The organism is Legionella steigerwaltii, assembly GCF_001468065.1.
Taxonomy (GTDB): Bacteria; Pseudomonadota; Gammaproteobacteria; order Legionellales; family Legionellaceae; genus Legionella; species Legionella steigerwaltii.
In genome coordinates, this window is sequence record NZ_LNYZ01000010.1 from 117501 (window position 1) to 175171 (window position 57671).

The following is a 57671-nucleotide window of genomic DNA, read 5'->3' on the forward strand; positions in this document are numbered from 1 at the left end:
AAGACTGGGCAAGCATTATCCCTCATCTAAAACTCACCGGTTTGGCGCTCAATGCAGCAGAAAATGCTGAATTAGTTGCGAAGGATGGACGAGAGCTCACTTTACGTGTGGCTAAAGGACATCAGTCTTTATTTACTCCAACGGTTCTCACCCGCCTTGAAGCAGCACTAAGTCAATATTACCAGAACCAAATAAAAATTATTTTAAACAGTGATGAGTCAGTTCTAGCCTCTCCTGCGCAGCAGAAAGAACAAGCGACACAACAAAAACAGCAAAAAGCTGAGGTCGCATTGCACAATGACCCTATGTTCCAGCAACTTCAGCAAGAATTTTCAGCGGAATTGGTCAAAAATTCTATTGTCCCGCTAAAAGATGACTTATAATATATTGAATTTTAAAACCTAAACATATGAGGCCCTAATAATGGATATGAATCAAAATCTTGGTAACCTGATGAAAGAAGCGCAAAAAATGCAACAACGTATGCAAGAAGCGCAACAACAACTAAGCCAATTAGTTGTCACAGGTGAAGCAGGCGGTGGCATGGTAGTTATTAAAATGAATGGCCGACATGATGCTACCGAAGTGAAGATCAAACCGACAATGATGGAAGAAGATGTTGAAATGTTGGAAGATTTAGTTGCTGCCGCAATTAATGATGCAGTACGAAAAATTGAAAAAGCATCTAAAGAAAAAATTAGTCAATTAACCGCGGGTCTCAATATTCCAACTGACCTAATGGGTGAAGGCGATAAGGAATAATCCTAACGATGGATATGCTAAACCGTTTGGTAGAAGCGTTTCGCTGTCTACCAGGCGTAGGTCCAAAATCAGCACAACGTATGGTGTTTCACTTACTCCAGCATCAAAGACAGAGAGGATTACACCTTGCATCATGCTTGGAGCAAGCAATGAACAACATTCACCATTGTGAACGTTGTGCTAATTATACAGAACAAAGAATTTGTACTCTCTGCCAAAATCCAAATAGAGACTCATCCTTGCTTTGTGTTGTAGAAAGTCCAGCGGATGTCTCTGCTATAGAACAAAGCAACGCATTTCAAGGTAAATATTTTGTCCTCATGGGAAAAATATCTCCACTAGATGGATTAGGACCAGAAGACATTGGATTACCCCGACTTAAAAGTCTCATCATTCAAGAAGAAATTAAAGAAGTGATATTGGCATTAAGCCCTAGTGTAGAAGGACAAACTACTATTCATTTTATTCATCAGCTTTTGCATGATCTGCCAATTAATATTACTCAATTGGCGCATGGTATTCCCTCTGGAGGAGAGTTAGAGTTTTTGGATGGCAACACCATAGGGAACGCCCTTCGTAATAGAGCAATAATTCATGTTTAAAACCGTACGCCGCAGTAAATACATTCTTATATTAATGCTTCTGATTTCGGGGCTAGCTAATGCATCTTTTTATAAAAATTTGTGGCCAAAATGGGAAATAAATAATCCCTTATCAAAAGAAGTTATATCTCATAAACTTTGGCAAGATTTTCTAAACCGTCGTATTGTTAGCAGTGAAGAAAATATCAATCTGGTTGATTATGCCCACATGACTCAAACAGACTTGAATCTACTGAAAGATTATTTAAAAAGCATGTCAGAGGTAAATATAGATAATTATAATCGCGATGAACAATTAGCGTATTGGATTAATGTATACAATGCCCTGACCGTACAAATTATAGCTAACTATTACCCTGTTACTTCAATTCAAGAAATTAACATTTCACCAGGATTATTCAGTATAGGCCCCTGGGGAGCAAATCTAATCACTATTAAAGACACTTCTTTGACTTTAGATGACATTAATAACCGCATCATCAGAGCGATTTGGAATGATCCCCGCACCCATTATGCCTTAAATAACGGCACTATCGGTGCTCCTAATCTTAGTAGAAAAATATATCAGGGAAAACTTCTTGAGGAGCAATTAAATGAGGCAGCCTCAAATTACATTAACTCACTTAGAGGTGTAAGTGTGATTGAGGGGAAACTAATCATCTCTAAATTATATGATTGGTATGAAGAGGATTTTGGCGGGACCAAAAAAGACGTAATTTTTCATTTATTGCAATTTGCAAAAGAACCTTTACTAAGTCAACTCAAGCACATCAACACTATTGACAGTTACATCTATAATTGGCATATAAATAGCCCTTCTAGTGATCAGGAATAAAAATGAATCGCGGCGGATTTTCATGGAAAAGACTGGTTGGTATCTCTGCCCTTAAAGCAAAAATTTCACGAAAAATTGGTATTCCATTAACTCAATCAGGTAGGGAAAGAAAGCTAGGGGCTTTAATCATTAAATATTTACAGTCATTCTTTTTAGAGGAAAAGAGGAAAAACAATAGGGCAAATTAAAAAACATCCTAGTGACGGTTGAATTCTATTATTTAGGCCAAAATGACAGCCCACTATTAAAGTACCGTTCAATCAGTCGCTTCAATAGATTGAAACAATTGTTCGATGACATCGCTAGGAATTACATTCGTGGGCTTATAAATTTTCATTACTCTAAATACTGCATCACGATTAGGATTGCCTATATTGATGTTTGGCTTTGCCAAATCATACATATAAGTTTCTGTGAGAAGATGTCGATTTTTTAATTCAATACATAAAGCTTCCACAACACAGCTTAACGCATCAAATACTTCAACTACCGCCATTCTTTCTTCCCTATTAAGAGAAGGCATCCAGTCGAAGGTACCGCCTTGTGTAATCTTAAAAAAAGTATAAAGTAAATAGCGAGTATCATCATTGGCAAAATAGCCGTATAAATCCAGACATTCTGTAGTAGAAAGCTGACGGTATAAAACCACCATTTTTTCTTGAAAAACAGTTGAACGTTGTTCTTCTACAATCTCGGGCAATAAATTTTGTTGTAATACCATCACTGCATCAATTAATCGATTGGGGTTAAACGAGAACTTATAAGCTCGCTTAAGATCTTGTAAATAATCAATAGCCCCTTGTTTTTCCTGACTTAGACTCACATTTGCTTTCAATTTTTTAACCGCAGCCTGAATCATTTGCCTACATTTTTCATTGATCTCGATGATGATGCCTTGGGGTAACTCTTCATCATGCAACAAGTAATCAGCGTCTGGAATTAGACCATTTTGCAAAGCAACTCTATGTAATTGTTGTTGTATTAATTCGATATAATGATGCAATACTCCTAAACGCATTTGCACTGAAACGAGCTTTTCTGGATGAATTACATCAACAAACAATTTTTCCGGGTGTATCTTATAGAAGAAAATTGCATTCACTAAGGAAGCAAATTCAGGATTAGAAAAATAATGCAATACCGTATACTGTTCCTCAACTTTCCAGTCATGAAATATAGTTGTCAGTTCAATATGCATCACATCATTTTTATTCAAAAAATCAACGAACCCCTCAAGCCATAAATTAACTTGCTGCTTGGAGAATAATTGTTGTAATTGTTGCGAATAGGGATGAATTTGCTTTCGATCATTTTCTGTAACAAACCAACTTGAAAACTGAGCACTATGATGAGTCATCCTGTCTCCTTGAGCGATGTCTTGTTGTGTCTGCATTTTCTCAGCTGGAAAAAATCCGACACTCTGTTCCCACCTGAAAAATATTTTATGATAGAGTCGATATTCAGACACATAGAAAATTGTTCTAATAATCCTTACTATAATCCAATATGTTCAGTACCTTATCCAGATCGCTAAGTTTCAACTACTTTTTCTAGGATAATATCGAAAATAATTGCAAGTCTATATTAATCTTGCCAAAATTATGGTGAATAGTGCTCCTAAAACCAGGAATAAATTAATGCCACAACCCAGTTATCTATTATTTATTGATAACGATCCTGTGAGAGAGGATCTCAAAAAATACTTTGCTCAATTTAACATAAACATCGTGCAACAGCGTCAATTAACACCTATTCAAAATGGATTTGGGAAACCCGTTGCGATTCTAATTAATTGGTCGATTTTAAAAAATGATCCCCAGGTGATTCATCAATTTTATACAGACTATCCAGTACCTTTATTGATTATAAATGATACTCCAGATGAAGAAGCCTGTATCAAAGTACTCGAGGCCGGAGCAGATGATTTCATTGTAAAACCACTATTACCAAGAGAGCTTCATGCGCGTGTCAGTGCGATTAACCGACGCGTTTTACGTGCACAACAACAATCTGATCATGAAAAAGAAGTTCTTATTTTTGCCAATTGGCGGCTTTATCCTGCATCCAGACAAGTGTTTAGTAATATGAATGAAGAATTGTTATTAAGCGCTGGAGAATATGACTTGTTACTTACTTTTGTCCAACAACCCCAACGAATCTTGGATCGAGAACTTCTGTTACAGATCACTAAAAACAGTGATCTAAATCCTTTTGATCGAAGAATTGATGTACAAATTAGTAGACTTCGCCAAAAGATAGAAGTTGATGCAAAAAAACCTGCATTAATTAAAACCATTCGCAATGGGGGTTATATGTTCACGGCTCAAGTAGTCAGCTTAAAAGAAAGCGATACAAAATAACCTGCCAACACATCCAAGGAATTACTTTTAAATACATTGTTTATATTTTATACTTAATGTACATGGATTGTGAGGCGATGGCAATGGAGAGCACAAACGAACCTATTGATTTTAAATTAATTTTTGAGTCTGCTCCTGGCCTTTATCTTGTACTGGATGAAGCTTTTACTATCATTGCCGTGAGCAATAATTATCTGCAAGCCACGATGGTAACCAGAGAGCAAATTATTGGGAAAAATATATTTGATGTATTCCCAGATAATCCAGAAGACCCTCATGCAACTGGAGTAAGTAATTTAAGTGACTCATTAAATAGAGTTTTGAAAAATAAAACTCATGACATAATGGCAATCCAAAAATACGATGTTCGCCGCCCTAGAGAAAAGGGAGGAGGATATGAGGAACGATATTGGAGTCCAATAAATTTACCTGTTTTCGATATTCATAAAAAAATTAAATATATTATCCATCGAGTCGAAGACGTCACAGAATACATCCAGCTAAAAAAAACTCGCTATGAACAACTAAAAGCAATGGAAGCACTCAGCACCCGAGCAGGAGAAATGGAGGTTGAAATTTATCAACGAGCACAAGAAATTCAAATCATTAACAAAAAATTACAAGTTGCTAATTATAATTTAGCATCACTTGATCAGCTAAAAACGCAATTTTTCGCGAATATTAGTCATGAATTGCGCACCCCACTCACGTTAATTTTGGGCTCCATAGATACTTTGTTACGGGATAAAACTTTAGCACCATTGCAAATAAAGAAAATGCAATTAATGAAGGAGAATGCGCTTCTATTATTAAAACATGTAAATGATTTATTAGATATAGCAAAATTTGATTCAGGAAGATTACAAATTAATTATTACACCGTTGATTTTGTGTGCCTTATAAAGAAAATTCTGTCTTTATTTGAAGCAGATATTGAAGCAAAAGAGTTACATGTTTCTTGTTCTTTCCCTAAAAAACTATTCGTTCAGATGGATAATGAAAAAATTGAACGTGTGATCCTCAATTTACTCTCCAATGCGATAAAATTTAGTCCATTTCATGGAACAATTTGTCTAAGGTTAGGTAAAAAAAATAAGAATGCGTCGTTTTCCATTGAAGATAATGGCTCAGGAATTCCTTCAGAACTTAGAGAAAAAATTTTTGAGCGTTTCTTTCAAATGGAAGAAAACATGCGTCATTCAGCAGGAACTGGTTTAGGGTTAGCAATTGTAAAAGATTTTATCGAATTACATAATGGTACAATTAAAGTGCAGCAATCAAAATTAGGTGGTGCTCTTTTTATCATTCAAATCCCGTTAAATGCGCCAGCAGATCAATTCGTACATAATGAACAACCAATACAAAGAGCTCTTGAAATACCTCGTATTGTTAGACAACCACGCAAAATTGTGACGAAACAGCCCAATGTAGAGAGCAACCCAAACCGACCTCTTGTTTTAGTGGTAGAAGATAATTTGGCCATGAATGAATTTTTATGTGAACTTCTAAGTAAGGATTATCGTATCGTCAGTGCGCGAGATGGTAAAGAGGGTTTAGATAAAGCGATCACATTTCATCCCCATGTAATTATCAGTGATATCATGATGCCCAATATGAATGGTATAGAAATGGTCCATGCAATAAGGCAACATTCTTCTTTGCTATCGACTCCAGTTATGATTGTAACTGCTAAAGCAGACGATGAACTTTGTGTACGAATGCTGCATGAAGGTGCTCAAGATTATATGATTAAACCTTTCTCTACTGAGGAATTTAAAGCAAGAATTGCAAATTTAATTTTAGTTAAAAATGCAGAAGATGAATTGGAGCGTTTTGTTTATTTAGCTTCTCATGATTTAAAATCACCATTACCTGCAATAGAACATTTAGTTTCGTGGATTGAAGAAGATGTAGGGAACCAATTGACCTCTCAATCTCGAAAATATCTAACATTTTTACGAAAGCGCGCCTATCGCATGTCGAAGTTACTGGATGGGCTATTAAAATATGCTCAGGCAGGCGGAACACACTCAAAAGTTGAAAAAATTAACTTCCCTGAATTAGTTAATTCTGTAGCCCATTCAGTAGAAGCCGCAAATGACTTTAATATTAGCTGTAAGCATTGTACTTTTCCTATCGAGGCGGAAAAAAACTCATTACAGGAGGTCATTTATGAACTGATTGATAATAGTGTCAAACATCACCATCTTCCAAAAGGACACATTCAAGTGGGCGTTGTTGAAAAGAACGATTATTATGAATTTTTTGTCGCTGATGATGGTCCTGGCATTGAACTCGCATACCAAGATCGCATTTTCCAACTTTTTCAAACATTACAACCCCGTGATGTTTTAGAAACCTGTGGTGTTGGACTTAGCATTGCAAAAAAAATTGTTGAAACGCAAGGGGGCAGTATTGGTGTCAAATCGGATAAAAATCAAGGAGCCATATTCCACTTTACTTGGCCAAAACAAATAGGAGGTAGATTGAATGATTAATAAAAATACAATTCCCCATATCTTAGTTGTTGATGATGATGAAATTGATTGCATTTATGTAGAAAGAGAACTTGCCAAATTGAATTTGCCCCTTACGCTTCAAATAGCAAAAAACGGGGTTGAAGCTTTAAATATATTAACAAATGATAATACTGAAACTGCAGTAATACCTGCAATTATTGTTTTAGATTTAATGATGCCTAAAATGAATGGTTTAGAGTTTTTGCAATCGTTCCGCACTCATTCAAAATTTAATAGTGTGAGGATATTTGTCCTTACCACGTCAAATAACAATAAAGATAAAATCGCCACACAAGATTTTAATATTGATGGGTATTTTGTAAAGGGGACCCAATTCGAAGACTTCCTTAATCAATGTAAAAATGTATTGGAAAACTTTAGGTCACAAATAAGTGATTAACCCCAAGCTCATTTTGGGGAAGTGAATCCTAGACCACCAAAACAGAACGTCATTGAACACGACTTCGTCATAGTTCTAAATGACAGGCTCGAATTTGCTTGAATAAAACAAAAAAGCGATAAAATAGCGTGGTTTTTATTTACGCCTTTTACTTATTTTAAATACCTTTACGCTTTTAATCGTATTATCACCGACTTTTAATATTTCCATGCGATAGTTTTCTATGGCCAAACATGAGTCGGCAGGGGGTATATATCCAAGATGTTCCACGATTAAACCACTTAGTGTTTTAGGTCCTATCATTGGTAAATGCCATCCCATTAAGCGATTTAAATGACGTACTGTAAAACCCGCATCGACAATGACTGACCCGTCATCTAGCAGCGTAATACCACGACTTAATGCAGCGACATCCGTCGTAAATTCACCTACTATTTCTTCAAGGATATCTTCCATCGTGACTAAGCCCTGAATGTTTCCATATTCATCCACAACAAAAGAACTTCGTCTTTTCATTTTTCTGAAATTTAAAATCTGAATGTTGAGGGGAGTCGCTTCAGGAATATAATAGGGTTTATCAGCTGATTTCATTAGGCTATCAAGGCTCAACTCATCTTCTATCGCTAAATTTAACACATCGCGTACATGAATCATTCCTACCAAATCATCAATGGAATCGCGGTATAAGGGCAAACGGGTATGCTTTGCTGTTTCAAGTTGATATAGAATTTCCGTCCAAGGCTCTTCTATATCGATACCAACGATATCTGACTTAGGGATCATAATATCTTCCACCGTTGCTTGTTCCAAATCCAGTAAACTGATTAACATACTTTTATGTTCAACGGGTAATAACCCTCCTGCCTCATGGACGACTGAACGTAATTCCTCACCAGTCAATGATTCCTTTTGTATTTTATCAATCGAGACTTGAAATAAACGTAAAACTCCGTTAGACATAAAACTGGTTATATACACAAGAGGTGCGAAAATCCATTGTAGAATTTGCAAAGGTAATGACGTAGCAAATGCGACTTGCTGTGGATAAATTGCTGCAAATGTTTTGGGTATCATTTCAGCAAATACTAAAATCACTAGTGTTAAAAGAGCGGTAGCTATTGCAATACCAGCATCTCCATAAATATGCTGGCCTATCAATGTTGCTATTGTTGAGGCAAGAATATTAGCCAAGGTATTACCAATTAACACCACACTCAATAATCGATCAGGTCGAGAAAGTATTTGATTGACTCTTATCGCTTGTTTATTTTCTTTCTTGACCAGATGTTTTAACTTGTAGCGATTAATCGACATCATACCAATTTCAGTGCCTGAAAAAAAAGCAGCCAATAAAATTAAAAAAAGTAATATGATGACCAATGTAGAAAGATGGTATGCCACCGAATTTCCTTAAGCTTTTATAACACGAAATAAAGTATCATATGGTTTACAAGAAAGCGAGTTAGAGTCCATTTGAAATACTTTAAGTTGAATTTGCAATGAATTGAAAACACGAAAATATAAAATAACCTAAACCCGGATTTGGCTCCGAGAGCTAATAGTTTAGAACAGGGCTTGGCGACAAAAAGCTCTTGAATAGGGTTTATAATTGAGATCCCATGTCGGATGAAAATAGACATGCGTAGCCGCATTACGTTGCGCTAATACAAGCCACACATGCTAATTATGTGTTTAATGTAGGGTCGGGGCTTGACCACAAATTTACTTATTTTTTTCTTTTCCATTAAAACGAGCAACACTTGACATAATTTCTTCAAAAGCAGCTTCAGGGCCAGCCCAGCCATTTAGCTTAACCCACTTACCTTCTTCTAAGTCTTTATAATGGCTGAAAAAGTGCTCTAAAGATTTTAATAAATGTTCTGGAAGGTCTTCGTGTGTTTGAATTGATTGATATATTTTAGTAAGCTTATTCGTCGGAACAGCTAAGATTTTAGCGTCTATACCTGACTCATCAGTCATTTTTAACATTCCTACGGGTCGGCATGGAATCACTGTTCCACCGACAAGAGGAACAGGGGTTACAACAAGCACATCAACAGGATCTCCATCTTCAGATAAAGTGTTAGGAACATAACCATAATTGACTGGATAGAACATTGGTGTGGATAAAAAGCGGTCAACGAATAACACTCCAGACTCTTTATTTACTTCATATTTTACAGGTTCACTATGCATAGGGATTTCAATAATTACATTAATTTCTCTTGGTAAATCTCGACCACTGCTAATCTTCATTAAACTCATTTATTCATCTCCCCTCTTATTGAATAAAAATATACCTTGGTATTAATCCAGCTTGAAATAAAAACAATTCCTATCACAACTAAGCGATTTTCATTTTTTTAAAAATGAATCTCTGCCGAATGCAGAATTATGATATAAAGCGGCTATTATGCGAAAAAACACGTTAAAAGGCAAAGAGAAGCTGTCGCATTATAAGCAATGCAATGTATAATAGCTCATTTTAATCAAAATGAGATTGTCTATGAATTGCTTGTTTTGCAAAATTGCACAGGGTGAGATCCCTGCATCAGTAGTTTTCGAAAATGATGAGATAATGGCTTTTCGTGATCTCAACCCGCAAGCTCCTAAACATCTGCTAATTATTCCGAAGCAACATATTGCTACACTGAATGATGCCAGCGATGAAAACCAGGCCCTGTTGGGAAAAATGATTTTAGGGGCAAAAAAAATTGCTCAAACTGAAGGAATAAGTGACGCAGGTTATCGATTAGTTTTTAACATTAATCCCGATGGTGGCCAAACAGTATATCATATTCATTTACATTTACTGGGCGGACGGCACATGACTTGGCCCCCAGGCTAGGAAATAACTATGGAAAAACTATATAAAGAACTGCTAACACAATTAGGTGAAGATGTAACTCGACAAGGCTTGATTGATACGCCTGAGCGTGCAGCCAATGCTATCCGTTATTTGACTAAAGGCTATAATGAGAATCTAGAAGACATCATTAATGGTGCACTTTTTGATTCGGACATGAGTGAAATGGTTATAGTAAAGGATATAGAAATGTATTCTATGTGTGAACACCATTTACTCCCATTTCTTGGCAAATGTCATGTTGGATACATTCCCAATGGGAAGGTAATAGGATTATCAAAAATAGCACGTATCGTTGATTATTTCGCCCGACGCCTGCAAATTCAAGAACGTTTAACCACAGAGATAGCAAATTGCTTGCAATCAATTACTGGTGCACGTGGTGTGGCTGTAGTTATCGAAGCGAAGCATCTGTGTATGATGATGCGGGGTGTTGAAAAGCAAAACTCAATAATGACAACTTCAGTCATGCTTGGCGACATGCGTAATAACCCAACAAGTCGTGCCGAATTTTTAACTTTGACGCATGGCAATTAATCCATTTTTGGTTTCTTCATTTCTAGTATGAATATCCTGGGGACTAGGCGTTCACGAAGGAGATACGCCGTCCCGGGAAGTAAGAAATCTCTTGTACATAAAATGTGTAGCCCGGATTAAACCAAGTCGTATCCGGGATTAATAAGGATGCATCCCCGTATTACGCTACCTTAATACGGCTACCTATAGAATCTGACACCATCACAATTATGACTCTCCTCTTACATCAACATACAGGAGAGCCCATCAATAGAATTTACTCTTCTTCACCTACACGATCATCCATATTCGCAGCATCTTGATGTTCTTCCTCAACGTGCTCTTCTACAACAGGCGCAGCAGCTGCTCCTTCTGCTTGAGGCTTATCTTTCCACTCAAGCTTCACGCGACCTTGCTTATCAATACCAGCAACAAATACTTCAATCTCTTGACCTTCTTGCAATACAGATTCAACCTTCTGTGAGCGGTCACTGCAGATTTGAGAAATATGGAGTAAGCCATCTTTTCCAGGCAAAAGGTTAATAAAAGCACCAAAATCAACGATCTTACTTACTTTGCCCTGATAGGTTTGGCCAACCTCAATTTCCGCAATTAACGCTTTAATTTGTTTTTGTGCTTCTTCCAATGCATTCATGTCTGGAGAAAATAATTGAACCACGCCAGTATCATCGATATCAATAGAAACACCTGTGCTTTCAATCAATCCTTTAATCGTTGCTCCACCTTTACCAATAATAGTCCGAATCTTGTCTTCAGCAACTTTCATAGTAGTAATTCGTGGTGCATGTTGCGATAATTCTTCTCTATGCTCTGATAATGCATTATTCATGACACCAAGAATGTGCAGACGACCTTCTAACGCCTGGTCTAGAGCCTGCTCCATAATTTCATTGGTAATACCGTGGATTTTAATGTCCATTTGTAATGCAGTAATCCCATGCTCTGTTCCGGCAACTTTGAAGTCCATATCACCCAAATGGTCCTCATCACCTAATATATCCGTTAATACGGCATAACGCTCACCTTCTTTAATCAAACCCATTGCTACCCCAGCAACAGGAGCTTTCAATGGAACACCTGCATCCATTAATGCAAGGCTGGTACCACACACAGTAGCCATTGAGCTTGAGCCATTTGATTCGGTGATTTCAGAGACAACTCTTAATACATAAGGAAATTCATTTGCCTCAGGCAATACCGCTATAAGCGCTCGTTTGGCTAAACGACCATGTCCAATTTCTCTACGCTTGGGACTTCCAACCATACCAGTCTCACCTACTGAATAGGGGGGGAAATTGTAATGCAACATAAATCGGTCTTTTGCTTCACCAGTGATATTATCTAACATTTGTGCATCACGATCATTACCTAGAGTAGCAACGACAATAGCTTGTGTTTCACCGCGAGTAAACAACACGGAACCGTGTGTTCTTTCTAAAAGTTTTGTCCGAATCGCAATAGGACGAACTGTCTTATGATCACGGCCATCAATTCGTGGTTCACCATCAAGGATTCGATTGCGTACAGTAGCGCGTTCTATTTCGACAAACATAGAGGCAATAACATCTGCTTTTAACTCATCGTTTTCAGCTTGCAAAGCAGCGATTGTTTGCTCTTTTAATTCGCCTAAACGCTGGTAACGCTCTTGCTTGTCTCTAATCAGATAGGCTGTCTCAACTTCCTGTTTTACCATATCAGCAATGCGTTCTTGCAAATGAGTATCAACTTCAGGAGGGTTCCATTCCCAACGGGTTTTCCCTGCTTGTGCTGCCAGTTCTTCTATCGCTTTGATCACATTTTTCATCATTTCATGACCAAACATGATAGCGCCACGCATAATGTCTTCGCTCAATTCTTTAGCTTCTGACTCTACCATCAAAATAGCGTCTTTAGTTCCTGCAACCACTAAATCCAGTCTGGATTGCTCTAAGTCTTTGCGGCTCGGATTCAATAAATAAATGCCATCTCGATATCCAACACGCGCAGCTCCAATTGGTCCATTGAAAGGCACGCCAGAAAGGGCTAATGCAGCAGAAGAGGCAACCATTGCGACAATATCTGATGAAACTTCAGGGTTTAAAGAAAGAACTGTCACTATGACTTGGACTTCATTACAAAAACCATCTGGGAATAATGGCCGAATAGGACGATCAATTAAGCGTGAAATTAATGTTTCATTATCAGATGGTCTACCTTCGCGTTTGTTAAATCCACCAGGGATTTTACCTACTGCATAAAATTTTTCCTGGTAATTTACTGTGAGGGGGAAAAAATCATTCCCTTCGCCACCATCTTTTTTACCGACTACCGTAGCTAATACTTGGGTGCCATTCATACTGGCTAATACTGCTCCATCAGCTTGTCGTGCAATTTCACCAGTTTCCAATATAAGAGTGTGGTCACCAAATGCTATTTCTTTTGTAAACTTAGCCACGTAATCTTCCTCATTAAGTAATTATAACGAAAAAAAGGCGCAGAAAATTGCGCCTTTATTTAAAGTATTTTTTATAAAGTACATTTCTAAAGAAATGTTCTTGCTCAGCAATCAATAAGAATCTCTCAGTTCCAGACTTTGGATCAATGTTTGATATCGAGCTTCATCGTTACGCTTTAAATATTTTAATAACTTACGACGCTTATTAACGAGTTGTTGTAGTCCACGTCGGGAATGGAAATCTTTTTTGTGCTCTTTAAAATGCTCAGTTAAATATTTAATGCGGCTTGTAATAATAGAAACCTGAACTTCAGGCGAACCTGTATCTTTATCGGAACGCTTATATTCTTTAACGATTGCTGCTTTATCTGCGCTGTTTAGCGACATTATACACTCCTGGAACTACTAAGTATTCATTTAAAGGCGAACATTCTACCAAGGCATGTCCAACGAAACAAGTACTGAAAATTATTTTTGTGCAAAAAATTTCATATTTAGTTGAGATTGTTTCTTTTATAACGTTAAAAAATTAAAAAGAAAGCAATCGTTTCGCTTTAATGTCACCCTGTATATTTCGTTCACCTAACCCAATAAATTGCGCCTTCTCATCATAAAGACGAACACAATCTACTTCTCCAACACCTATTTTATTTGTCACTACTCTGCCTTGGCGAATTGAAACGACCTCATCATCCAAAAGAGTTACTTGTGCAAAGTGGTTAACTGCTCTATCCATAGGAACTAAACAATCCATTCTTTCGGAAACAGACATTGCCTCCAATTCATCCAGCGAATACATTGGCATAGTATCTAAACCCGATGTATAAACTCTATGTAACCGAGTCACATGCGCTCCTACTCCTAATACATCACCAATATCTTCAACTAAGTTACGAATATAAGTTCCCTTGCTACATGTCACCGTGAGCGAAAATTGAATTCCATCAAAAGCAGTAAGTTGTAAATTACTAATCAGGATCTCTCGTGCTTCTCTCTCTATATTGATCCCTTCTCTGGCAAAACGGTAAAGAGGTTTTCCGTTATGCTTTAAAGCAGAAAACATCGAAGGTATCTGCTTTATATAGCCTGTATGTTGTATCAGTGCATCCAATAACTGTTCCTCAGAAATTGTAAACGCATCAACGCGCGCAATCACCTCTCCTGTAGCATCAGCAGTATTGGTTTTAATACCCAACAAACCCGTCGTTTCATAACATTTATCTGCATCAAGTAAAAACTGACATACTTTAGTCGCTTCACCAAAACAAAGTGGTAACATGCCAGTCGCTAATGGATCTAAACTTCCAGTATGCCCAGCCTTTTGTGCGCCTAACAGCCTCTTTGCTCTTTGTAAGGCTTTATTAGAGGTCATTCCTTCTGATTTATTCAGCAATAAAATTCCATCTAGTGCTAAAGATTTATTCGCTTTCATTATCTTCTGGAGTTTGCGGATTCACTTTATCGATGAGACGGCTTAAACGTTGTCCATATTCTATTGATTCATCATATACAAAATGCAGTTGAGGAACTGTGCGCAAAGTAATACTGCGTGCCAAAGCGCTACGTAAATAGCTAGAAGCAGCATTTAAAATTGCTTCAGCAGTTTTTTTGTCATCATTGAGCACGGTAAAATATACTTTGGCATGCCCTAAATCAGCAGCAACTTTTACTGCTGATATAGTCACAAAGCCTGTTAAGCGCGGATCTTTTACTTCCTTAGGTATTATCTGAGCTAGCTTTCGCTGAATCATCTCAGCGACACGATCTGTACGTTTAAAATTATGACCCATCTTTATAAATCACGCTTAATTTCTACTGTTTCGTATACTTCGATTAGATCACCTGGTTTTACATCATTGTAATTTTTGACGCCAATACCGCATTCAAATCCTTGGCGAACCTCAACCACATCGTCTTTAAATCTTCTTAATGATTCCAAAGTTCCTTCATAGATGACCACATTAGCACGCAGTACACGAATAGGGTTATTACGTTTAATAACACCTTCAACAACCATACAACCTGCAATAGCGCCAATTTTAGGTGATTTGAACACATCACGAACTTCGGCAATACCAATAATTTCTTCTTTAAATTGCGGAGCAAGCATGCCTGTTAAAGCACCCTTGATCTGATCAACAATATCGTAAATAACGCTGTAATAATGTAAAGGTACTGATTCATGCTCAGCCAATTTCTTAGCGCTGCTATCAGCTCTGACATTAAAGCCAACTAAAATTGCGTTAGATGCTATAGCCAAATGCACATCAGATTCAGTGATACCACCTACACCACTTGAAATAACTTCAACCTTGACTTCATCGGTAGATAATTTCACTAATGCATCTGAAATCGCTTCGAGGGAACCTTGAACATCTGCTTTAAGCACTACATTAAGTACTTTTGACTCTCCAGCAGCCATATTTTCCATGATGCCTTCAATCGTTGATTTTTGTCGTCTGGCAAGTTTTACATCACGGAATTTACCTTGACGGAACAAAGCCACTTCTCTTGCTTTTTTCTCATCAGGAACAACAACCGCTTCATCTCCAGCATGAGGAATTGCTGATAAGCCAAGAACTTCAACTGGAATGGATGGGCCAGCACTATCAACCATATCCCCATTATCACCAACGAGTGCACGCACCCTACCGTACTGAAAGCCAGCAAGCAAAATATCCCCTTTGTGTAGGGTTCCACTTTGCACTAACACTGTTGCTACGGGGCCTCTACCTTTATCCAGGCGTGACTCGATGACTACACCTTTAGCAGCACCATCAGTAACCGCAGTCAGTTCTAAAACTTCAGATTGCAATAATATTGCATCAAGTAAATCATCAATACCCATGCCTGATTTGGCTGAGATATTGATAAACATAGTATCACCACCCCATGCCTCTGGAATTACTTCATGCACCGATAGTTCATTCATAACTCGGTCGGGATCAGCATCTGGTTTATCCATTTTATTAATTGCAACGATTATCGGAACCTTTGCTGCTTTTGCGTGTTGAATCGCCTCAATCGTTTGTGGTTTAACTCCATCATCTGCAGCAACGATCAAGATAACGATATCTGTGACTTTCGCACCACGAGCTCTCATTGCGGTAAATGCAGCATGGCCCGGGGTATCTAAGAAGGTAACATCACCCTTAGGCGTGCTCACATGATAAGCACCAATATGTTGCGTAATACCACCTGCTTCTCCAATAGCAACTTTGGTTCGACGGATGTAGTCAAGTAAAGACGTTTTACCATGATCCACATGCCCCATAATTGTAACTACAGGCGCTCTGGATTCAGTCACACTACCCTTAGTAATCGACTCTCCTAAACCAACTTCGATTGCATCTTCTTTGATTACATGCGCCTTATGTCCCATCTCTTCAACAACAATAACTGCTGTTTCTTGATCAATAACTTGGTTTATGGTTGCCATTGCTCCAAGTGACATCATTATTTTAATAACTTCGGCAGCTTTTACAGACATTCTTTTTGCTAACTCAGCAACTGTAATAGTTTCTGGGATTAAAACCTCTCTGACAACGGGTGCTGTTGGCAATGCAAAACCATGTTTTAATGATTCTTCAGCTTCCCTAAGTTTTTCTGATTTCTCAACCCCTTTTCGTTTTTTAAATTTATTACGTCCGCTTCGTCTATGTCCTTCTTGCTCTTCTTCATCACGCTCGTAAATCGATTGATATTTTGGTTTTTTCTTGGCTTTTCTAAAGTCTGATGCGTCTGACTCAGTTCCTTGATCTACATGTTTCTTTTTAGCTTGCTTTTCTAATCTATGTTCTTCTTTTGCAGGAACTTCTTCAATGTCTCCAAGGGTGCTTGTATTTTCAAGAACTTCAGTAGAAAAAGTTTCCAAGAGATCTTCAGTTTTTTCTTCCAGTGCCTTTTCTTCTAACTCAGGTTCTTCTTTTGTTTCAACATCAACATCAGCAGTTTCAACAATATTTTCAGCCTCAGCGGGAGTTTCAGATAAACTTTCTGGAGCTGCTTCTGCAGGATGGCGCTCAACTGCAATCTGATTTTCTTCAGGCATAACAACAGGTTCTTCAATCTCAGATTGCTGCTCAGCTATTGGAGTGCGTTTTACAAAGACTTTTTTCTTACGAACTTCAACACTCACGGTTTTTCCACTATGAGCATCATGGCCAACAGTGACTTGCGATAAACTTTTTCGTCTTAAAGTAATTCTTTCAGGCGAAACATTCACGTCGCGCAGAGAACTCCTCTTCAAATGATTGAGTAGGATCCGCTTTTGCTCTTCGTTCACAGTCTGTTGGTCATCGGTAAAAGACAACCCTGCTTCCTGTAACTGGTTCAATAAGCGTTCAACCGGAATACCAACGACTTGAGCTAATTGTTTAACCGTCACATCCGCCATATTTTAATCCCCTTTCAGCAGTTATATTCATCAATCTAAGAACAGAACTGCATATTTGCACTACATTAATTTATAATAAATCCATAGCCTTATAAAAACCATGGTTCTCTGGCCTTCATAATCAAAGCTCCGGCCTTTTCTTCAGTAATCCCTTCAATTTCTAACAGCTCATCCACAGATTGCTCAGCTAAATCTTCCATGGAAGTAATCCCTTTCGCGGCTAATTTCTTAGCTAACTCTTCAGTCATACCTTCCATTGAGAGTAGTGATTCATCAGGTGAACCAGATAGCTCTTTACCCGATGAAAGAGCCATAGTGAGTAATTTATCGTTTGCTCTATTTCTTAGTTCTTCAACAATTTCTTCATCAAATTCGTCTATAGCGAGTAATTCTTCCTTGGGTACATAAGCTATTTCTTCAAGAGAAGAAAAACCATGTGCTACAAGTAATGTAGCAATTTCTTCATCAATTTCCAGTGCAGAAGTAAATAACTTAACAATTTTGCTCGATTCTTCCAAATTCTTATTTTCAAATTCATCTGTAGTCATTACATTCAAGGTCCAGCCAGTTAATTGGCTTGCCAATCGAACGTTTTGCCCATTGCGACCAATTGCTTGGGATAATTGATCCTTTTCTACTGCCAGATCCATTGTATGCGTATCTTCATCAACAACAATGGAAGAAATTTCTGCTGGAGCCATAGCATTAATGACTAATTGGGCCGGATTGTCATCCCATAAAATAATGTCTACACGCTCTCCCCCCAGTTCACTAGAAACAGCTTGAACTCGAGCGCCACGCATACCAACGCAAGCGCCTACAGGATCAATTCTTCCATCGTTAGTTTTTACTGCAATTTTAGCTCTGTTTCCGGGATCCCGTGCCGCAGCTTTAACTTCAATAACATTTTCACCAATTTCTGGTACTTCAATTCGGAAGAGCTCTATAAGCATTTCATTACGAGTACGACTCACAAATAGCTGTGGACCACGTGCTTGGGGTGTTATCTCATATAAATAAGCACGAACTCTATCATTTGGACGAAACATCTCATGTGGTAACATCTCATTACGTGGTAGAAAAGCCTCCGCTTTACCACCTAAATCAATTATAATATTATCGCGTGTTACTTTCTTAACAGTGCCATAAATCAATTGTCCTAGCTTGCTTCTAAATTGATCGATTACCAGCTCACGCTCAGCTTCTCTAACTTTTTGCATAATAACTTGGCGTGCCGCCTGAGCTTCAATTCTTCCAAATTCAATCGAAGGGATTGATTCTTCAATGCGTTCACCAATTTTTGCTGCGGGATTACGTTCTTTTGCTTGCTCTAGAGTTAATTGGCGATCCGGATGTTCTAGCTCATCATCAGCTAGTACATCCCAATATCTAAAGGTTTCATAGTCACCAGTGCGGGGATCTAGTTTTATTCGTACACCTATATCTAAACCAAAGATCTTGCGAGTTGCAGACTCCAATGCGGCCTGAATGGCAAGTATAATTACATCTTTACTTACACCTCTTTCGTTTGATAACGCCTCTGCAACTAGTAACAATTCTTTGCTCATTGTTCGCCTCTCTATACTGTCAAACTTGCTTTCACAATATTTGAAAAAAGTAATTCTTGATCTTCGTTATTTACGTTAAGTACCAAAGAGCTCTCAGATACTGAGACAATAGTACCTGTAAATTTACGCTTACCAGCAACTGGTTTAAAAGTTTTTACTTGTATTTCGTTCCCTATATAACGCTGATATTGCCAACCTTTAAATAAAGGTCTTGGAATACCAGGTGATGATACTTCCAAGCTGTAATTTCCAGGAACTGGATCTTCTACATCAAGCAAAGCACTGACTTGATGACTCACGGCTTCACAGTCATCAATTCCTATTCCATCGGCCTTGTCAATGTATATTCGCAATAAAGAATGTCTACCTTGTGAAAGATATTCACATCCCCAAAGCTCATAGCCCATATCATTGATTGTAGGCTCTAATAAATGTTCCAACTCATCTTGTATCATAGTATTAACAAACCAAAAAGGGGTACATGCCTAATACAAATACAATATAGTAGCCTGAGTTCAGGAAGGGACTTAACTCTGGAAAATGATTACCAACAAAACAATGTTTCCGAGCACGACCTTGACTTCACTGGGCTACTACAATCTTTTAGTGCAGTTACAAATTATACATAATAAAAAACCCCATAAATGGGGTTCTAAATAAGTGGTAGCGGGGGCAGGATTTGAACCTACGACCTTCGGGTTATGAGCCCGACGAGCTACCAGGCTGCTCCACCCCGCGTCAACTGATGGCAAGTATACTGAGAGTCAGTACTCTTAGCAAGTACTTTCGCTAAGAATACAAATAAATATGTGTTCTACATTAAAAAAACTCTGATTCTTCTAATCAGAAACAGATTATTTTACTTTTAGGAACCAAAAGCATTAATACAAGCCACTATTAAGGTACCTGGAAAAATACCTAAATAAAGCAGTGATAAACAGTTTAAAGAAAACACTAAGGCATTTCCTTTATCCATAATTACTGGTTCAACATGTATTGGCTTATCAAAATACATGATTTTAACAATTCTTAAATAATAATAAGCACCAATTACCGTAAAGAATAAACCAACTACTGCTAGCCAAGTCATTTGTGCATCGACCAAAGCTTTAAGTACGAGCAATTTAGCAAAAAAACCAACAGTCGGTGGAACACCTGCCAGAGAAAACATAATAATTAGCATCATAAATGCTAACCATGGACTTCTTTTGTTAAGGCCTTTTAAATCATCAACATTATCAATTTCCATTCCCTTGCTGGACATTAAAACGATCAAGCCAAATGAGGCTGCTGAAGTTATTGCATAAATCAAAATATAATAAAGCGCTGCAGCGTAGCCCGATGTAGTAGCAGCTAAAATACCAAACAGAGCATATCCCATATGCGAAATTGCTGAATAGGCTAGCATGCGTTTAATACTTGTTTGTACTACTGCAAATAGATTTCCCAATCCTGTTGAAAGCAGGGTCATAACCAACAAGATTTGTTGCCATTGCGTGCTGATATCAACTAAACCAATAGTTAATAATCTAAACGCCATCCCTACAGCAGCGATTTTTGGCGCAGCACTGATAAATAAGGTAACTGATGCTGGAGCACCTTGGTATACATCAGGGACCCACATATGAAAGGGCACTGCTGCCAATTTAAATGCAATTCCAGATAAGATAAAGACTAAAGCAAAAACAAGCAATGTACTTTGCTGTTGCCAATTCGCAGCAATTGCATTAGCAACCTCCAGTAAATCGAGTTTTCCTGTAGCGCCGTAAATTAGAGAGATACCATATAAAAGCATTGCTGATGCAATGGAGCCCATTACAAAATACTTCATTGCCGCTTCAGAAGCATCACTATCTGTTCTACGAATAGCAGTCATTGCATATAAGGGCAATGACAACAACTCTAAACCAAGGAAAATAGTAAGCAGTGAATGAGCCGAAACAAGGAGCATCATTCCTAAGGTAGAAAACATTCCTAATATATAGTAATCGCCTGAAGGCATTTGACGTTCGTCAATATAATTTTTGGAATAGATAAAGCTCAGCAATACGGTAAGATAGATAAAAAACTTCATCAAATTAGCAACGTCATCATTAATAAATAGGCCATGAAGGGTAATGACTTTATACATACCAATATAAAGGAAGCTAACAATCGCAGCTAAAACTAAACCGATACACGATATAATGTAAGCAATAGATTTATAGCGATGCCGTAAAAATAAATCAGCAAGCAGCGCAACACACGCTGCAACCAACACGATTATTTCCGGAAGGGCTACATGGATATTTTCAAGTAATGCTGTCATATTGATTAACCTTGATTACAATTTTGATTGACTAGCTAATGCTAGAGTATGGCTTACTGTTTGATGTATGTACTCTAACATTGGCTTAGGATAAACCCCCATAGCGACCACCATCAAAGCAAGTAAAATATAAGCACTTAACTCAAAGCCCGAAAGGTCTTTTAATGCAGCAACTTTTTCATTTGCTACGGGACCAAAAATGACTCGTTTATACATCCAAAGGTTATAGCCTGCTGAAGTAATTAGAGTCGTAGCAGCCCAAAATGCTATCCAAAAACCGGCTTTCATTGACCCTAAAATCACCATAAATTCACCAACGAAACCCGAGGTGCCTGGCAAACCTGCATTTGCCATACAGAAAAGCATAAAAAGGGAGGCAAAAATTGGCATGGTATTCACTATTCCGCCCATGTCTGCTAAACGTCGCGTATGCATACGGTCATAAATATAACCTACTCCAGCAAAAAGTCCGCTTGAGACAAATGCATGGGAAATCATGACTACAATTGCACCTTCTAATATCAAGCCGGCAGCACTCAAACCAGCTTGTTTTGCTATAGCAAAGACAGCAAAAGAACCTAAGGTTACAAATCCCATGTGCGAAATAGAGGAATATGCAATTAGCCGTTTCATATCTTTTTGAATAATTGCGACCAACGCAATATATACAATTGCAATTAGAGACAAGGCGATCATGATCCCTGCATAGCGGTTGCATGCATCAGGAACTATTGGCAAAGAAAAACGAATGAATCCGTAAGCACCGAGCTTTAATAAAATTGCTGCCAGTACCACTGAACCACCTGCTGGGGCTTCAGTATGCGCATCTGGTAACCAAGTATGAACCGGGAACATAGGTATTTTAATTGCAAATCCAAGAAAAAAGGCGATGAAAATCAGCGTTTGTGCTGTCATCCCTAATTTAATGGCATAAAATGCTTCGATATTAAACGTGCCTGCTATATAGCCCATATACAAAAAGCTGGCTAACATGAGCACTGATCCCAAGAAAGTATATAAGAAAAATTTTATAGCGGCATAAACACGGTTATCTGATCCCCATATTCCAATAATTAGATACATAGGAATAAGCGTAGCTTCCCAGAAAACATAAAATAAAATTGCATCTAAGGCTGAAAAAACACCGACTAATAAGCCTTGCATAATTAAAAATGCAGCTAAATATTGAGAAACTCTGTTGGTAATACTCTCCCAGGTTGCCAATATCACAACTAAATTCGTAAAAATGCTTAGTACGATTAAAAGTAAAGACATCCCATCGATACCTAAGCTATAGCTGATACCTAAAGCGGGCATCCATGAAAATTCCTCCAAATTTTGCATCCCCAATACTTTCGGATCAAAACCTGCAACCAGTGGGATACAAAGCAGCAAACAAAGAATTACAGTAAATAATGCCAAGTAACGGGAAATATTCGGGCTTCGATCATCTCCAGCGAGAAGAACAAAAACACCGCCTATTACTGGCAACCAAATTAGTAAATTGAGCAAATAATGCATACCTTCACCCTATATTTAGCCGAGTATCAACCAGCATAAAAATCCAAGCAATCCAAAAACCATTACTGCTGCATAATGATACAGATAACCACTTTGTATAGCGCGACCTTTAGCTGAAAACCATCTAACAAGTCGACTGCTGCCATTAACAACCATTCCATCGATGAGCTTTTGATCACCCACACTGTAAAACACAGTTCCTACACCTTTAGAACCTTTCACAAAGACTAAGTTGTTAAATGCATCAAATCCATATTTATTAACAAGTATTTTATAGATGAGTGAAAAATAGCGTGCCAGATAAGCTGGGATCGCTGGAACAGCGATATAGCAAATCCAAGCAATAATGATCCCCGCTAAAGTTATCCAGAGGGTGAGTGAATATACTGAATGCAACATACTTTCAAAGGGCGAAGTAATTTCATGTGCAAGCTCGGCCAAAACATTATGTTGAGGAAGAACAAACAATGATGAGTCTAAAATTGTTGGCTTATCAAAAAGCATAGGCATATACAACACATAACCCAAAATAATTGAAGGAATAGCAAGCAGAACAAGTGGTAACCATACGACCCATGGTGACTCATGAATATGGCTTAAAGTATGTTCATCCATTCTAGGTTTACCATGGAATGTCATAAACAAAGATCTAAAGGTATACAACGCGGTTACGCCTGCACCAAGTACGACACAGAAATATGCATAACTGCTTCCAGGTATTTGTGATAACTGTGCTGCTTCAATAATAGTATCTTTTGAATAAAACCCGGCAAATGGCGGTAGCGCACAAAGTGCCAGCGAACCAATAATGTAAGTCACATAAGTAATAGGCATTTTGTTCCATAGGCCACCCATTTTCCGCATGTCTTGCTCATGATGCATTCCAATAATTACGGAGCCGGCACCTAGGAATAAAAGAGCTTTAAAGCATGCATGAGTGAGGAGGTGAAACATTCCTGCACTATATGCAGAGGCGCCCATTCCAACCATCATATAGCCTAATTGAGACAATGTTGAATAAGCCACAACACGCTTAATATCATTCATTACTAACGCTAAAATACCTGTAAAGAGTGCTCCCGTTGCGCCAATAACCAAAACCACGCTTAACGCAGTAGTAGAAAACTCAATTAAGGGTGAAATACGCGCTATCATAAATACACCCGCGGTAACCATGGTTGCAGCATGAATAAGCGCAGAAATAGGCGTTGGACCTTCCATTGACTCAGGTAACCATACGTGCAGTGGCACTTGCGCTGATTTACCCATAGCCCCTACATATAAGGCCAAACAAATTACAGTCACTAAAGACCAGGGATGTCCGTGAAATAGCTCTATATTTTGGCTTGATAAATAGCTTACACTTTTAAAAACTGTTTCATAATCGACACTGCCCGTATATGCAAAGACCAGAGCAATGCCTAATAAAAAGCCGAAATCACCAACTCGGTTCACAATAAATGCTTTAAGACTACCTTCAATGGCTGATTCTTTTTGATACCAGAAACCGATAAGCAAATAAGAAACAAGACCTACGCCTTCCCAACCAAAAAACAATTGTAGAAAATTGTTAGCGCTCACTAGCATGAGCATCATGAAAGTAAATAGTGAAATATAGCTAAAAAAACGCTGATAGCCATCATCATCTGCCATATAGCCGATACTGTAGATGTGTACCAGTAAAGAAACAAAATTAACCGTCACAAGCATTATTACACTTAGGGGATCGATTAAAAAACCAATATTAAATTCAAAAGGAAGTATTAATCCGCCGCTAGCCCAATGATAGACTACAGAACTTTCAGTTGAAATGGCACCAGAAAACAGTTGCCAAGCAACATACAGTGATACAACAAAAGAAACCGCAACACCAAGAATGGTAGCGCTATGGGCTCCGACTCGTCCAATTTGATTCCGGAAGAAACCAGCAATTATGGAGCCTGCCAAGGGAGCTAAAACAATTATTAAACAAAGTTGTTGGATACTCACAATGTTAACCTTTTAAATGATTCATCTTATCTACGTCAATATTGCCTCTATTTCTAAAAAGCAACATCACTATGGCTAATCCTATTGCTGCTTCTGCCGCAGCAACTGTTAAAATAAAAAAAACATAAACTTGACCACTAATCTCATTATAATAATGAGAAAACGCAATAAAATTAGTATTCACTGCAAGCAACATCAATTCGATACAAACTAGCAATAGGATGATGTTTCTACGATTCATCATTATGCCAATAAGACCAAACCCGAATAAAATCGCTCCTAAAATCAGGTAATTATTAACAGGTATCATATAGAATTCCCCAACATTATTTTTCTGCTTTCATATTAATTAATTCGATCCGTTCACTACTATGTGTCAGAATCTGCTGTTTCACATTTTGTCTCTTCGATTTTCTCGGGCCTCTATGTACCAGGGTAATTGCAGAAATAATTGCAATAAGTAGCAAAGCAGCTGCAATCTCAAAAGCCAATAAATAATCTGTGTACAAAACCATACCTAATGCTTCAGTGTTTGATAATGGCTTTGCTTCGGGATTGTTTTCTGCTACGTCAACAAATTGCGTGCTGATAGACGCTTTGTTTTGTGTTTCAACATTTGATTTAAATGTACCTGCAGGGATAGATACCATTAAAAGCCCGGTTAATAAAGCAACGAGAATCAAGCCAAATGGCATATAGCGTTTGTGATTTTTAATTACTTCAATATCAATATTAAGCATCATGACTACAAATAGGAACAACGTCATCACTGCGCCTACGTATACCAGCACTAAGATCAGGGCAAGAAATTCTGCTTCTGCAAGTATCCACAATACTGCGCTTGCAAAAAAAGTAACCACAAGAAATAGAACACTGCGTACTGGATTGTCTTGTATGATTACCATAAAAGCAGAGCAAACTGCGATAGCCGCAAAAACATAGAAAATAATTTGATCTAATAATTCATGCATACTTTACCCCGTTATCGGTATTTTTCGTCAGCAGCGCGATCTGCTGCAAGTCTTGGCTCCAGTAAATCACCCAGTGCAAGGAGCTTTTCCTTAGTCATAATATTTTGGCCACGTTCGCTAATATGATAATGAAGTACTGGCGTAACTACTATGGAATCTACAGGGCAAGACTCTTCACATAAACCACAATTAATGCATTTAAACACATCAATATCATATCTCGTAGTCCGTCGAGATCCATCTTCACGTGGTTCTGCTTCTATAGTTATTGCCAGCGCAGGACAAACTGCTTCACATAATTTGCAAGCAATACAACGCTCTTCACCATTGGGATAACGACGTAAAGCAAGCGCTCCTCTAAAACGAGGAGAGATTGGAGTTTGTTCCTCAGGGAATTGAACTGTTGTCTTTTTCTTAAAGAAATATTTACCAGTTAACTTTAAACCCTGCAATAATTCTATTAAAAGAAAACTGCGTATGTAGTATTTAATATTTTGATATGCTTTTTTCATCGGCTTCTCTATTAACCATTAAAACCAAGGTTTAACATGTGTAACAACCATTAACGCAGTTACAATAATCCAAACAATGGTGACCGGAATGAGTACTTTCCAACCTAAGCGCATAAGTTGGTCATAGCGATAACGAGGAAAAGTAGCTCTTATCCACAAATACACATACAGGAAAAAGCTCACTTTCGCGAGTAACCAAACAAAACCAGGTACCACAAAAAATATGTTTTCTAAGAAAGGAATCCCTTCAAATGGCGACATCCAACCACCCAAAAACATGATGCTAAGTAGTACAGAGATAAGAATCATGCTCGCATATTCTGATAAGAAAAATAGTGCAAAGCCTATCCCTGAATATTCAACATGGAATCCAGCAACAATTTCAGACTCACCTTCTGCTAAATCAAATGGGGCTCTATTTGTTTCAGCAATTCCAGCAATCCAAAATACGAAAAACAATGGCAGAAGAGGAATAAACCACCAATGCAAAATCCCACCTCTTTGTGAATTAACAATATCGGTGAAATTCATGCTTCCGGCGGCTAACAAGACACCCACTAAAGCAAAACCCATAGCAATTTCATAGGATACCGTTTGCGCTGTACTTCTTAAGGCACCAAACATGGCATATTTGGAGTTAGATGCCCAGCCAGCGATTAATACACCATAAACTCCAAGCGAGCTCATTGCAAAAACATAAAGTACACCTGCATTAATATTTGCAAGAACTATTCCTTCTTGAAAAGGAACAACTGCCCATCCGGCCAAAGCTGGAACTAAAGCAAATAACGGTGCGGCAATAAAAAGATATTTATTTGAACGTGTAGGGATTATAATTTCTTTAGTAATTAACTTAACTAAATCCGCAATTGGTTGGAGTAACCCTTTCATTCCAACTCGGTTAGGCCCTATACGTGTTTGTATATACCCAATAACCTTACGCTCTGCATATATTAAATACGCGACACATAGTAGTAATGGGATTACGATTACTAATATCTTAATGATGATCCAAATTAATATGCTAATATCTTGCAGCATTTTCTTACCTGCCTAGCGCTTAATAGTTATTGCAGCAAAGGAATGACCCAAATCTACTGTTTCAGGCATCGCGTTTGCTACCCATACAACATCTGCCGCAATGCGTTCATCACGTTTAAGCGGCAATGTTATCTCAATATCTCCCTGAGATACAGTAGCAACATCCTCCAATTTCAATCTATCTGCTGTTAGCGGATTGATACGTATGCAAGCTGATTCAGCAGCAGCGCATAATTGCAGCTCTTTGCTATTTCTGACGATTGCATCACTGCGATAAAGTGGCCACTCACCTACTCGAACTAATGATTCATTCATCATAGGCAGGCTCTCGGGATAATATGGTTTATATTCCTGCTCCATTGTGATTGCAACACTATTTTTAATTTCTGCCAAAATGTCTTCAGTTGACAGGTATTCAAAACCATCGCAATGCAACAAATTACCTAATACTCTCAGTATCTTCCATGCAGGTCGCGACTCTCCGTGAGGAGTCAAAGCTCCCTTCACAGTCTGCCAGGTATTATCTACATTAATATAGGTCCCTGAGGTTTCTGCATAGGGAGCCATCGGTAAAATAACATCAGCATAATCATGCATTGATTCATTATTGTAAGCAGACATTAATACTACAAATTCTGCAGCAAGCATTGATTGTCTTGCACCATAAGGATTTGCAAAATCAAAACCTGGCTCAACTCCCATTAAAAAATATGCTTTAAGTTTGGAATTTAAAGCTGCCTGCACATCCATTCCTGGAGTAGAATCAGCTTTCCCAGCTGTTGTACGATGAGGAACCATACCCGCCATCCAGGCACCTGCTGTGTTTGCACCATGAGTCAGTCTGAGTACTTTTGCGCCACTTAATTTTTCGATATGGAAAATTAATGTACGGAGTAACGCTGCTTCAGGATGATTTTCGCAAAGTGCACCTGTAATTAGGCAGGCTTTTTCATCTTTTAATGCTTTAGCAACCCTTTGGATTGCTTTGTCTGGCTCAAGGCCTATTAATAATTTTTGTACTGCAGCTGGGAGCGTCTTAATATCATCTGTAAGAGCTAAAGCAAGTTTAGCAAGCTGCATTGGCATTTCTAATGGTGAAACGATGAATCGATCCTTAAGATCAAAACGGTATTCAAAATCTACCGGGTTTATCGCATAAATGTTGGCGCCATTACGATTAGCCTTGCGGACCCTTACTCCTGCAAGAGGAACTTCACGATCAATATTACACCCGATCAACACAATTGTATTCTGTAGTTCTACTTCCGCATAAGGCATGGAGCTTGTTGGTGTCGTTGCCTGAGTTTCTTGATCTTTAAAATCTATCTGTTGCAATCTGTGATCTAAGTTGTGAACGCCAATCTCGCGCATTAACTTTTGTAACAAGTACATTTCTTCTAACGTAGAAGAGCTTGAGGCAAAAGCGGCCACTTGTTCTGCGCCATTTTGTTTTATAACTCGTGCCAGGCCTTCTGCTGTAAATTTTAAAGCAGTTTCCCAATCTACAATTTCCCATTGACCATTACGTTTAATCTGCGGTTGACTTGCTCTTGATGGACTTTTTAATCCAAGATAGCTAAAACGGTCTCTATCGGATAACCAAGTTTCATTAATTCCTTCATTCTCTTTAGGAACGACACGCATTAACTGATCTCGACGTGTATGCAGATAGATATTTGAACCGAGACAATCATGTGGCGCTATACTATCATGTTGAGTTAGTTCCCATGCTCTGGCTGTAAAACGAAAAGGTTTTGAAGTTAAAGCGCCTACTGGGCACAAGTCAATAATATTACCAGAAACTTCTGATTTCATGCTGTGCTGGACGTAGGTTCCAATCTGCATGTGCTCACCGCGACCGGTTGCACCTAATTCTCTTAAACCTGCTATTTCCTCACCAAAACGAACACAGCGAGTGCAATGGATACAGCGTGTCATTTCTGTTGAAATCAGCTCGCCCAAATTATCATCGTCCACAGAACGCTTTGTTTCAGTATATTCTGAAGCATCTGCTCCATATCCCATGGATATATCTTGTAATTCACACTCTCCTCCCTGATCGCAAATTGGGCAATCCAGAGGGTGATTAATAAGAAGAAATTCCATAACCACTTTTTGAGAATGTAATGCTTCTTTTGATTTGGTAAATACTTTCATTCCATCAGTAATTGGAGTAGCGCACGCAGGAACTGGCTTACGGCCATTTTCTACTTCAACTAAACACATGCGGCAGTTTGCAGCCACAGATAATTTTTTATGATAACAAAAACGTGGAATATGAATACCCGCCTCATCAGCAACTTCAATAATCATTTTACCGTTTTCGGTTTCAAATGTTTTACCGTCGATTTCAATAGTAGTAGTCATGGTCAAACCTTTTAATTATGCTGCGACGATCGAGCGTTTATGCTTAACGAAATATTCAAATTCATCGCGGAAATGCTTAACAAAACTTTGTACAGGCCAAGCTGCTGCCTCACCTAATGCACAAATAGTGCGTCCTTCGATATTATTCGCAACATTGACTAATTTCTCTACATCCCCAGGTTCGCCATGGCCTTCTTTAATCCGATGTAATAAGCGGACTAACCAGCCTGTACCCTCGCGACAGGGCGTGCACTGACCACAAGACTCATCCATATAGAACTCCGAGATACGGTATAGCGCATCAACCATGCAGGTTGTTTCATCCATAATAATTACAGCACCTGAGCCTAATCCTGAGCCTGCTTTTTGGATGCTGTCATAATCCATATCAAGCTCCATCATTACGTCGCCAGGTAATACACGCATGGATGTACCGCCGGGGATCACTGCTTTAATTTTTCGTCCTTTTATCACACCACCAGCCAACTCCAAAAGCGTTTTAAATGGTGTTCCTAATGGAATTTCAAAATTTCCAGGCTTATTAACATGTCCACTAACACTAAAGCATTTAGTCCCACCATTATTTGGCTTGCCAAGTTTTAAAAACCACTCGCCGCCCTTTTCCAAAATGACTGGAACAGAGGCAAAAGTCTCAGTGTTATTTATAGTTGTGGGTTTACCATATAGACCGTAGTTGGCTGGGAATGGAGGTTTAAATCTCGGTTGACCTTTTCTTCCTTCCAAAGAGTTGAGCAGAGCAGTTTCTTCACCGCAAATATATGCGCCGGCCCCCAAATGGTTATACAAATCAAAATCAACACCAGAACCTAAAATGTTTTTTCCTAATAAGCCTGCCGCATAAGCTTCTTTAAGTGCAGCTTCAGTACGTTCATAGGGTAACCAAAATTCACCCCTGATGTAGTTATATCCAACAGTAGAACCCATGGTGTAGCCTGCGATAGCCATTCCTTCGATGAGTTGGTGTGGGTTTAATGTAAGTATTTCTCGGTCTTTACATGTACCTGGTTCGCCTTCGTCGGAATTGCAGACTACATATTTCTGCACAGGAGAATTACGATTCATAAAACTCCATTTTAATCCGGTTGGGAACCCGGCACCGCCTCGACCACGCAGGGCAGATGTTTTTAATTCATCAATAATCGATTGTGGAGAAGTTTGTTCTTTTAATATTTTTCTCCAGGCACTGTATCCACCAACACTTTCATAAGCAGATAGTGTCCAAGGCTCTGGTAGATGAAATGTTCGATAACAAACTTGATTTAATTCAACCACGGCAACCACCTCTATCTTTTTATTGGTATTCTTCCAACACTTTATCTATAGATTCAGGAGTCAGATTCTCATGATAATCCTTGTCCACTTGCATCATTGGTGCGTTAACACAGGCACCTAAGCATTCAACAGATCTTAAGGTAAAACGCCCGTCATCTGTGGTTTCGCCTAATTTAATGCCCAATTTTTTTTCTAAATGCTCAACAACCGCAGCTGAGTCGCGTAGCATACACGAAATATTTGTACATACATTAATTGAATGTCTGCCAACCTGTGTGTGCTCATACATGGTGTAGAAACTTGCAACCTCATATACAGCAATTGCAGGCATATCAAGATAATCAGCTACTGCATCCATTAATTCAGTCGTTAGGTGACCATGCTCTTCTTGAACTATTCTCAACGCGCTCATTACTGCAGATTGCTTTTGATCCTTTGGATATTTTGCTATCCAATGATCTATGTCTTTTATTCTTGGAGCGGACACCAATTGATGTAATATTTTTGCTGAATTATCAGACATTTCTAAACCTTTATTTAAATTATAATTTTCTGGAATGTCATTTAATAATTATAAGAAATGACACACCTCAAATTAACGATCAATTTCACCAAATACTATATCCTGGCTCGCTAAAATTGCGACACCATCAGCGATCATATGTCCTCTTGTCATTGCATCGTAACTGGAAAGATGTGCAAATCCAGGAGCACGAATTTTCATCCTATAGGGTTTATTAGCACCATCGGATACCATATAAATACCAAACTCACCTTTAGGCGCCTCCACAGCACTATATACTTCACCACGTGGCAAGCAAAAACCTTCCGTAAACAGTTTAAAATGATGGATTAGGGCTTCCATATCTTCTTTCATTTCAACACGACGAGGTGGGGTAACCTTATGGTCATCTAGGCGAACCGGACCAGGATTTGCTTTGAGCCATTCAATACATTGTTTAATAATGCGATTAGATTGTCTTAACTCTTCTACACGAACCAAATATCGATCATAGCAATCACCCGTTTTGCCCACTGGAATATCGAAATCCACACGATCGTATGCAGCATAGCTCTGCTTCTTACGTAAGTCCCATGCAACTCCAGAGCCACGAAGCATTGGTCCTGTAAAACCCCATTGCAACGCTTCTTCGGGCGAAACAATACCGATATCTACTGTGCGTTGTTTCCAGATTCTGTTATCAGTTAATAGCGTTTCATATTCATCGACACAACGAGAGAATCGTTCAGTAAATGCCCATAGAAAATCCAGTAAAGTGCCGCTGCGATCTTCATTCAGTTTTTCGACTTCACGATCACTATGCCATCTAGATGCTTTATATTGAGGCATGGTATCGGGTAGATCACGAGCAACACCACCTGGTCTATAATATTTGGCATGCATACGTGCCCCTGACACTGCTTCGTAGCAATCAAAAAGGTCTTCACGTTCTCTGAAGCAATACAGGAATACAGTCATTGCTCCTATATCTAAAGCAATAGCACCTAACCATAACAGATGATTTAAAATCCGGGTTACTTCATCAAACATGGTACGAATATATTCAGCGCGTAGTGGCACTTCTATACCTAGAAGTTTTTCTATAGCCCGTACATAGGCGTGCTCGTTGCACATCATAGACACATAATCCAGTCTATCCATGTAACCAATAGATTGGAGATAAGGTTTGGTCTCTGCTAACTTTTCTGTAGCTCTATGCAATAATCCTATATGGGGGTCTGCGCGAACAATTGTTTCACCCTCAAGTTCAAGAACTAAACGCAATACTCCATGTGCTGCGGGATGTTGCGGGCCAAAGTTTAAGGTGTAATTCTTTAATTCAATCATTTTTTCGCCCCTTTCTCACCAATATATCGGTTATCTTCGCGAATAACCTTGGGAACCAAAACTCTGGGCTCAATATCTACTGGAGCGTAGATAACTTTTTCGAATTTTGCATCATAGCGCATTTCAACATGGCCACTGAGTGGGAAATCTTTACGGAACGGATGTCCGATAAATCCATAATCAGTCAAAATACGTCTTAAATCTGGATGTCCTTCAAACAAAATGCCAAATAAATCATAAGCTTCGCGCTCAAACCAATTTGCACCTTTCCATAAATGATGCACTGACGGAACAATTAAATGAGACTCATCTACAAAAACCTTAACGCGTAAACGATGATTCTTTTTAGTTGAAAGTAAGTGGTAAACTACAGCAAAACGTGGCTTGTCCAGAGAATAAACTTTGGCTTCTTGACGCTCTACACCTCGAGAGAAGCCCTTTTCAGTTGCCGTTTCTGTTTCCCAGTCATACTCACCGTAAAGCAAATAATCTACGGCACAAAGATCAATAAGCTGATCAAAGCAAAATGCTTCTAGATCGCGTAGTTCCAACATTATTGCTTTTAAATTTGCTGCACCACACTCAATAGTTACTTCATCATAAGCGACTGTAATATCATTAATATGACTCGATAATTCGCTTTTGAGTTGTTCAACCAAATAATCATTTTTCGTCATCTATTTGCACCTTTGATGATCTTAAATTTCTAAGATTTTTTTATGCCTGATTTTGTTCTGCAGTTGAATAATGCCATACAACAGCGCTTCAGCAGTTGGAGGACAACCAGGAACATATACATCTACTGGGACAATACGATCACAGCCACGAACTACGGAATAAGAGTAATGATAATATCCACCACCGTTCGCACAAGAGCCCATAGAAATAACCCATCGTGGTTCGGGCATTTGATCATACACTTTACGTAATGCAGGAGCCATTTTATTGCATAAGGTACCAGCAACTATCATTACATCTGATTGACGAGGACTGGGACGAAAAATAACTCCGAACCGGTCTAAATCATAACGTGCTGCACCAACGTGCATCATTTCTACTGCACAACATGCTAATCCAAAAGTCATAGGCCACATAGAACCACTACGTGCCCATCCGAGAAGTTTCTCGACTGAAGTCGTTACAAAGCCACTTTCTTGCAATTCTGCAACCGCCATAGCTAGCCTCTAAGCAGTTAAATATTAATAAAAAAATATCACCTCTGACTGCTTTCTTCTTTAATTGAAGTTGCATTCGGAAGTGAATTTTGGACTTGTTCTCAATTCACTAAACTGGGCTGCCAACCTGATTTTCTGTGTTCTGATGCGCGCACATTTTTATTTATGCTACGCTTCGAAGCTCAGAAATCATAGCCTTGCAGCCAAGGCTGTAGAATTGTAAACAAGCTCTATTTCACACTCTTAAAAGTTATTCCCACTCGAGTGCGCCTCGTTTCCATTCATAAATAAAGCCAATAACTAATAGCCCTAAGAATAACATCATTCCAGCAAAACCAAACCAGCCGATTTTGCGTAAAACTAAAGCCCATGGAAAGAAAAATGCTGTTTCCAAATCAAAAATAATAAACAATATGGCTACTAGATAAAAACGAACATCAAATGGAATGTGGGAACTTTCAAATGCCCCAAATCCACATTCATATGGAGAATTCTTGGCACTATCAGGCTTGTGCTTTGAAAATAAGGCGCCGGCCCCTATCATTGCTACACCTAATGCCAATCCGACAATTATGAAAATGAGAACTGGTAAATATTGAGATAGCATTTTTTCACCTTGCACGGATTAAAATGGTGCCGAAGGCCGGACTCGAACCGGCACGGCTTTCGCCACCGCCCCCTCAAGACGGCGTGTCTACCAATTCCACCACTTCGGCATATTCTTTTCAGGACCTGTTTACATTTACCTTCTTGCCAATCTGTTTTAATTTTCAGGACTCTGATGTTCGCATACTTTATGCGCCGAAAATTAGAAACATTTTGACTCAAACTAAAGAAATGTTTACAGCCTCCATTAACAATTTTTTTTTAGCCTCGTGAGCGTTCTTTTGCGCAACACAAGGTCTTATTTATTCTTTTTGCTGTTATCTACCGGTACTGGAACTGAATTCGCAGGTACACTGGTTTGCTGAGGAATTATTTGCTGTTCTGCCTTTTGATATTGTACAGACACCAAATAAGATAACAATAAACTGGTGACAAAAAAGGTCAATGCTAAGCCACCTGTTAATTTAAATAAAAATCCACCAGTTCCTTGGCTTCCAAATAGTGTGTTCGAAGCCCCAGATCCAAAGGCTGCACCAATATCAGCGCCTTTGCCATGCTGGATAAGAACTAAGCCTATTAAGACCACAGCAACGATTACATGAATCATTAATATCAATTGATACATTTCACAATTTCCACAAACTGTTTCGCGTTCAACGATGCACCTCCTACCAAACCACCATCAACATCTGGCATGGCAAATAATGCCTTGGCATTATTTTCGTTTACACTACCTCCATAGAGGAGTGATAAACGCTCGGCATCGCTATGATTAATCTCTGTAATCAGTTTTCTAATAAACTGATGTACTTCCTGTGCTTGTTCTGGTGACGCAGTTTTTCCTGTACCTATTGCCCAAACGGGTTCATACGCTACAACACAATCACGAAAGCAATTTTTATCGTGTTCGCTTACTGCGAGCAATTGTTTGGCAATCACTTGCTCTGTTTGCCCTTTTTCACGTTCTGCTAGCGTTTCACCAACGCAAAGAACCGGTATCATATCATGTTCTTTTACATGGTGGAATTTTTGCGCTACAAATTTTTCATCTTCGTGAAAACAATGTCTTCTCTCTGAATGTCCAACCAATACATAACGACAGTTGAAGTCCTTTAACATAGGTGCAGATATCTCTCCAGTATAAGCTCCAAAATCTTTTGGATATACATTTTGAGCACCTAGTTCAATTTTACATTCAGCAAGTATATCCCTAACTTGTGGGATATAAATCGCTGGCGGCATTACAATAACTTGGGCATCGTCAATAGAATGAAGTAATTCCTTAAGCTCTTTACTTAATTGAATCACCTGCTGCAGCTGACCATTCATTTTCCAGTTGCCAGCAACTATCTTGTGCCTCATCTATGCCCCCTCGTTTTCAACTGCGGACTATACCCAAACTCATTGCTGATGTGTAGCCCTATTTGCAATTTTTTTATTAAAAGGTTTAGTAGATAAAAAATACTATAAGACCCATTTTACTACTGAATATTTAAACTTCTCTCAATTTGACTTATGTCATCACAGAGCTTTTGTGCATGTTGTTTCACCAAAGACTCATCCATACCTTCTACCATAACCCGCAGTAATGGCTCAGTACCTGAAGGTCTGAGCAACACTCTTCCCTCTCCGTTTAAGCTTGACTCTAACGCCTTAACTACTTCGATCACTTGTGTATGTTCGGCAAGTAAGGTGGCGTAATTGGTCTTTAAGTTCACTAAACTTTGCGGTAATAAATTTATACCTTGACCTAATTGTTGTAAGGATTTGCCCTGTTTGACCATAATTGACAGAACTTGTAAGGCAGCAACAATCCCATCACCTGTTGTTGTTTTGTCCAAACAAACGATATGACCTGAGGTTTCACCACCTATTTTCCAATCTTTTTCTCGTAAAGCCTCTAAAACATATCGATCTCCTACTCGTGATCGTATGAACGGAATACCTAAACTTTTTATGGCGATTTCCAAGCCATAATTGCTCATTTGTGTACCAACTACTCCACCATTTAATACACCGCGTTGATGCCTGTCTTTAGCAATAATATAAAGGATTTGATCTCCATCAAATAAATGACCATTAGAGTCGACTAACACAACCCGGTCTCCATCGCCATCTAAGCCAATGCCAATATCTGCACCTGTACTCATGACCTTTTGCCTTAATAGCTCAGGAGATGTTGAGCCACAATCCTCATTAATATTAAAACCATCAGGACGGTTACCAATGGAAATAACTTGCGCGCCAAGCTCAGAAAAAACATTAGGGGCAATATGGTAGGTTGCCCCATTTGCACAATCAACTACAATTTTTAAACCAGATAAACGTGTTAATGATGGAATAGTCGATTTACAAAACTCTATATAACGTCCGCTTGCATCATTAATTCGAGTTGCCTTCCCTAAATTTTCGGAAGGCACTGTTTGCATTTTCTTTTCCAGTTCAGCTTCAATTGCTAACTCAACACTGTCAGGTAATTTCCCACCTTCAGAAGAAAAAAACTTGATTCCATTATCTTCAAAAAGGTTATGTGACGCACTGATCACAATTCCCGCGTTGGCCCTAAGTGTTTGGGTCAGATACGCTATAGCAGGTGTTGGCATAGGCCCTAATAACGCGACATCGACACCTGCAGCGGAGAGTCCTGCTTCTAAGGCAGACTCCAACATATAGCCTGATACTCTCGTATCTTTACCAATAACTACTTTTTTGCGATGACCATTAGCAAGTACGCGGCCAACTGCCCAACCCAATTTCAATACAAATTCAGGGTTAATATTTGATAAACCCACATGCCCACGTATGCCATCAGTACCAAAATATTTACGTTGACTCATCCTTAACCACCTTCTTATTAAGAATTTTTAGCTCGAAAGCGCTGATACGTCCGCCTTACCAATCATGGTGATCATATGCAACGCTTGATTTGTTTCATCTACATCATGCGTTCTAAGCATCCCTACACCTTTCAATGTTGCATAAACTGCGACCGCTATACTTCCTATCAACCGCTCACCCACCTCTTTAGCAAGTACTGCCCCAATCGTACTTTTACGCGATACCCCTAAAAGCAGAGGCATTGCAAATGTAGCAAAGCTATCAAGATTTTTGACTAAGAGCAAATTATCTTCTACTTGTTTTCCAAATCCAAAGCCTGGATCTAAGATTATATTTCTTCTTTTTATGCCTACACGCTCACACTCTCTAATACGCTCCGCAAAAAAACGAGTCACTTCAGTAAGTACCCCATTCGGATAATAAGGTGCCTGCTGCATATTGTGTGGCTCTCCTTGCATATGCATCAAGCACACAGGAACTGCTAATTTTGCAACCATTTCTAGCGCTCCTTTGGTGCGTAAGGCATAAATATCATTAATTACGTTAGCACCTACGCTTACTGCAGCCTCCATTACCTCGGGCTTATTTGTATCAATCGAGATACAAATATCTGAATGAGCACGGATTTGTTCGATAACAGGGATAACGCGATTTAATTCTATATCTACTGAAACAGGCTGAGCTCCAGGTCGAGTAGATTGACCTCCAATGTCAATTAAATCAGCTCCTTGGCTAATTAAGTGAAATGCATGTTCACAGGCCCTGCCTGTGGATAAAAATTTACCCCCATCAGAAAAGGAATCTGGGGTGACATTTAATACTCCCATAATCAATGGTTTTTCTGGGGAATTATCCAAGGAAGGTTGGCGTTCAAGCCAACCTGAAAATTGCGTTGAATTCACCTGCTTATCTCACGAATAATCTCAGTGCTCTTCAGCAGGATTTACAATGGCTTCATGCTCTGATGGTTTTTCTGGTGTGCTATTTACCACTTCAGCACCATCTAGGGGTTTTGATGAGCCCCAGTCTTCTGGTGGGGAAGGTTCCTTGCCAGACATAATCTCTTGTATTTGCTTGAAATCTATAGTTTCGTATTTAATTAAGCTTTCGGCCATTAAATGCAATTTATCCATATTCGAAACCAGAATTTCTTTGGCGCGTTTATAGTTTCTATCAATAATTGCACGTACTTCATCATCAATTTGCTGCGCTGTTCTATCTGACATTTCTTTATGTTTATTCATTGAGCGCCCTAAGAACACTTCCTCTTCTTCTTCGCCAAAAGTAAGCGGCCCCAAAGTGGATAGTCCCCAAGTCGTAACCATTTTACGCGCTATTTCAGTAGAACGCATAATGTCATTCGATGCTCCTGTGGTTACACTTTCCGCACCAAAAATAAGCTCCTCGGCAATTCGGCCACCAAATAAACTGGACAATTGACTTTCCAAACGACGTTTACTATGGCTGTATCTATCTTGCTCTGGTAAGAACATCGTTACGCCAAGTGCACGGCCGCGTGGAATTATAGAGACTTTATAAACAGGATCGTGCTCTGGCACACTTAAACCAACAATCGCATGGCCCGCTTCATGATAGGCAGTCAGTTTTTTCTCATTATCATCCATCACCATAGAGCGACGTTCAGCTCCCATCATGATTTTATCTTTTGCTTTATCCAGCTCTATCATGCTGACTTTGCGTTTATTAGCACGTGCGGCAAATAAAGCAGCTTCATTCACAAGATTTGCTAGATCTGCTCCTGAGAACCCTGGAGTACCCCGAGCAATTGCCATGATGTCTACATTGCTGTCTACTGGAACCTTTTGCAAATGTACTCTTAATATTTGTTCTCGTCCCCGGATATCTGGTAAAGGAACCACAACCTGGCGATCAAATCGACCTGGACGCAATAACGCAGGGTCCAAAACATCCGGACGGTTTGTTGCTGCAACAACAATAACTCCTTCACTGCCCTCAAAACCATCCATCTCAACAAGTAATTGGTTTAACGTTTGTTCGCGCTCATCATGACCACCGCCAAGCCCAGCGCCTCGATGACGGCCTACAGCATCAATTTCATCAATGAAAATAATACAGGGAGCATGTTTTTTTGCTTGCTCAAACATATCACGAACACGAGATGCACCAACACCAACGAACATTTCAACAAAATCAGAACCTGATATTGTGAAGAATGGTACTTTTGCTTCGCCAGCAACAGCTCGAGCTAAAAGAGTTTTACCTGTTCCAGGAGAACCCACTAATAATACACCGCGGGGAATACGTCCACCTAGATTTTGGAATTTGGTAGGGTCGCGTAAGAAATCAACTAATTCTTTAACTTCTTCTTTCGCTTCGTCTACCCCAGCAACATCCGCAAAAGTTACTTTAACTTGGTCTTCACCGAGTAAACGTGCACGTGAACGGCCAAAAGACATTGCCCCTCGACCGCCCCCGCCCTGCATCTGGCGCATAAAAAATACCCAAACACCAATTAGAAGCAGCATTGGGAACCAGTTAATAAATAAGTGGAGGAGGAAGCTTTCTTGTTGCTTTTCTTGGCCACTTACATCAACTTTGCTTTTCAATAATTCGCCTAACAAAGCATTATCTTGCATAGGCATGTAAGTAACAAAGCGCTTATTATTTTTAGTCATCCCTTTGATGATTTTATCATCCTCAATGGTGACTGAATTAACCATACCTTGATCGACTTCTTTCAAAAACTGGCTGTAAGAGAGTTTCTCAGCGACCGAGTTTCGAGGGCCGAAATTACTGAAAACTGAAACAAGCACTATTGCTATAATCAGCCATAAAAATAAATTCTTAACCATGTCGTTCAAAGTATTAACCTCGTTAGTGACGTACAGCTTTATTTTATGATCGAATTCCTTTAGATCATAAAGTTACTATAAATTGTATCCCTTTGCCAGCAAATAGGTTTCTTTTGAGCGAGCTCGGGAAGCTAAAGGCTTCCGAATCACGACTTTCTCAAAAGATGCTCTCGCCTGTTTTACTAAATCATCAAAGCCAACCCCGTGAAAGATTTTAATAAGCATGGCCCCACCTGGCTTTAACATTTTTTCCGCAAAATCAAAAGCCAGTTCCACCAAATACATGGCTCGGGGAATATCAATTGCAGCGGAGCCACTCATATTTGGGGCCATATCTGATAATAACAAGTCAACACTGCGCTCTGGAATTAGATCCATTAGCTTTTGCAACACCTCATCCTCTCGAAAATCACCTAGAATAACATCGACATCAGGTAAAGCATCCATAGGCAATATATCCAAAGCAATGATACGGCCGCGCCCTTGTAACCGTTCAGATACATACTGAGTCCACCCTCCAGGGGCAGCCCCCAGATCAACTACAGTCATCCCGGGTTTAAGCAATAACTCTTTCTCATCTACCTCTTTTAATTTGTATACGGCACGACTACGATAGCCCTCTGCTTGTGCTTTTTTTACATAAACATCATCAAAGTGCTCTTGCAACCACCGTTTACTGCTTTTAGTACGCTTCATAAATTTATTTATGAGTATCAATTTGGCCTATGATACTGAATTTCACTACCTTTTCCCAGCAAAACGTGCAATAATTTACCATTTTATCATTCAAGCTCCAAAATTACTGAATTATTGGAGTGTATTAAGGAACATTACAGTGGATGCCTCACTTAAAAAATCGCTTAAAGCCCAAGCCCATCATTTAAAACCGGTTGTACTTCTTGGAGCCAAAGGATTAACTGAAGCAGTTACTGCAGAAACCAATATTGCATTGCTTTCACATGAGTTAATAAAAGTGAAAATTAACGGCGCAGAAAAAGAAGATAGAATTATCATGGCAGATGAGTTATGTCAGCAACTGCATGCAGAACTCATTCAAATGATTGGTAACACAGTGATTATGTATCGTAAAAATGAAGAGAAACATAAGTGACAGAACTACGAGTATTGTATACACTAGTTTTTATTGTTTAGCAAAACACATATTCCCTTCAAAATCCAATCCCTAAATTAATAGTGAAAGGTGCGGGCAGATAAGGGTTATTAAATTATCGTATGGCCTATGATATTAAAATACATTCCAAATGCTCTGACTTTATTACGTCTCCTATTAATTGGACCTTTCATATTTTATTTACACCATCATGAATACACTATTGCTTTTTATTTATTTATATTTGCTGGATTAAGTGATGGTTTGGATGGTTTTCTAGCCCGAAGTTTTAACTGGCAAAGTTTTTTTGGTTCGTTCATTGATCCGCTCGCTGATAAATTATTAATTGCCACCAGCTTCATCTCTTTAGCCTTAATTGGCGTTTTGCCTTGGTGGCTAGTCATTTTAGTCTTTCTCAGAGATTTGACAATTTCCTTAGGGGTCCTGGCTTGGTATCAATTTATTCGCCGCAAACTGGACTTTCAACCCACATTGCTCAGTAAGATTAATACAGCACTGCAGTTAACCCTTGTTACTTCCTGTTTATTTGAATTAGCTTATTTCGAATTTCCTCCCTATCTCCTTAATGTCCTGATCCTCTTGACGACATTTACGACAGCGTTTACCTACATTGATTATATTTGGACATGGGGCAGAAAAGCGTGGCCCAAAAAAGAACCATCGTAATGAACAAACAATTAGCACTCGCTATAAAATTAAATGATGAGGCAACCCTTGTTGATTTCAATTGGGGGGGCAATAAATTATTGCAACAACAATTGCACCGTATGCTCATCCATAGAGAAGATCGGTTGCTTTATCTCTGGGGCAATACTGGCAGTGGAAAAACCCATTTATTACAAGCATGTTGTCAAGCCGTTAATTCAACTCAATCTGCAATCTATCTCCCTTTGACTCTTCTTAAAGAATGGGGCCCGCAAACCATAGAAGGAGTAGAAGAACAAGAATTAATCTGCATTGATGATATAGACGTTATCGCCAAAGATCCTGAATGGGAAGAAGCTTTATTCCATTTGTATAATAAAATCAAAGACATGGAAAAAAGTACTTTAATCATTTCCGGAAATCAATCGCCAACAACAATTCCTATCCAGTTAGCGGACTTACGGTCTCGATTAAGTTGGGGTTTGGTCATTCAATTAATGGAGTTAAATGATGAAGATAAAATCAATACTCTAAAACTACATGCTCTAAAACGAGGTTTTGATTTACCAAACAGTGTGGGGCAATTCCTCTTGAATCGATGCTCGCGAAATATGCATGATTTGCAAAATTTGCTTAATCGTTTAGATGATGCATCGCTTGCAGCACAACGAAAAATAACGATTCCTTTTGTCAAAGATATCTTGAATATTTAAGCTCAAAAAACAGGCCCTAGATACAAAAACATGAGGCTTTATCTAAATTTTCTTCCTCATCGGAAATAGAGGATAATAAATCCGGAGATTTAAGGAAGGAATAATAGTTTGTACTTGCTCTGGTCTCAATTGGTGTTCGCTGCGGCATAGACTCGTCACTGATAATTTTTTCGTTAGGACAAACACGATGCTCTAACTGAGCCAACCTATCCACTAATCTGGACATTCTGATTATTTTTTTCTCTAAAGTATCCAGATTTTTTGCTTCCTTAAGAATTAACTCCTTATCACATAATTTCTGTACTTTTTCTTCATTCAGACCAAACCAACTACTTACTAACTTATTTAATCCAGGACGGTCAACATACCAATAAACACTCAATGCGGCTACTCCTACTAGAGTACTAAAAATAATTACCGGCCAAAAAGTCGGAATTATTGAACTAACAAAGAGGCCTGAAATAAAAAGCGCTACTGATTGTCCTGCAAAAAAACCACCGCCAAAGAAGAGTACTGCAGACGCTCCAGAAATTACCGCTTTGGCCATTTGCATATTCTCACTGTTGAGCGCCTGCTCAAATTGCTTACTGGCTTCTGTTAGCGATATGAAACATGTTTGCAACATAGAAATTATTTGCTTTTGTTGTTGTAAATCACAATAAGGATCTGAGAAATCATAACCATCTACTTTCTTTCTTATGGATTTAATCATCTGCAATTGCAAGAAATATGCATCTAATAATTTATAAGCTTCACCAAGCTTAACTCCCAGAGCATCCGATACTTTTACTAAATCAAAACCACAAAAAACGACTACGGAAAGAAATGAAAATGCAAATCCAGCACTAAGAATCACCAATGATGGCAACTCGAAAATGCTCAACATGGTAACGATGCCATCAAATCCCTGGCAAGCAGCTACCAAGATCCCTGCTGCTGTAAGTAATGCAAATTTGATTTTGTCCATCACCGATTTATTTTCATCTTCTTTGGGCAATTTGATATCATCCCCATTCATAGAAACAAACAAATCGTGCAACAGCTCTGTTCGTAAAGAGACCAAAATAAATTCAATTTTTTGCTGTTCTTCTTTTGACCTTTTGGAATGGTTTAATTGCTCTTCCTTAAACCAAGATATCAGCGTGGTGAGATCAATAGACGGGGTAATAGAGGGAAACTCATCGGGATGAACGCCGGATGTTAACAAATATTTCCTTATCAATTTTTGAGAGCGCAGACTGATTACAATGTTCATTTTTTCTCATTACCTATCACCCAGACTCCCAATTTTTTCAACTTTATTACCCAGCAACATCCAATAGTACAATAGAATCCATCTATATGAACACAGTTTATCCAATTTATAGACAACCGATTGATTAATAAGAATTTTCCCACATCACCGATGAAAAATATTTGATTTTTTTGATTAACATAAGACCATGAAGTATAATTAATGTACGAACATTGGCAAAGGAAGCGAGCATGAAAAAACTTGTTATCGCAGTATTAGTGTTTGTACCTACACTCCTTTTAAGCGGTTGTTATGTTTCCGCTTATCCCGGGGGCTACTATTATTCCGGTTATTATCCAAGTTACTACTCAAGTAGTTACTACTACCCAGGTAATTACTACTATTCTGGCTGGCGTAATCATGGCTGGAATTATTGGGGTGGTCGCGGTTGGCACGGCGGTGGTTGGCACGGTGGCTGGCATCGTGGTTGGCATGGTGGTCATGGCCACTGGAGATAAAATTAAATTTAATTTCAGTTAACCTAAATTCCAGTGAATTTAGGTTAACCATTTCTTCAAGAGCTTGGGCTTATGACTGTACCATAAAACACTTAGATACGGAGTATTCTGCTTCTTGTGCTTCTTGATGTAAGTCCGTCCTTTTTACTGCAATATAGCGACTTAACCGTGGTGATAATAACCACATAAGCACTGCAATAATTAAAGTGGCGATGCCAATACAAGCAAACACATGGGTATAAATCATCAAGGACCCAACCCCAGGTTTAATGTGTTCGGGAAGTGATGTATAAGAGGCAACCGTAGCGCCAATAAATCCTGCTATTGCGGAGGTTAAAAACCACATCCCCATCACAAAACCAGCAATTTGCGCCGGTACTAATTCTGCTACCATTGCAACACCAAGAGCAGATACCAACAGTTCACCAAGACTTTGAAACAAATAGCTTATGATTAACCACCACGAAGAAACCATGCCATGGTCCGTATAAAAATAACGAGCAAAAAAGAGCATTAAAAAGCTCAATCCGCACATAGTCATCCCTAAAGAAAATTTATAAGGGATAGAAAACTGGATGCCTTTCTTATTGAGGAGATCATAAAAGTAAGCCAAAACAGGACTCATTAATACAATCCAGATAGGATTTAATGCCTGAAAACTTTGAGCATCAATCGTGATGCCAAAGAAAACTGGAATTACATTATGTACGGCAAATAAATTTAACGATGTTGGCATTTGTTGATACAGGGTAAAGAAAATGATTGCTTCCAGCATCAAAGCCAAAGCGACCAACATCCGCATCCTGACCACTTTACTTTCTTTACGTGTCATCAATAGATAATAAACAATTACTGCAATGGTAATAAACCAAAACAAATTTTTAGCAAGCATCACATGCTGTAATAAATGAGCAGAACACTCAGTAAGAATGAATATACCAATCAATATCATAAGCCATTGCGAAAATGAGATTTTCCGTTTGTCAGCATCCGTATTGATGTGGGCAACAAATTGGTGTTGCAATGCATAATTAGCTAATCCAATTAACAAACCGATTGCACTCATCATATAAGCATACGAATAACCATAGCGGCTCGAAATTGCTGGGCCTGCAAATAACGCAATCATACTTCCCAAATTGATTGCCATATAATATAAAGTAAAGCCCCCATGCAAACGTGGATCATTTTCTTCATAACACTTAGCAAGCAAATTCGATGGATTTGCCTTAAATAAACCATTTCCTACACAAATTAAACCCAACGCAAAGAAAACATGCTCTTTATCGGTAATCGCTAAAGAAAAATAGCCTGCAGCCAAAACAATAAGACCAAGTACTATGGTACGCTTGGTGCCTAAAATCCTATCTCCTAAATATCCACCAATCACAACCATTCCGTAAACTAAAGCAGAATAAGCACCGAACGTATAATAAGAAATTGTATCGTTGTAACCCAAATAGCGAATAAAGAATAAAGTCAAAATCCCTTGAACAGTATAAAACCCAAATCGTTCCCATAATTCCAACATAAAAATCATGTGGAATGCACGGGGTTGCTCGCGAAGTATATTCACCATGAGTTTTTTCCTTTGAGGGGGGTATGTTTTTAAATTAAAGGAGTTTTTAACTTTTTGCAATGAGCTTTAGACTAAAAAATCAGATCACCCAAAATGCAATAATAAAGTCAACTTTATTGAAAAAAATTTGTTCTGACTCATAAAGTCTATCCTTATAAGAATAAGACAATCAATCAGATGACATGTTGGTACTCACCAATTAGTTGATGCTCAACTGAATCATTATGGGTAAGAAACAGTGCAGTGGTACTCGTTAATGAGAAATCGATATCTTGGGGTGGCACTTTTTTTAAAATATCACGTGCACTTTCTTTGCTGCCAAAAAAACACTCCAGCATCATATCCGTTGAAGGTTCTTTATTATGCTCATACGTATCAGTGTGATCCTCCTTTGCTGTGCTGTCACTGGATTGGAATTTACCTCTAATCCAACTAACTAACGGTATAGCCAATCGAACCGCAATAATTGTAAGTGAAACAACGGATACTGCTGTGAGTATTCCTAAACCTACAAGTGGGAAATATAAAGAGAGAATCAAACCAATCATACCCAATGCAGATAAACTAAAGGCGGCGCCCTTAACCATTACTTGCGTAAAGTTAGCATTCTCTAATTTATTATTTAATTCTAATTCTTTTAACTTAAGTTCCAGTAGATGTTTTTTTTGTTCTTCAAAACGTATATGAAGCAATGTAATCTTCTTATATAACGAATTAAGCTCCGATTCAGTACGTACATGATTTAAAGCAGCCTTTAATCCAATGGCTCGTTTCTGAATCGCATCCATTTCTACTTCAGCATCGGAAATTAACTTTCTAATTGCTCTTCTTTCTTTACTCAATTGATAACATTCATAAATCGTCCGACCTAATAAAAATAAGCTCAAGGCTAAAGAAATTGAAGCGGCAATAAAGGCAATTGTTACGGCTACGGCGGGAACAGCGATTGAAGTGATTGTCAGTGCTAACAATATCCCAGAAATAAGCCACTTCGCATTATTCTCCTGAGTCGCAGGAATTTTTGTTTTTAAAAGGTAGCAAGTAAGATAAACAGAGGGGATAAGCAGAAAATTTAACACCGCCAAACAAAGTGATCCAATACTCAAGCCGGTCGTCAGCGATTCAGAGGGTGGAATATTCTGAAACGTTCTCACCGAAGAACCAATTTGTAACATTGCCTTGCTTGAATCACCCGTAGTTTTGATCGCTTGTGATATGAGAACTACTTTTTTTGAGACGAGATCAGTATCAGTCTTAGAACTCGAAAGCTCTGCATCATAATCAATTGGGTACCGTATTTTTCGAAGAATTTCCGTTGCTTCTCGTACTTTAGCAATCTCAAACTCTTTCACTTTGCTCATTAATAGATCATTTTGAAGGAAAGATATAATATCCTATTTCTCTGTCCTTGTGTTAATTTTTTTACAATATAAACGAGAACTTGCTAATTCGGAGTAAATTCAACTATATTTCACATAGAGACTAAATAAATGCGATAAAAAAAATCATTATGTCTAAAAAAGCTCTTTATTTGGCAGGTGGTGGCGCTCGAGGTGCCTATCAAGCAGGTGTATTGAAAGCAATCGGTCATATTTTGCAAGTTAAAACACTACCCTTCGAAATGGTCAGTGGGGTTAGCGTTGGGAGTATGAATGCGGCAGTCCTTGCAGAAAACGCCGATGACTTCCCAACAGCACTTGATAAACTGGAGACTATTTGGAGCGAAATTCATTGCCAACACGTATATAGAGCCAGCAATTTTGCTTTAAGTAAATCTGTTGTACGTAATATGAGTACAATGATGATTAAACAGCGGCAGGCAGCTCATTTGCTGGATACTGAGCCACTGAAACAAATGATTGTCGATGGGCTTGATTTCACCAAAATAGCCCAAAATATAAACAATGGGTATCTTGATACCCTGGAAATAATTACTAACTGTTATGAGACACGTCAAACTATTTCTTTTTATGAACACAACAATCCTGAGTTCACAGACTGGAATTATCCTCGACATGGAAGCAAGCGTGTTAGTTTCCAGGCAGAACATATTTTAGCATCCAGTGCCTTGCCTTTATTTTTTCCAACCGTTTTGCTCGATGGGTTTCATTATGGGGATGGGAGTGTGGGCTTAGCCGCCCCCCTTCGTGGCTCAATTCGTTTTGAAGTAGATAAAATTCTGATTTTAGGAACTCGGGCGCTGCCTGCATTTGTTGAGCAAGAAAATTTGCGCAATCATGAGGACATTCCCTTTTCACATATTTTTGGAAACATGTTAAATGCACTTTTTTTGGACAACCTTGACCGCGACATTGAAATGGTCAATCGCATGAACGAAATTGCCATGCTTCTGTCGATGTGGAAAAAGCGCCGCTCTCCATGGCGTCCCATTACTACATTGCATTTACGTCCCAGTAAAGATCTTGCCCCTTTAGCGCAAATACATTTTAAAGCCTTGCCGACATTGCTTAGATACCTTCTCAATTTCTTAGGAGAAAAAAAACATTCCGGCGATCTTTTAAGTTTTGTACTGTTTGAACGAGACTACACAAGAGAATTGCTTGAGTTAGGTTTTCAAGACACGATTAATAATGCTAAAGAAGTGATCGCTTTTTTTGAATAATTTTTCTTAATGAAAACGTTTACCTTTTGCTTAAAAAATGTAGCCTGGGTGCAGCGACAGCGGAACCCGGGTTACGGCTTCGCCTTCACCCAGGCTACAATAGTTTTATTCTCCTAGGCACGCAAAAACGTCAGTACTTCTTTAGTTTCAGGCATAATCCCGTTCCAAATAAAAAAAGCCTCTGCAGCTTGTTCAACCAACATGCCTAAGCCATCTGCTGCGTCACAGTCTAATTCTCTAGCATATTGAACAAAAGCGGTTGCACTGTGCTGTTTGTATGACAAATCATAACAAAATGGCTTTGCTGACATGCATTCGTCTGGTAAGGCCACAAATTCCCCGGCCAAACCAGCAGAAGTTGCATTAATCACTAAATCAAATTGTCCCTTAATTTCATTAAAGCTCACACATTTTGTTTGTGGAAAAGCTCGTTGGAACTCTTCGGCTTTCGTTAAAGTACGGTTAGCGATGATCAGTTCCGAAGGATCATTTTCCAATAAGGGATAAACTATTCCGCGTGCAGCTCCTCCAGCACCTAATATCAATACACGCTTGCCTTCCACAGAGATATAACGACTCAAATCACGGATAAGCCCAATACCATCGGTATTGTCTGCATGCAATTGGTTAGCTTCCATCCATAAAGTATTAGCTGCTCCAGCTTGTTTACAACGAAAACTACGCTGCTGAGCCATTTCAAAAGCGCGCTGTTTAAAAGGTAAAGTGATATTGAGCCCCTTGCCATTTTGAGCAAAAAAATCAGATACTATCTGCTCAAAGGATGGGTCTTCTGCCTTAATTTTTTCATAAGTCAGTTGTATGTTTACTTGTTTGGCAAAACATTGATGAATTATAGGAGATAAACTATGTGCAATAGGATTACCAATAACTGCAAAACGTTGAGACACCTTATCCTCCTATTTTGGTTAATTTGTTGCTTTGTTGCAAACACCTCTGCAGCAAAAAGCCAATCAATTAACGTTTATCTTAAATTAAAGTCAGAAAACCACATCACCGCACTGATCAAAGAGTTTAATCAATATCTAGCCCAACAAGGAATATTCAGCACTTATCAAATTATACCCTATTTGAATAATCATCCTCTTCATATCACCTTATATTTAGCAGACTATAACTCACAACAAATCCCTGCCATTATCAGACAAACAAAGAAGTTGGCCAAGCAACAGAAACCCATTCTTTTTTCCACTGCAGAATTTATTCCCAGCCGCAGCGGTTATGTCATGTTGAGGGTAACGCATAATAAGACAATACAAGAATTAAGCAATAAGACATTAAACGAATTAGCACGCTTCCGTGATCCACAAGCAATTATCCCTGCATGGGCCGCTCAGGATCCTGAGAGACAAGCACTTTTTCATCAATACGGTAGCCCAAGTGTGCTCAATTACTTTAACCCGCATTTCTCTATTTTTTCTGCAGAGCATTTAAATGAGCAGCAAAGCACTCTTTTATATCAGCAACTGCAACAGTTAATTCATCAATTCGCCCAATCCCATCAAACCCAGATTGCAGAACATGTTGATGCAATAGGTGTTGGTGTAGCCGATGCCCGAGGGCAAATTATCAAGGAATTAGCAGTGTTTACCCTAAAAACTAGAACCTACAGAAAGCAATCATAAGATAAAAAACTAACTTTCCTTGAAAAAAATCATATTGCTACAAATAATTAAAGTAACTGAGTCTCTTCATCCATGTCGCTTTACACTACTAACAAAGAGACAGAATAAGTGACTCCTTCTTGAATTAAGGAAAATTCAATGAACGACTTTTCCAAAAATGAAAAATATAATTTAAAAAAAACCTCCTTATTAAGTCATTTATCTGATGAAAACTATGACACCTTCATAGCAATTTCCTCAAGGGAACTATTTAGGAAAGGTGATATATTGCTTAAAGAAGGAGAAATAAATGATGATTTTTTTATTATTATTTCTGGGACGGTTGGACTGTATAAGAAAAAAAATAAAAATTTTCCTCCTGAACTCATAGGGAAACTAGGCGTTGGTGAAACCATTGATGAAATAAGAGTCATTCGAAATCGCACATGCACACTGACTGTAATCGCAGCTGAAGCAACCGTTGTCTTAAAAACCTCCATTAGCAAATTGCATGCATTGGAAAATCATTCATGCCATGATGCCGTTGTTGAGTCAGTAATCAACATAATAAGTGACCGTTTGTTGCACAGCAATGAAACCATTTTAAATAAAATCCACGAAAAAAAGAGAAAAAATAAACAAATTGTCTCGGTCCTATTAGGGATGCTCGTCCTGATCATTTTTTTATGTGAAGTAGGTTTAGGCCTTTATTATACGTTGAACCCTACTGATTTTTGTAACAACTTGAATTCTCTTCCTGCGGAAAATACTAAAGTGACGCTCTAGCAAATGGGATTTAGGTACAATCAACGTCAATGGCGTCAACTTAATGTAATGTATTATTTAGACACGTAGCCTGGGTGAAGGCAAAGCCGTAACCCGGGATCAAAACTATATGTAGACACCGGATCCCGGGTTCCGCTGCGCTGCACCCAGGCTACAAAAAATACTCATTTAGCTCGCATCAACCATCAAACTTTTAGACACGACCTCTGCTAAATCACGTGATAATTCCAGCTCGGCCAACCGCTCTAATTGCTCGTGCATCAGAACTTGTCTGGGTTTATCATAACGTTTCCAACGGGTGAATGGATTGGCTAAACGCGCGGCAATCTGTGGATTGATTTTATCCAATGTCACTAACATTTCAGTTAAAAAGCGATAACCACTTCCATCTAAGGCATGAAAATTACGCGGATTACCCATACAAAACGCACCGATCAATGCACGGACTTTATTGGGATTCTTAATACTAAACGCAGAATGTTTTAATAAGACCTTTACACGAGTTAAAGTTTCGGGTAACTCACTCATGGCTTGAATGGCAAACCATTTATCTAAAACCAGATCATCTTTAGACCATTGCTTATAAAAATCTTCGACAGCCTGTTCCCGCAACCCCTGATTAGTGCAATTAACCAATAAAGAAAAACTGGCAATTTGATCAGTCATAGTTTGTGCCGCCATAAACTGCTGCTCGCATAACTCTAAAGTAGCCGATTCTTTAGCTTTCATCATGAGCCATAAACACACATTGCGCAATTTTCTGCGACCATAAGCAGGCCCATTCATGCGATGATCTTCAATTTGCCATAATTGTTGATAGAGTGATTGGGCTGTTTCGTTTAAGTACCATCCTAATTGCTGATGGAGGAAATCACGAACATTTTCCACTGCACCCACATCCACATTATCTAATTGCGTCGCAATATCCTCAAATCCAGGGGGAGTGAGTAATTCTGCTCGTAAATCAGCGTCCAGTGAATCATCAAGTAATACATGCTGCAAAGCAGAAATTAAAGCAGAAGGTACCTGCCATTTATTGGGGGGTTGATTCAAGCATTCTTTGATGCAATTTAAAATCAGATTTTGTGCCGCATCCCATTTGGCAAAACCATCCACTTCATGTCGTAGTAAAAAGAGTAACTCGTCCTGACTCAAATCGTGTTTTAACTTAATCGGCGCAGAAAATTCACGCAATAATGAAATAACGGGTTTTTCACTCAAATCAGTAAAAGTGAAACTTTGTTCTTTTTCCTTTAATTCCAAAATCTCTTTATCGATTGATATCTGATGACCATGAGCATCAAATAGTGCAATTCGGATTGGGATATGAAATGGTTTTTTATCATGGCATTCGGGGGTTGGTGGACAATTTTGTCGCATATTGATGGTAAGCTGCCCCTGCGCATATTCGCTGGTCACTACCACTTCTGGGGTTCCTGCTTGACTGTACCATCTTTTAAATTGAGTTAAATCAGCATGGTTTGCGTCTTCCATCGCGGCAACAAAATCATCAATAGTGACTGCTTGGCCATCGTGACGTTCAAAGTATAAATCCATACCCCTTCGAAAACCGTCTTTTCCAAGCAGTGTATGCTGCATGCGAATTACTTCTGCACCTTTGTTATACACTGTTGCTGTATAAAAATTATTTATTTCTTGATAAGACTCTGGTCGAACTGGATGGGCCATTGCGCCAGCATCTTCGGGAAATTGCGTACTTCGCAACACTCTAACATCCATAATTCGGTTTACATCTCGTGAATTCATATCCCGAGAAAACTCCTGATCACGAAAAACGGTTAAGCCTTCTTTCAAGCTTAACTGAAACCAATCGCGGCACGTGACTCGATTGCCGGTCCAATTATGGAAATATTCATGGGCAACAACTCCTTCAACATCAGCAAAATCTTGATCTGTTGCTGTATCAGGACGGGCGAGGATGTACTTTGAATTAAAAATATTTAATCCTTTGTTCTCCATAGCGCCCATATTAAAGTCGCTGACGGCTACAATCATAAAAATATCGAGGTCGTATTCGCGGCCATAGACTTCTTCATCCCAACGCATGGATTTTTTCAACGAGTCCATTGCATGGGTGCATTTATCTTCATTTCCTGGCTCGACATAAATACGCAAATCAATTGTACGTCCAGAACTGGTCACAAATTTATCGCGGATACACGCCAAATCACCTGCGACTAAGGCAAATAAGTAAGATGGTTTTTTAAATGGGTCTTGCCAAACGACCCAATGACGTCCATCATCAGTCGCGCCAGATTCGATCAAATTTCCGTTTGATAATAAAGTAGGATAGTGTTTTTTATCGGCTGAAATACGTGTCGTATAAGTGGTTAGTACATCTGGGCGGTCAAGAAAGTAAGTGATACGTCGAAAACCTTCCGCCTCGCATTGCGTGCAAAATAGATGATTCGAACGATAGAGCCCGGATAATTGGGTGTTATTTTGTGGGTAAATACGCGTTACTATCTTTAATATAAACTCATCTGGACAGTTTTCGATAATAAGTGCATCAGGGTGCAGGACATAGGAAGATGGCTCCAGTTTTTGACCATTCATATGCACGCTAACCAATTCCAGCTCATCACCATATAAGTGCAAAGGGCCTTCATGTTGACGGATTAATTGAAGTTCATTACTTACTAAAGCATGATCATCATAGAGGTCAAAATTTAAATTTACAGTCTCAATTGCGAAAAAAGGGGGCTGGTAGTTTTTTAAATAAACGGTCGTGTCAGGCATGATTAGTACATCCTTTGCAAAAAGCGATTAAGTTTATTGAGTTATATAACAATTTTCTTAGTTTAGCCTATAATGATTATAAAGGGGTAACTTCTTAGGTCAATCTTTAATAAGTATTACGAAGTTAGCTGAAAATTCATATATTGCTTTTACCAGTAAAATGCAATAAATGTAAAGAAACACAAGATATCCTTCATAAGGATAAAAGGGGATGGCATATGAACACTCAAGACTTTTTAACCAGCTATACCAAACGCTTTGTGGATAACAAAGAAGAAGAGATGAGTTTGGAAGAATACCTGGAATTGTGTAAAAATGACCCTTCTGCTTATGCCAATCCAGCGGAGCGCTTGCTCATGGCAATAGGCGAACCTGAAATGATTGATACGCGCCATGATCCTGTTTTATCAAGAATTTTTTCCAATAAAATCATTCCACGATATACTGTATTCCAAGATTTTTATGGTATGGAAGAGCCCATTGAGCAAATTGTTGGTTTTCTAAAACATGCAGCTCAAGGCCTAGAAGAAACCAAACAAGTACTTTATCTTTTAGGACCTGTAGGAGGAGGTAAATCTTCTATTGCTGAAAAACTGAAAGATTTAATGGAGAAAATACCTTTTTATGCCATAAAGGGTTCACCTGTATTTGAATCACCACTGTCTTTATTTAATCCAATAGAAGATGCAGAGTTACTTCAAGAACGTTTTGGGATCCCTCCTCGTTACTTACGTTATTTGATGTCACCATGGGCAGTCAAAAGATTGCATGAATATAATGGGGATATTAGTCAATTTAGAGTGGTCAAAGTCAGACCTTCGCGTTTAAAACAAATTGCAGTGTCCAAAACAGAGCCCGGTGATGAAAACAATCAGGATATTTCGTCTTTAGTAGGTAAAGTTGATATTCGTAAATTAGAAAACTTTTCTCAAGATGATCCTGATGCATACAGTTACTCCGGAGGGCTGTGTCGATCAAACCGCGGTCTTTTAGAGTTTGTCGAAATGTTTAAAGCCCCCATTAAAGTGTTGCATCCCTTATTAACGGCAACTCAGGAAGGCAATTACAATGCGACTGAAGGTTTATCTTCCATTCCATTCGAGGGTATTATTTTAGCGCATTCGAATGAATCAGAATGGCAATCATTTAGAAACAATAAAAACAATGAAGCGTTTATAGATCGTATTAATATAGTTAAAGTTCCTTATTGTCTCCGCGTTTCTGAAGAAATTAGAATTTATCAAAAACTCATTGATAATAGTTCTCTAACTCACGCTCAATGTGCTCCAGGGACTTTGGACATGTTAGCGCAATTTTCCGTCTTAACTCGTTTAAAAGAGCCACAAAACTCCAGCATTTACTCCAAAATGCGGGTGTACAATGGAGAGAGCTTAAAAGACACTGATCCCAAAGCAAAATCATATCAAGAATACCGCGATTTTGCCGGCGTTGATGAAGGAATGAGCGGCGTATCAACACGCTTTGCTTTCAAAATTCTTTCTAAAGTGTTTAATTTTGATCACAGTGAAGTTGCAGCAAACCCTGTACATTTAATGTATGTACTGGAACGTCAAATTGAACAAGAACAATTTCCTCAGGAAGTACAAGAATCTTACCTAGGCTTTATCAAAGAATATCTGGCACCCAAGTATGTTGAATTTATTGGCAAGGAAATTCAAACAGCCTACTTGGAATCTTATTCTGAGTATGGACAAAATATCTTTGACCGCTACATAACCTATGCTGATTTCTGGATTCAAGATCAGGATTATCGAGATCCAGATACCGGTGAAATCTTTGACCGTGCCTTATTAAATCAAGAGCTTGAAAAAATTGAAAAACCCGCAGGAATATCTAATCCAAAAGATTTTCGTAATGAAGTAGTAAACTTTGTTTTACGTGCTCGTGCGAATAATCGAGGCAAAAATCCTGTGTGGAATAGTTATGAAAAATTAAGATCAGTTATTGAGAAAAAGATGTTTACCAATACTGAAGACTTATTACCCGTTATTTCCTTCAATGCCAAAGCATCTGAAGATGATAAGAAAAAACATGAAGAGTTTATTTCTCGAATGATTGAGAAAGGGTATACACGCAAACAAGTACGCTTGCTTTGTGAATGGTATTTGCGAGTACGTAAGTCACAATAATAAATTCTTTCTCCTCGATGAGAAAGCAAAAGGTACTGCTATTTGTAGTTTTGGAAATGCTGTAGTTTAGAATCTATGCGATAAACATTTCCTTGAGTAGGAGGACCTTGTCCTCACTCAACTACAAATAGGCGCAAGATAAAAGATTATGTGGGGCTAAATTATGTCGCAATTGATTGATAGACGACAAAATGCAGGGAAAAAAAGTACGGTTAACCGCCAACGTTTTCTTCGTCGCTATAAAAATCAGATAAAACGAGCCGTCTCCGATGCTGTTGGCAAACGAAGTATCACTGAAATTGATCAAGGTGAGCAAATAACGATTCCAGCCAAAGATATTTCTGAACCTGTATTTCACCGCGGCCAAGGTGGGCACATAGAACGTGTGCTCCCAGGCAATGACAATTTTGTTTCTGGCGACAGAATAAGAAGACCGAGTGGCAGCTCAGGTAGTGGTGGTGATGGATCTAATGCCAGCGACAGTGGTGAAGGTGAAGATAATTTTGTTTTTGAACTGTCTCGAGAAGAATTTCTTGATCTGTACTTTGAAGATCTGGAATTACCCGACTTGATTAAGAAAGAATTGGCACGCATTAGTACCTTCAAAACAGTAAGAGCAGGAGTAACCACCAGCGGGATTCCAAACAATATTAATGTGCTCCGCTCAATGAAACAAGCAACTGGACGTCGAGTTGCTTTAGCTTCGCCGTATAAAAAACAATTAAGAGAGGCTATAGAAGAACTGGAGCAACTGCAAGCACAGCCCATTCAAGACACTGAAATCCTAAAAGACCTACAAAAGAAAATTGAATTCCTGAAAAAGAAAATACAAACCGTGCCCTTCATCGATACCATTGATCTACGTTATAACTTTCGGGTTCGGGTTCCTTCACCATCAACTCAAGCAGTTATGTTTTGTGTTATGGACGTATCCGGTTCCATGGATGAGGCGAAAAAAGACATAGCAAAACGATTTTTTATCCTTCTTTACATGTTCCTCACCAAAAATTATGAAAAAATAGAGTTGGTATTTATCCGGCATCATACTTCCGCTAAGGAAGTGAATGAAGAAGAATTTTTTTATTCTCGAGAAACTGGAGGCACGGTGGTGTCCAGCGCCTTGGAACTTCTTAGTACTATAATTGATTCACGTTATCCTCCGGAAGCCTGGAACATTTATGTGGCCCAAGCATCGGATGGTGATAATTGGAATGCGGACTCCCCCTATTGCCAGGAGTTACTGCAAGATAAAATTATGCCTTTATTGCAATATTTTGCATACATTGAAATCATGCCGCGCCACCATCAGAGTTTATGGGAGGTCTA

The 57671-nt window shown here is 38.7% G+C and carries 53 protein-coding genes and 2 tRNA genes (2 of these 55 cut by a window edge); 18 read left to right on the top strand and 37 right to left on the bottom strand.

Annotated features, from left to right (window positions below; all coding sequences use genetic code 11):
- The 4 genes in view from dnaX to Lstg_RS07160 are tightly spaced (at most 40 nt apart) and all read left to right on the top strand, a layout consistent with a single transcriptional unit that may run on beyond the window.
- A protein-coding gene (gene dnaX / locus Lstg_RS07145; RefSeq protein ID WP_058476973.1) for a DNA polymerase III subunit gamma/tau crosses the window boundary here: on the top strand, positions 1 to 383 show its final stretch. It extends 1273 nt beyond the left edge of the window; only the last 383 of its 1656 coding nucleotides appear in the window; its start codon lies off the left edge, out of view; it ends in the stop codon at positions 381 to 383.
- A 40-nt stretch (positions 384 to 423) separates the two neighbouring features.
- The gene (locus tag Lstg_RS07150) at positions 424 to 762 is read left to right on the top strand and encodes a YbaB/EbfC family nucleoid-associated protein (protein ID WP_058476974.1); all 339 of its coding nucleotides are present in this window, start codon (positions 424 to 426) and stop codon (positions 760 to 762) included.
- Positions 763 to 770: 8 nt separating this feature from the next.
- A complete protein-coding gene (gene recR / locus Lstg_RS07155) occupies positions 771 to 1364 on the top strand; it encodes a recombination mediator RecR (protein ID WP_058476975.1) in 594 nt (197 codons plus the stop codon).
- Positions 1357 to 2199, top strand: coding sequence for a DUF547 domain-containing protein (locus tag Lstg_RS07160; RefSeq protein WP_058476976.1), 843 nt, complete (start codon positions 1357 to 1359; stop codon positions 2197 to 2199). Before recR ends, Lstg_RS07160 begins: the two co-directional genes overlap by 8 nt.
- Before the next feature lie 256 nt (positions 2200 to 2455).
- Here the strand turns inward: Lstg_RS07160 and Lstg_RS07170 are convergent, their stop codons facing one another.
- Positions 2456 to 3556 carry a hypothetical protein gene (locus tag Lstg_RS07170; protein WP_058476978.1) on the bottom strand — a complete coding sequence of 367 codons (1101 nt, stop codon included), beginning with the start codon at positions 3554 to 3556 and terminating at the stop codon, positions 2456 to 2458.
- A gap of 280 nt (positions 3557 to 3836) precedes the next feature.
- Between Lstg_RS07170 and Lstg_RS07175 the strand changes: the two genes are divergently transcribed.
- From Lstg_RS07175 to Lstg_RS07185, 3 genes are all read left to right on the top strand, one after another.
- Positions 3837 to 4559: a winged helix-turn-helix domain-containing protein gene (locus Lstg_RS07175; RefSeq protein WP_058476979.1), complete on the top strand. Its 723-nt coding sequence runs from the start codon at positions 3837 to 3839 to the stop codon at positions 4557 to 4559.
- A gap of 83 nt (positions 4560 to 4642) precedes the next feature.
- Entirely contained in the window at positions 4643 to 7057 is a 2415-nt protein-coding gene (locus tag Lstg_RS07180; protein WP_058477053.1) for a hybrid sensor histidine kinase/response regulator, read from the top strand.
- Positions 7050 to 7478 carry a response regulator gene (locus Lstg_RS07185; protein WP_058476980.1) on the top strand — a complete coding sequence of 143 codons (429 nt, stop codon included), beginning with the start codon at positions 7050 to 7052 and terminating at the stop codon, positions 7476 to 7478. Before Lstg_RS07180 ends, Lstg_RS07185 begins: the two co-directional genes overlap by 8 nt.
- 135 nt (positions 7479 to 7613) lie before the next feature.
- Here Lstg_RS07185 and Lstg_RS07190 read toward each other — a convergent pair whose 3' ends face one another.
- Positions 7614 to 8879, bottom strand: a complete 1266-nt coding sequence (locus Lstg_RS07190) for an HlyC/CorC family transporter (protein WP_058476981.1) — start codon at positions 8877 to 8879, stop codon at positions 7614 to 7616.
- Positions 8880 to 9200: 321 nt separating this feature from the next.
- The gene (gene ppa / locus Lstg_RS07195; protein ID WP_058476982.1) at positions 9201 to 9743 is read right to left on the bottom strand and encodes an inorganic diphosphatase; all 543 of its coding nucleotides are present in this window, start codon (positions 9741 to 9743) and stop codon (positions 9201 to 9203) included.
- Between the two features lie 241 nt (positions 9744 to 9984).
- On the opposite strand from ppa, the gene Lstg_RS07200 reads away from it, so the two are divergent.
- Positions 9985 to 10326: a histidine triad nucleotide-binding protein gene (locus tag Lstg_RS07200; RefSeq protein WP_058476983.1), complete on the top strand. Its 342-nt coding sequence runs from the start codon at positions 9985 to 9987 to the stop codon at positions 10324 to 10326.
- A 9-nt stretch (positions 10327 to 10335) separates the two neighbouring features.
- Entirely contained in the window at positions 10336 to 10881 is a 546-nt protein-coding gene (gene folE, locus Lstg_RS07205) for a GTP cyclohydrolase I FolE (RefSeq protein ID WP_058476984.1), read from the top strand.
- Between the two features lie 256 nt (positions 10882 to 11137).
- Here the strand turns inward: folE and pnp are convergent, their stop codons facing one another.
- From pnp to rlmE, 29 genes are all read right to left on the bottom strand, one after another.
- The gene (pnp, locus tag Lstg_RS07210) at positions 11138 to 13315 is read right to left on the bottom strand and encodes a polyribonucleotide nucleotidyltransferase (RefSeq protein WP_058476985.1); all 2178 of its coding nucleotides are present in this window, start codon (positions 13313 to 13315) and stop codon (positions 11138 to 11140) included.
- Positions 13316 to 13426: 111 nt separating this feature from the next.
- Positions 13427 to 13702, bottom strand: coding sequence for a 30S ribosomal protein S15 (gene rpsO / locus Lstg_RS07215; RefSeq protein WP_058476986.1), 276 nt, complete (start codon positions 13700 to 13702; stop codon positions 13427 to 13429).
- A 142-nt stretch (positions 13703 to 13844) separates the two neighbouring features.
- Entirely contained in the window at positions 13845 to 14747 is a 903-nt protein-coding gene (truB, locus tag Lstg_RS07220; RefSeq protein ID WP_058476987.1) for a tRNA pseudouridine(55) synthase TruB, read from the bottom strand.
- On the bottom strand, positions 14734 to 15105 hold the full coding sequence (gene rbfA / locus Lstg_RS07225; RefSeq protein ID WP_058476988.1) for a 30S ribosome-binding factor RbfA: 372 nt from the start codon (positions 15103 to 15105) through the stop codon (positions 14734 to 14736). The genes truB and rbfA overlap by 14 nt, the downstream gene beginning before the upstream one ends.
- Positions 15106 to 15107: 2 nt before the next feature.
- Positions 15108 to 17711, bottom strand: coding sequence for a translation initiation factor IF-2 (gene infB / locus Lstg_RS07230; protein ID WP_058476989.1), 2604 nt, complete (start codon positions 17709 to 17711; stop codon positions 15108 to 15110).
- Between the two features lie 89 nt (positions 17712 to 17800).
- Positions 17801 to 19279 (bottom strand): transcription termination factor NusA, encoded by a 1479-nt coding sequence (nusA, locus tag Lstg_RS07235; RefSeq protein WP_058476990.1) that lies wholly within the window; start codon positions 19277 to 19279, stop codon positions 17801 to 17803.
- A gap of 11 nt (positions 19280 to 19290) precedes the next feature.
- Positions 19291 to 19734, bottom strand: a complete 444-nt coding sequence (rimP, locus tag Lstg_RS07240) for a ribosome maturation factor RimP (protein WP_058476991.1) — start codon at positions 19732 to 19734, stop codon at positions 19291 to 19293.
- Positions 19735 to 19940: 206 nt separating this feature from the next.
- Positions 19941 to 20017, bottom strand: a tRNA-Met gene (locus Lstg_RS07245).
- 127 nt (positions 20018 to 20144) lie between these two features.
- On the bottom strand, positions 20145 to 21587 hold the full coding sequence (gene nuoN / locus Lstg_RS07250) for an NADH-quinone oxidoreductase subunit NuoN (protein ID WP_058476992.1): 1443 nt from the start codon (positions 21585 to 21587) through the stop codon (positions 20145 to 20147).
- A 15-nt stretch (positions 21588 to 21602) separates the two neighbouring features.
- Entirely contained in the window at positions 21603 to 23108 is a 1506-nt protein-coding gene (locus Lstg_RS07255) for a complex I subunit 4 family protein (protein WP_058476993.1), read from the bottom strand.
- Positions 23109 to 23123: 15 nt separating this feature from the next.
- The gene (gene nuoL, locus Lstg_RS07260; RefSeq protein WP_058476994.1) at positions 23124 to 25097 is read right to left on the bottom strand and encodes an NADH-quinone oxidoreductase subunit L; all 1974 of its coding nucleotides are present in this window, start codon (positions 25095 to 25097) and stop codon (positions 23124 to 23126) included.
- Between the two features lie 4 nt (positions 25098 to 25101).
- Complete coding sequence (nuoK, locus tag Lstg_RS07265) at positions 25102 to 25407, bottom strand: NADH-quinone oxidoreductase subunit NuoK (RefSeq protein WP_058476995.1); 306 nt, start codon at positions 25405 to 25407, stop codon at positions 25102 to 25104.
- A gap of 16 nt (positions 25408 to 25423) precedes the next feature.
- A complete protein-coding gene (locus Lstg_RS07270; RefSeq protein WP_058476996.1) occupies positions 25424 to 26068 on the bottom strand; it encodes an NADH-quinone oxidoreductase subunit J in 645 nt (214 codons plus the stop codon).
- Between the two features lie 11 nt (positions 26069 to 26079).
- Positions 26080 to 26580, bottom strand: coding sequence for an NADH-quinone oxidoreductase subunit NuoI (gene nuoI, locus Lstg_RS07275; RefSeq protein WP_058476997.1), 501 nt, complete (start codon positions 26578 to 26580; stop codon positions 26080 to 26082).
- A gap of 18 nt (positions 26581 to 26598) precedes the next feature.
- The gene (gene nuoH, locus Lstg_RS07280) at positions 26599 to 27621 is read right to left on the bottom strand and encodes an NADH-quinone oxidoreductase subunit NuoH (RefSeq protein ID WP_058476998.1); all 1023 of its coding nucleotides are present in this window, start codon (positions 27619 to 27621) and stop codon (positions 26599 to 26601) included.
- A 12-nt stretch (positions 27622 to 27633) separates the two neighbouring features.
- A complete protein-coding gene (gene nuoG / locus Lstg_RS07285) occupies positions 27634 to 29988 on the bottom strand; it encodes an NADH-quinone oxidoreductase subunit NuoG (protein ID WP_058476999.1) in 2355 nt (784 codons plus the stop codon).
- Positions 29989 to 30003: 15 nt separating this feature from the next.
- On the bottom strand, positions 30004 to 31281 hold the full coding sequence (gene nuoF / locus Lstg_RS07290; RefSeq protein WP_058477000.1) for an NADH-quinone oxidoreductase subunit NuoF: 1278 nt from the start codon (positions 31279 to 31281) through the stop codon (positions 30004 to 30006).
- A gap of 19 nt (positions 31282 to 31300) precedes the next feature.
- The gene (nuoE, locus tag Lstg_RS07295; protein WP_058477001.1) at positions 31301 to 31804 is read right to left on the bottom strand and encodes an NADH-quinone oxidoreductase subunit NuoE; all 504 of its coding nucleotides are present in this window, start codon (positions 31802 to 31804) and stop codon (positions 31301 to 31303) included.
- A 72-nt stretch (positions 31805 to 31876) separates the two neighbouring features.
- Positions 31877 to 33130 (bottom strand): NADH-quinone oxidoreductase subunit D, encoded by a 1254-nt coding sequence (locus Lstg_RS07300; RefSeq protein WP_058477002.1) that lies wholly within the window; start codon positions 33128 to 33130, stop codon positions 31877 to 31879.
- A complete protein-coding gene (locus Lstg_RS07305; RefSeq protein WP_058477003.1) occupies positions 33127 to 33807 on the bottom strand; it encodes an NADH-quinone oxidoreductase subunit C in 681 nt (226 codons plus the stop codon). Before Lstg_RS07305 ends, Lstg_RS07300 begins: the two co-directional genes overlap by 4 nt.
- A gap of 21 nt (positions 33808 to 33828) precedes the next feature.
- Positions 33829 to 34305 (bottom strand): NuoB/complex I 20 kDa subunit family protein, encoded by a 477-nt coding sequence (locus Lstg_RS07310; RefSeq protein ID WP_058477004.1) that lies wholly within the window; start codon positions 34303 to 34305, stop codon positions 33829 to 33831.
- A gap of 250 nt (positions 34306 to 34555) precedes the next feature.
- A complete protein-coding gene (locus Lstg_RS07315) occupies positions 34556 to 34912 on the bottom strand; it encodes an NADH-quinone oxidoreductase subunit A (RefSeq protein WP_058477005.1) in 357 nt (118 codons plus the stop codon).
- A gap of 24 nt (positions 34913 to 34936) precedes the next feature.
- Positions 34937 to 35021, bottom strand: a tRNA-Leu gene (locus Lstg_RS07320).
- Positions 35022 to 35209: 188 nt separating this feature from the next.
- Entirely contained in the window at positions 35210 to 35536 is a 327-nt protein-coding gene (gene secG, locus Lstg_RS07325; RefSeq protein WP_058477006.1) for a preprotein translocase subunit SecG, read from the bottom strand.
- Positions 35524 to 36273: a triose-phosphate isomerase gene (gene tpiA, locus Lstg_RS07330; protein WP_058477007.1), complete on the bottom strand. Its 750-nt coding sequence runs from the start codon at positions 36271 to 36273 to the stop codon at positions 35524 to 35526. The genes secG and tpiA overlap by 13 nt, the downstream gene beginning before the upstream one ends.
- A 119-nt stretch (positions 36274 to 36392) precedes the next feature.
- Positions 36393 to 37748 carry a phosphoglucosamine mutase gene (glmM, locus tag Lstg_RS07335; protein ID WP_058477008.1) on the bottom strand — a complete coding sequence of 452 codons (1356 nt, stop codon included), beginning with the start codon at positions 37746 to 37748 and terminating at the stop codon, positions 36393 to 36395.
- 27 nt (positions 37749 to 37775) lie between these two features.
- Complete coding sequence (folP, locus tag Lstg_RS07340) at positions 37776 to 38651, bottom strand: dihydropteroate synthase (RefSeq protein ID WP_058477009.1); 876 nt, start codon at positions 38649 to 38651, stop codon at positions 37776 to 37778.
- A gap of 21 nt (positions 38652 to 38672) precedes the next feature.
- Entirely contained in the window at positions 38673 to 40583 is a 1911-nt protein-coding gene (ftsH, locus tag Lstg_RS07345; protein ID WP_058477010.1) for an ATP-dependent zinc metalloprotease FtsH, read from the bottom strand.
- Between the two features lie 75 nt (positions 40584 to 40658).
- Positions 40659 to 41279: a 23S rRNA (uridine(2552)-2'-O)-methyltransferase RlmE gene (gene rlmE, locus Lstg_RS07350; protein WP_058477011.1), complete on the bottom strand. Its 621-nt coding sequence runs from the start codon at positions 41277 to 41279 to the stop codon at positions 40659 to 40661.
- Between the two features lie 139 nt (positions 41280 to 41418).
- Here rlmE and yhbY point away from each other — a divergent pair, with 139 nt between their 5' ends.
- The 3 genes from yhbY to hda all read left to right on the top strand — a co-directional run bounded on the left by yhbY (position 41419) and on the right by hda (position 43073).
- Entirely contained in the window at positions 41419 to 41694 is a 276-nt protein-coding gene (gene yhbY, locus Lstg_RS07355; RefSeq protein ID WP_058477054.1) for a ribosome assembly RNA-binding protein YhbY, read from the top strand.
- 129 nt (positions 41695 to 41823) lie between these two features.
- Positions 41824 to 42381 carry a CDP-alcohol phosphatidyltransferase family protein gene (locus Lstg_RS07360; RefSeq protein WP_058477012.1) on the top strand — a complete coding sequence of 186 codons (558 nt, stop codon included), beginning with the start codon at positions 41824 to 41826 and terminating at the stop codon, positions 42379 to 42381.
- The gene (hda, locus tag Lstg_RS07365; RefSeq protein WP_058477013.1) at positions 42381 to 43073 is read left to right on the top strand and encodes a DnaA regulatory inactivator Hda; all 693 of its coding nucleotides are present in this window, start codon (positions 42381 to 42383) and stop codon (positions 43071 to 43073) included. The genes Lstg_RS07360 and hda overlap by 1 nt, the downstream gene beginning before the upstream one ends.
- 16 nt (positions 43074 to 43089) lie before the next feature.
- Here hda and Lstg_RS07370 read toward each other — a convergent pair whose 3' ends face one another.
- Positions 43090 to 44328, bottom strand: a complete 1239-nt coding sequence (locus tag Lstg_RS07370) for a hypothetical protein (RefSeq protein ID WP_058477014.1) — start codon at positions 44326 to 44328, stop codon at positions 43090 to 43092.
- Positions 44329 to 44540: 212 nt separating this feature from the next.
- Between Lstg_RS07370 and Lstg_RS07375 the strand changes: the two genes are divergently transcribed.
- Entirely contained in the window at positions 44541 to 44825 is a 285-nt protein-coding gene (locus Lstg_RS07375) for a hypothetical protein (RefSeq protein ID WP_238585393.1), read from the top strand.
- Positions 44826 to 44895: 70 nt separating this feature from the next.
- On the opposite strand, the gene Lstg_RS07380 is transcribed toward Lstg_RS07375, so the two are convergent.
- Both Lstg_RS07380 and Lstg_RS07385 read right to left on the bottom strand, forming a co-directional pair.
- Positions 44896 to 46404, bottom strand: a complete 1509-nt coding sequence (locus Lstg_RS07380) for an oligopeptide:H+ symporter (RefSeq protein ID WP_058477016.1) — start codon at positions 46402 to 46404, stop codon at positions 44896 to 44898.
- A gap of 173 nt (positions 46405 to 46577) precedes the next feature.
- The gene (locus tag Lstg_RS07385; protein ID WP_058477017.1) at positions 46578 to 47765 is read right to left on the bottom strand and encodes a hypothetical protein; all 1188 of its coding nucleotides are present in this window, start codon (positions 47763 to 47765) and stop codon (positions 46578 to 46580) included.
- Between the two features lie 149 nt (positions 47766 to 47914).
- Between Lstg_RS07385 and Lstg_RS07390 the strand changes: the two genes are divergently transcribed.
- Complete coding sequence (locus Lstg_RS07390) at positions 47915 to 49027, top strand: patatin-like phospholipase family protein (RefSeq protein ID WP_058477018.1); 1113 nt, start codon at positions 47915 to 47917, stop codon at positions 49025 to 49027.
- A gap of 113 nt (positions 49028 to 49140) precedes the next feature.
- On the opposite strand, the gene aroE is transcribed toward Lstg_RS07390, so the two are convergent.
- Entirely contained in the window at positions 49141 to 49935 is a 795-nt protein-coding gene (gene aroE / locus Lstg_RS07395) for a shikimate dehydrogenase (RefSeq protein ID WP_058477019.1), read from the bottom strand.
- Here aroE and Lstg_RS07400 point away from each other — a divergent pair.
- Both Lstg_RS07400 and Lstg_RS07405 read left to right on the top strand, forming a co-directional pair.
- The gene (locus Lstg_RS07400) at positions 49894 to 50670 is read left to right on the top strand and encodes a 2'-5' RNA ligase family protein (RefSeq protein WP_238585394.1); all 777 of its coding nucleotides are present in this window, start codon (positions 49894 to 49896) and stop codon (positions 50668 to 50670) included. The genes aroE and Lstg_RS07400 overlap by 42 nt on opposite strands.
- A 138-nt stretch (positions 50671 to 50808) precedes the next feature.
- Positions 50809 to 51435 (top strand): cyclic nucleotide-binding domain-containing protein, encoded by a 627-nt coding sequence (locus tag Lstg_RS07405; protein ID WP_058477020.1) that lies wholly within the window; start codon positions 50809 to 50811, stop codon positions 51433 to 51435.
- 168 nt (positions 51436 to 51603) lie between these two features.
- Here Lstg_RS07405 and pepN read toward each other — a convergent pair whose 3' ends face one another.
- The gene (gene pepN, locus Lstg_RS07410) at positions 51604 to 54195 is read right to left on the bottom strand and encodes an aminopeptidase N (RefSeq protein WP_058477021.1); all 2592 of its coding nucleotides are present in this window, start codon (positions 54193 to 54195) and stop codon (positions 51604 to 51606) included.
- Between the two features lie 218 nt (positions 54196 to 54413).
- Here pepN and Lstg_RS07415 point away from each other — a divergent pair, with 218 nt between their 5' ends.
- Both Lstg_RS07415 and Lstg_RS07420 read left to right on the top strand, forming a co-directional pair.
- Complete coding sequence (locus Lstg_RS07415) at positions 54414 to 56345, top strand: PrkA family serine protein kinase (RefSeq protein ID WP_058477022.1); 1932 nt, start codon at positions 54414 to 54416, stop codon at positions 56343 to 56345.
- 163 nt (positions 56346 to 56508) lie between these two features.
- Positions 56509 to 57671, top strand: partial view of a YeaH/YhbH family protein gene (locus Lstg_RS07420; RefSeq protein WP_058477023.1) — the 5' portion only. It continues 106 nt past the right edge of the window; the window shows 1163 of its 1269 coding nt (coding positions 1-1163); the start codon lies at positions 56509 to 56511; the stop codon falls past the right edge of the window.

Excerpts from the sequence above, each read along its gene's own strand:
- Lstg_RS07150 (WP_058476974.1), top strand. The coding sequence starts at position 424 with ATGGATATGAATCAAAATCTTGGTAACCTGATGAAAGAAGCGCAAAAA.
- recR (WP_058476975.1), top strand. The coding sequence starts at position 771 with ATGGATATGCTAAACCGTTTGGTAGAAGCGTTTCGCTGTCTACCAGGC.
- Lstg_RS07160 (WP_058476976.1), top strand. The coding sequence starts at position 1,357 with ATGTTTAAAACCGTACGCCGCAGTAAATACATTCTTATATTAATGCTT.
- Lstg_RS07170 (WP_058476978.1), bottom strand. The coding sequence starts at position 3,556 with ATGACTCATCATAGTGCTCAGTTTTCAAGTTGGTTTGTTACAGAAAAT.
- Lstg_RS07175 (WP_058476979.1), top strand. The coding sequence starts at position 3,837 with ATGCCACAACCCAGTTATCTATTATTTATTGATAACGATCCTGTGAGA.
- Lstg_RS07180 (WP_058477053.1), top strand. The coding sequence starts at position 4,643 with ATGGAGAGCACAAACGAACCTATTGATTTTAAATTAATTTTTGAGTCT.
- Lstg_RS07185 (WP_058476980.1), top strand. The coding sequence starts at position 7,050 with ATGATTAATAAAAATACAATTCCCCATATCTTAGTTGTTGATGATGAT.
- ppa (WP_058476982.1), bottom strand. The coding sequence starts at position 9,743 with ATGAGTTTAATGAAGATTAGCAGTGGTCGAGATTTACCAAGAGAAATT.
- Lstg_RS07200 (WP_058476983.1), top strand. The coding sequence starts at position 9,985 with ATGAATTGCTTGTTTTGCAAAATTGCACAGGGTGAGATCCCTGCATCA.
- folE (WP_058476984.1), top strand. The coding sequence starts at position 10,336 with ATGGAAAAACTATATAAAGAACTGCTAACACAATTAGGTGAAGATGTA.
- rpsO (WP_058476986.1), bottom strand. The coding sequence starts at position 13,702 with ATGTCGCTAAACAGCGCAGATAAAGCAGCAATCGTTAAAGAATATAAG.
- truB (WP_058476987.1), bottom strand. The coding sequence starts at position 14,747 with ATGAAAGCGAATAAATCTTTAGCACTAGATGGAATTTTATTGCTGAAT.
- rbfA (WP_058476988.1), bottom strand. The coding sequence starts at position 15,105 with ATGGGTCATAATTTTAAACGTACAGATCGTGTCGCTGAGATGATTCAG.
- infB (WP_058476989.1), bottom strand. The coding sequence starts at position 17,711 with ATGGCGGATGTGACGGTTAAACAATTAGCTCAAGTCGTTGGTATTCCG.
- nusA (WP_058476990.1), bottom strand. The coding sequence starts at position 19,279 with ATGAGCAAAGAATTGTTACTAGTTGCAGAGGCGTTATCAAACGAAAGA.
- rimP (WP_058476991.1), bottom strand. The coding sequence starts at position 19,734 with ATGATACAAGATGAGTTGGAACATTTATTAGAGCCTACAATCAATGAT.
- nuoN (WP_058476992.1), bottom strand. The coding sequence starts at position 21,587 with ATGACAGCATTACTTGAAAATATCCATGTAGCCCTTCCGGAAATAATC.
- Lstg_RS07255 (WP_058476993.1), bottom strand. The coding sequence starts at position 23,108 with ATGCATTATTTGCTCAATTTACTAATTTGGTTGCCAGTAATAGGCGGT.
- nuoK (WP_058476995.1), bottom strand. The coding sequence starts at position 25,407 with ATGATACCTGTTAATAATTACCTGATTTTAGGAGCGATTTTATTCGGG.
- Lstg_RS07270 (WP_058476996.1), bottom strand. The coding sequence starts at position 26,068 with ATGCATGAATTATTAGATCAAATTATTTTCTATGTTTTTGCGGCTATC.
- nuoI (WP_058476997.1), bottom strand. The coding sequence starts at position 26,580 with ATGAAAAAAGCATATCAAAATATTAAATACTACATACGCAGTTTTCTT.
- nuoH (WP_058476998.1), bottom strand. The coding sequence starts at position 27,621 with ATGCTGCAAGATATTAGCATATTAATTTGGATCATCATTAAGATATTA.
- nuoG (WP_058476999.1), bottom strand. The coding sequence starts at position 29,988 with ATGACTACTACTATTGAAATCGACGGTAAAACATTTGAAACCGAAAAC.
- nuoE (WP_058477001.1), bottom strand. The coding sequence starts at position 31,804 with ATGTCTGATAATTCAGCAAAAATATTACATCAATTGGTGTCCGCTCCA.
- Lstg_RS07300 (WP_058477002.1), bottom strand. The coding sequence starts at position 33,130 with ATGATTGAATTAAAGAATTACACCTTAAACTTTGGCCCGCAACATCCC.
- Lstg_RS07305 (WP_058477003.1), bottom strand. The coding sequence starts at position 33,807 with ATGACGAAAAATGATTATTTGGTTGAACAACTCAAAAGCGAATTATCG.
- Lstg_RS07310 (WP_058477004.1), bottom strand. The coding sequence starts at position 34,305 with ATGGCGGTTGCAGAATTGCAAGAAAGTGGCTTTGTAACGACTTCAGTC.
- Lstg_RS07315 (WP_058477005.1), bottom strand. The coding sequence starts at position 34,912 with ATGCTATCTCAATATTTACCAGTTCTCATTTTCATAATTGTCGGATTG.
- secG (WP_058477006.1), bottom strand. The coding sequence starts at position 35,536 with ATGTATCAATTGATATTAATGATTCATGTAATCGTTGCTGTGGTCTTA.
- tpiA (WP_058477007.1), bottom strand. The coding sequence starts at position 36,273 with ATGAGGCACAAGATAGTTGCTGGCAACTGGAAAATGAATGGTCAGCTG.
- glmM (WP_058477008.1), bottom strand. The coding sequence starts at position 37,748 with ATGAGTCAACGTAAATATTTTGGTACTGATGGCATACGTGGGCATGTG.
- ftsH (WP_058477010.1), bottom strand. The coding sequence starts at position 40,583 with ATGGTTAAGAATTTATTTTTATGGCTGATTATAGCAATAGTGCTTGTT.
- rlmE (WP_058477011.1), bottom strand. The coding sequence starts at position 41,279 with ATGAAGCGTACTAAAAGCAGTAAACGGTGGTTGCAAGAGCACTTTGAT.
- Lstg_RS07360 (WP_058477012.1), top strand. The coding sequence starts at position 41,824 with ATGATATTAAAATACATTCCAAATGCTCTGACTTTATTACGTCTCCTA.
- hda (WP_058477013.1), top strand. The coding sequence starts at position 42,381 with ATGAACAAACAATTAGCACTCGCTATAAAATTAAATGATGAGGCAACC.
- Lstg_RS07370 (WP_058477014.1), bottom strand. The coding sequence starts at position 44,328 with ATGAACATTGTAATCAGTCTGCGCTCTCAAAAATTGATAAGGAAATAT.
- Lstg_RS07380 (WP_058477016.1), bottom strand. The coding sequence starts at position 46,404 with ATGGTGAATATACTTCGCGAGCAACCCCGTGCATTCCACATGATTTTT.
- Lstg_RS07385 (WP_058477017.1), bottom strand. The coding sequence starts at position 47,765 with ATGAGCAAAGTGAAAGAGTTTGAGATTGCTAAAGTACGAGAAGCAACG.
- Lstg_RS07390 (WP_058477018.1), top strand. The coding sequence starts at position 47,915 with ATGTCTAAAAAAGCTCTTTATTTGGCAGGTGGTGGCGCTCGAGGTGCC.
- Lstg_RS07400 (WP_238585394.1), top strand. The coding sequence starts at position 49,894 with ATGTGCAATAGGATTACCAATAACTGCAAAACGTTGAGACACCTTATC.
- Lstg_RS07405 (WP_058477020.1), top strand. The coding sequence starts at position 50,809 with ATGAACGACTTTTCCAAAAATGAAAAATATAATTTAAAAAAAACCTCC.
- pepN (WP_058477021.1), bottom strand. The coding sequence starts at position 54,195 with ATGCCTGACACGACCGTTTATTTAAAAAACTACCAGCCCCCTTTTTTC.
- Lstg_RS07415 (WP_058477022.1), top strand. The coding sequence starts at position 54,414 with ATGAACACTCAAGACTTTTTAACCAGCTATACCAAACGCTTTGTGGAT.